Annotated in this window: 53 protein-coding genes, 1 other RNA gene and 1 riboswitch (1 of these 55 cut by a window edge); of the genes, 20 read left to right on the top strand and 34 right to left on the bottom strand. The window is 58.4% G+C overall.

Going from position 1 to position 56,356, the window contains the following annotated elements:
• Positions 1-1,034, bottom strand: partial view of an alpha/beta hydrolase gene (locus ACR0D6_RS21780; RefSeq protein ID WP_480767075.1) — the 5' portion only. The gene continues 64 nt to the left of window position 1, outside the view; only the first 1,034 of its 1,098 coding nucleotides appear in the window; it begins with the start codon at positions 1,032-1,034; its stop codon lies beyond the left edge, outside the window.
• Between the two features lie 206 nt (positions 1,035-1,240).
• On the opposite strand from ACR0D6_RS21780, the gene ACR0D6_RS21775 reads away from it, so the two are divergent.
• Positions 1,241-1,630 carry a nuclear transport factor 2 family protein gene (locus ACR0D6_RS21775; RefSeq protein ID WP_480767074.1) on the top strand — a complete coding sequence of 130 codons (390 nt, stop codon included), beginning with the start codon at positions 1,241-1,243 and terminating at the stop codon, positions 1,628-1,630.
• 150 nt (positions 1,631-1,780) lie between these two features.
• Here ACR0D6_RS21775 and rpoC read toward each other — a convergent pair whose 3' ends face one another.
• The 4 genes from rpoC to rplJ form a co-directional block, all read right to left on the bottom strand.
• On the bottom strand, positions 1,781-6,022 hold the full coding sequence (gene rpoC, locus ACR0D6_RS21770) for a DNA-directed RNA polymerase subunit beta' (protein ID WP_480767073.1): 4,242 nt from the start codon (positions 6,020-6,022) through the stop codon (positions 1,781-1,783).
• A gap of 50 nt (positions 6,023-6,072) precedes the next feature.
• Positions 6,073-10,209: a DNA-directed RNA polymerase subunit beta gene (rpoB, locus tag ACR0D6_RS21765; RefSeq protein WP_170657112.1), complete on the bottom strand. Its 4,137-nt coding sequence runs from the start codon at positions 10,207-10,209 to the stop codon at positions 6,073-6,075.
• Positions 10,210-10,460: 251 nt separating this feature from the next.
• Positions 10,461-10,835 carry a 50S ribosomal protein L7/L12 gene (gene rplL / locus ACR0D6_RS21760; RefSeq protein ID WP_170657115.1) on the bottom strand — a complete coding sequence of 125 codons (375 nt, stop codon included), beginning with the start codon at positions 10,833-10,835 and terminating at the stop codon, positions 10,461-10,463.
• A gap of 79 nt (positions 10,836-10,914) precedes the next feature.
• On the bottom strand, positions 10,915-11,433 hold the full coding sequence (gene rplJ / locus ACR0D6_RS21755) for a 50S ribosomal protein L10 (protein ID WP_170657118.1): 519 nt from the start codon (positions 11,431-11,433) through the stop codon (positions 10,915-10,917).
• 527 nt (positions 11,434-11,960) lie between these two features.
• On the opposite strand from rplJ, the gene ACR0D6_RS21750 reads away from it, so the two are divergent.
• The gene (locus ACR0D6_RS21750) at positions 11,961-12,449 is read left to right on the top strand and encodes a hypothetical protein (RefSeq protein WP_480767072.1); all 489 of its coding nucleotides are present in this window, start codon (positions 11,961-11,963) and stop codon (positions 12,447-12,449) included.
• Positions 12,450-12,587: 138 nt separating this feature from the next.
• Here the strand turns inward: ACR0D6_RS21750 and rplA are convergent, their stop codons facing one another.
• The 14 genes from rplA to ccoN form a co-directional block, all read right to left on the bottom strand.
• Entirely contained in the window at positions 12,588-13,286 is a 699-nt protein-coding gene (rplA, locus tag ACR0D6_RS21745; protein WP_170427361.1) for a 50S ribosomal protein L1, read from the bottom strand.
• A gap of 1 nt (position 13,287) precedes the next feature.
• A complete protein-coding gene (gene rplK / locus ACR0D6_RS21740) occupies positions 13,288-13,737 on the bottom strand; it encodes a 50S ribosomal protein L11 (protein ID WP_010440985.1) in 450 nt (149 codons plus the stop codon).
• A 270-nt stretch (positions 13,738-14,007) separates the two neighbouring features.
• Positions 14,008-14,442, bottom strand: coding sequence for a cytidine deaminase (locus ACR0D6_RS21735; RefSeq protein ID WP_480767071.1), 435 nt, complete (start codon positions 14,440-14,442; stop codon positions 14,008-14,010).
• Between the two features lie 108 nt (positions 14,443-14,550).
• Positions 14,551-15,084, bottom strand: a complete 534-nt coding sequence (gene nusG / locus ACR0D6_RS21730) for a transcription termination/antitermination protein NusG (protein WP_480732475.1) — start codon at positions 15,082-15,084, stop codon at positions 14,551-14,553.
• Positions 15,085-15,329: 245 nt separating this feature from the next.
• Positions 15,330-15,527: a preprotein translocase subunit SecE gene (gene secE / locus ACR0D6_RS21725; protein WP_170657127.1), complete on the bottom strand. Its 198-nt coding sequence runs from the start codon at positions 15,525-15,527 to the stop codon at positions 15,330-15,332.
• 101 nt (positions 15,528-15,628) lie between these two features.
• Complete coding sequence (gene ccoS, locus ACR0D6_RS21720) at positions 15,629-15,787, bottom strand: cbb3-type cytochrome oxidase assembly protein CcoS (RefSeq protein ID WP_480767070.1); 159 nt, start codon at positions 15,785-15,787, stop codon at positions 15,629-15,631.
• Positions 15,788-15,791: 4 nt separating this feature from the next.
• Entirely contained in the window at positions 15,792-17,969 is a 2,178-nt protein-coding gene (locus ACR0D6_RS21715; RefSeq protein ID WP_480767069.1) for a heavy metal translocating P-type ATPase, read from the bottom strand.
• A 4-nt stretch (positions 17,970-17,973) separates the two neighbouring features.
• Positions 17,974-18,432 carry a FixH family protein gene (locus ACR0D6_RS21710; RefSeq protein ID WP_170657136.1) on the bottom strand — a complete coding sequence of 153 codons (459 nt, stop codon included), beginning with the start codon at positions 18,430-18,432 and terminating at the stop codon, positions 17,974-17,976.
• A gap of 2 nt (positions 18,433-18,434) precedes the next feature.
• The gene (gene ccoG, locus ACR0D6_RS21705; protein ID WP_480767068.1) at positions 18,435-19,862 is read right to left on the bottom strand and encodes a cytochrome c oxidase accessory protein CcoG; all 1,428 of its coding nucleotides are present in this window, start codon (positions 19,860-19,862) and stop codon (positions 18,435-18,437) included.
• Positions 19,863-19,965: 103 nt separating this feature from the next.
• Positions 19,966-20,841 (bottom strand): LysR family transcriptional regulator, encoded by an 876-nt coding sequence (locus tag ACR0D6_RS21700; RefSeq protein ID WP_480767067.1) that lies wholly within the window; start codon positions 20,839-20,841, stop codon positions 19,966-19,968.
• Between the two features lie 417 nt (positions 20,842-21,258).
• Complete coding sequence (gene ccoP / locus ACR0D6_RS21695; protein WP_480767066.1) at positions 21,259-22,128, bottom strand: cytochrome-c oxidase, cbb3-type subunit III; 870 nt, start codon at positions 22,126-22,128, stop codon at positions 21,259-21,261.
• Positions 22,125-22,310 carry a cbb3-type cytochrome c oxidase subunit 3 gene (locus ACR0D6_RS21690; protein WP_170657151.1) on the bottom strand — a complete coding sequence of 62 codons (186 nt, stop codon included), beginning with the start codon at positions 22,308-22,310 and terminating at the stop codon, positions 22,125-22,127. Before ACR0D6_RS21690 ends, ccoP begins: the two co-directional genes overlap by 4 nt.
• A gap of 10 nt (positions 22,311-22,320) precedes the next feature.
• On the bottom strand, positions 22,321-23,049 hold the full coding sequence (gene ccoO, locus ACR0D6_RS21685; protein WP_170657153.1) for a cytochrome-c oxidase, cbb3-type subunit II: 729 nt from the start codon (positions 23,047-23,049) through the stop codon (positions 22,321-22,323).
• A 14-nt stretch (positions 23,050-23,063) separates the two neighbouring features.
• Positions 23,064-24,671 (bottom strand): cytochrome-c oxidase, cbb3-type subunit I, encoded by a 1,608-nt coding sequence (ccoN, locus tag ACR0D6_RS21680; RefSeq protein WP_170657156.1) that lies wholly within the window; start codon positions 24,669-24,671, stop codon positions 23,064-23,066.
• A gap of 195 nt (positions 24,672-24,866) precedes the next feature.
• On the opposite strand from ccoN, the gene ACR0D6_RS21675 reads away from it, so the two are divergent.
• The gene (locus ACR0D6_RS21675) at positions 24,867-25,706 is read left to right on the top strand and encodes a universal stress protein (protein WP_480767065.1); all 840 of its coding nucleotides are present in this window, start codon (positions 24,867-24,869) and stop codon (positions 25,704-25,706) included.
• Positions 25,707-25,763: 57 nt separating this feature from the next.
• On the opposite strand, the gene ACR0D6_RS21670 is transcribed toward ACR0D6_RS21675, so the two are convergent.
• Positions 25,764-26,018: a GlsB/YeaQ/YmgE family stress response membrane protein gene (locus tag ACR0D6_RS21670; protein WP_170657161.1), complete on the bottom strand. Its 255-nt coding sequence runs from the start codon at positions 26,016-26,018 to the stop codon at positions 25,764-25,766.
• 58 nt (positions 26,019-26,076) lie between these two features.
• Positions 26,077-27,399 carry an aminotransferase class I/II-fold pyridoxal phosphate-dependent enzyme gene (locus tag ACR0D6_RS21665; RefSeq protein ID WP_480767064.1) on the bottom strand — a complete coding sequence of 441 codons (1,323 nt, stop codon included), beginning with the start codon at positions 27,397-27,399 and terminating at the stop codon, positions 26,077-26,079.
• Between the two features lie 99 nt (positions 27,400-27,498).
• Here ACR0D6_RS21665 and ACR0D6_RS21660 point away from each other — a divergent pair, with 99 nt between their 5' ends.
• On the top strand, positions 27,499-28,371 hold the full coding sequence (locus ACR0D6_RS21660; RefSeq protein ID WP_480767063.1) for a LysR family transcriptional regulator: 873 nt from the start codon (positions 27,499-27,501) through the stop codon (positions 28,369-28,371).
• Here ACR0D6_RS21660 and fnrL read toward each other — a convergent pair.
• Entirely contained in the window at positions 28,368-29,111 is a 744-nt protein-coding gene (gene fnrL / locus ACR0D6_RS21655; RefSeq protein ID WP_170657167.1) for a transcriptional regulator FnrL, read from the bottom strand. The genes ACR0D6_RS21660 and fnrL overlap by 4 nt on opposite strands.
• A gap of 61 nt (positions 29,112-29,172) precedes the next feature.
• On the opposite strand from fnrL, the gene hemN reads away from it, so the two are divergent.
• Both hemN and ACR0D6_RS21645 read left to right on the top strand, forming a co-directional pair.
• Positions 29,173-30,528: an oxygen-independent coproporphyrinogen III oxidase gene (gene hemN, locus ACR0D6_RS21650; RefSeq protein ID WP_480767062.1), complete on the top strand. Its 1,356-nt coding sequence runs from the start codon at positions 29,173-29,175 to the stop codon at positions 30,526-30,528.
• Between the two features lie 213 nt (positions 30,529-30,741).
• Positions 30,742-32,670, top strand: a complete 1,929-nt coding sequence (locus ACR0D6_RS21645; RefSeq protein WP_170657171.1) for an elongation factor G — start codon at positions 30,742-30,744, stop codon at positions 32,668-32,670.
• A gap of 131 nt (positions 32,671-32,801) precedes the next feature.
• On the opposite strand, the gene ACR0D6_RS21640 is transcribed toward ACR0D6_RS21645, so the two are convergent.
• Genes ACR0D6_RS21640 through ACR0D6_RS21625 form a run of 4 tightly spaced genes read right to left on the bottom strand, consistent with a single transcriptional unit; the run spans position 32,802 to position 38,492 of the window.
• Positions 32,802-34,379, bottom strand: a complete 1,578-nt coding sequence (locus tag ACR0D6_RS21640; protein WP_480767061.1) for an ABC transporter ATP-binding protein — start codon at positions 34,377-34,379, stop codon at positions 32,802-32,804.
• Complete coding sequence (locus ACR0D6_RS21635) at positions 34,376-35,482, bottom strand: ABC transporter permease (protein ID WP_480767060.1); 1,107 nt, start codon at positions 35,480-35,482, stop codon at positions 34,376-34,378. The genes ACR0D6_RS21640 and ACR0D6_RS21635 overlap by 4 nt, the downstream gene beginning before the upstream one ends.
• Complete coding sequence (locus ACR0D6_RS21630) at positions 35,483-36,574, bottom strand: microcin C ABC transporter permease YejB (protein WP_170657177.1); 1,092 nt, start codon at positions 36,572-36,574, stop codon at positions 35,483-35,485.
• Between the two features lies 1 nt (position 36,575).
• Positions 36,576-38,492 (bottom strand): extracellular solute-binding protein, encoded by a 1,917-nt coding sequence (locus ACR0D6_RS21625; protein WP_480767059.1) that lies wholly within the window; start codon positions 38,490-38,492, stop codon positions 36,576-36,578.
• A gap of 215 nt (positions 38,493-38,707) precedes the next feature.
• On the opposite strand from ACR0D6_RS21625, the gene ACR0D6_RS21620 reads away from it, so the two are divergent.
• A complete protein-coding gene (locus ACR0D6_RS21620; protein WP_480453160.1) occupies positions 38,708-39,826 on the top strand; it encodes a calcium:cation antiporter in 1,119 nt (372 codons plus the stop codon).
• Between the two features lie 63 nt (positions 39,827-39,889).
• On the opposite strand, the gene ACR0D6_RS21615 is transcribed toward ACR0D6_RS21620, so the two are convergent.
• Positions 39,890-40,399: a c-type cytochrome gene (locus ACR0D6_RS21615; RefSeq protein ID WP_480767078.1), complete on the bottom strand. Its 510-nt coding sequence runs from the start codon at positions 40,397-40,399 to the stop codon at positions 39,890-39,892.
• Between the two features lie 118 nt (positions 40,400-40,517).
• On the opposite strand from ACR0D6_RS21615, the gene ACR0D6_RS21610 reads away from it, so the two are divergent.
• Positions 40,518-41,351: a prephenate dehydratase gene (locus ACR0D6_RS21610; protein WP_170657183.1), complete on the top strand. Its 834-nt coding sequence runs from the start codon at positions 40,518-40,520 to the stop codon at positions 41,349-41,351.
• Positions 41,352-41,381: 30 nt separating this feature from the next.
• Here ACR0D6_RS21610 and ACR0D6_RS21605 read toward each other — a convergent pair whose 3' ends face one another.
• On the bottom strand, positions 41,382-41,849 hold the full coding sequence (locus tag ACR0D6_RS21605) for an SRPBCC family protein (protein ID WP_480767058.1): 468 nt from the start codon (positions 41,847-41,849) through the stop codon (positions 41,382-41,384).
• Positions 41,850-41,888: 39 nt separating this feature from the next.
• A complete protein-coding gene (gene nudC, locus ACR0D6_RS21600) occupies positions 41,889-42,872 on the bottom strand; it encodes an NAD(+) diphosphatase (RefSeq protein ID WP_480767057.1) in 984 nt (327 codons plus the stop codon).
• Positions 42,873-43,038: 166 nt separating this feature from the next.
• Here nudC and ffs point away from each other — a divergent pair.
• Positions 43,039-43,137: signal recognition particle sRNA small type (gene ffs / locus ACR0D6_RS21595), an RNA gene on the top strand.
• A gap of 72 nt (positions 43,138-43,209) precedes the next feature.
• On the opposite strand, the gene ACR0D6_RS21590 is transcribed toward ffs, so the two are convergent.
• Entirely contained in the window at positions 43,210-44,067 is an 858-nt protein-coding gene (locus ACR0D6_RS21590; RefSeq protein WP_480767056.1) for an alpha/beta hydrolase family protein, read from the bottom strand.
• 85 nt (positions 44,068-44,152) lie between these two features.
• On the opposite strand from ACR0D6_RS21590, the gene ACR0D6_RS21585 reads away from it, so the two are divergent.
• Together ACR0D6_RS21585 and ACR0D6_RS21580 are read left to right on the top strand one after the other, a co-directional pair.
• Entirely contained in the window at positions 44,153-44,716 is a 564-nt protein-coding gene (locus tag ACR0D6_RS21585; protein WP_480767055.1) for a TetR/AcrR family transcriptional regulator, read from the top strand.
• Between the two features lie 17 nt (positions 44,717-44,733).
• Positions 44,734-44,939: riboswitch (cobalamin riboswitch) on the top strand.
• 88 nt (positions 44,940-45,027) lie between these two features.
• Complete coding sequence (locus tag ACR0D6_RS21580) at positions 45,028-45,435, top strand: hypothetical protein (protein WP_480767054.1); 408 nt, start codon at positions 45,028-45,030, stop codon at positions 45,433-45,435.
• A gap of 17 nt (positions 45,436-45,452) precedes the next feature.
• Here ACR0D6_RS21580 and ACR0D6_RS21575 read toward each other — a convergent pair whose 3' ends face one another.
• Positions 45,453-45,956, bottom strand: coding sequence for a protein-tyrosine phosphatase family protein (locus ACR0D6_RS21575; RefSeq protein WP_480453151.1), 504 nt, complete (start codon positions 45,954-45,956; stop codon positions 45,453-45,455).
• A 167-nt stretch (positions 45,957-46,123) separates the two neighbouring features.
• Between ACR0D6_RS21575 and ACR0D6_RS21570 the strand changes: the two genes are divergently transcribed.
• The 6 genes from ACR0D6_RS21570 to ACR0D6_RS21545 all read left to right on the top strand — a co-directional run bounded on the left by ACR0D6_RS21570 (position 46,124) and on the right by ACR0D6_RS21545 (position 51,177).
• Positions 46,124-47,887, top strand: a complete 1,764-nt coding sequence (locus ACR0D6_RS21570; protein WP_480767053.1) for a DNA polymerase III subunit gamma/tau — start codon at positions 46,124-46,126, stop codon at positions 47,885-47,887.
• 95 nt (positions 47,888-47,982) lie between these two features.
• Entirely contained in the window at positions 47,983-48,852 is an 870-nt protein-coding gene (locus ACR0D6_RS21565) for a TauD/TfdA dioxygenase family protein (RefSeq protein ID WP_480767052.1), read from the top strand.
• Positions 48,853-48,924: 72 nt separating this feature from the next.
• A complete protein-coding gene (locus tag ACR0D6_RS21560) occupies positions 48,925-49,269 on the top strand; it encodes a YbaB/EbfC family nucleoid-associated protein (protein ID WP_170657202.1) in 345 nt (114 codons plus the stop codon).
• A gap of 64 nt (positions 49,270-49,333) precedes the next feature.
• A complete protein-coding gene (gene recR / locus ACR0D6_RS21555; protein ID WP_480767051.1) occupies positions 49,334-49,927 on the top strand; it encodes a recombination mediator RecR in 594 nt (197 codons plus the stop codon).
• A gap of 70 nt (positions 49,928-49,997) precedes the next feature.
• Positions 49,998-50,561, top strand: a complete 564-nt coding sequence (locus tag ACR0D6_RS21550; RefSeq protein WP_480767050.1) for a histidine phosphatase family protein — start codon at positions 49,998-50,000, stop codon at positions 50,559-50,561.
• Between the two features lie 127 nt (positions 50,562-50,688).
• Positions 50,689-51,177 carry a hypothetical protein gene (locus ACR0D6_RS21545; RefSeq protein WP_170657208.1) on the top strand — a complete coding sequence of 163 codons (489 nt, stop codon included), beginning with the start codon at positions 50,689-50,691 and terminating at the stop codon, positions 51,175-51,177.
• Here the strand turns inward: ACR0D6_RS21545 and ACR0D6_RS21540 are convergent.
• Positions 51,174-51,815: a ribonuclease T2 family protein gene (locus tag ACR0D6_RS21540; protein WP_480767049.1), complete on the bottom strand. Its 642-nt coding sequence runs from the start codon at positions 51,813-51,815 to the stop codon at positions 51,174-51,176. The two genes, ACR0D6_RS21545 and ACR0D6_RS21540, sit on opposite strands and share 4 nt — an antisense overlap.
• Before the next feature lie 130 nt (positions 51,816-51,945).
• Here ACR0D6_RS21540 and ACR0D6_RS21535 point away from each other — a divergent pair, with 130 nt between their 5' ends.
• Positions 51,946-52,710 (top strand): DUF1013 domain-containing protein, encoded by a 765-nt coding sequence (locus ACR0D6_RS21535; protein ID WP_480767048.1) that lies wholly within the window; start codon positions 51,946-51,948, stop codon positions 52,708-52,710.
• A gap of 54 nt (positions 52,711-52,764) precedes the next feature.
• On the top strand, positions 52,765-53,154 hold the full coding sequence (locus tag ACR0D6_RS21530; RefSeq protein WP_480453138.1) for a hypothetical protein: 390 nt from the start codon (positions 52,765-52,767) through the stop codon (positions 53,152-53,154).
• 59 nt (positions 53,155-53,213) lie between these two features.
• On the opposite strand, the gene ACR0D6_RS21525 is transcribed toward ACR0D6_RS21530, so the two are convergent.
• Together ACR0D6_RS21525 and ACR0D6_RS21520 are read right to left on the bottom strand one after the other, a co-directional pair.
• Positions 53,214-54,245 (bottom strand): permease, encoded by a 1,032-nt coding sequence (locus tag ACR0D6_RS21525; protein ID WP_480453136.1) that lies wholly within the window; start codon positions 54,243-54,245, stop codon positions 53,214-53,216.
• Entirely contained in the window at positions 54,238-54,546 is a 309-nt protein-coding gene (locus ACR0D6_RS21520; protein WP_170657218.1) for a metalloregulator ArsR/SmtB family transcription factor, read from the bottom strand. Before ACR0D6_RS21520 ends, ACR0D6_RS21525 begins: the two co-directional genes overlap by 8 nt.
• Positions 54,547-54,684: 138 nt before the next feature.
• Between ACR0D6_RS21520 and pdxR the strand changes: the two genes are divergently transcribed.
• Positions 54,685-56,145, top strand: a complete 1,461-nt coding sequence (gene pdxR / locus ACR0D6_RS21515; protein WP_480767047.1) for a MocR-like pyridoxine biosynthesis transcription factor PdxR — start codon at positions 54,685-54,687, stop codon at positions 56,143-56,145.
• Positions 56,146-56,356: the final 211 nt, after the last annotated feature.

Raw genomic sequence — 56,356 nt, 5'->3', positions numbered from 1 at the left:
GGAACATGATTTGCGGAATCAAGGATAAGAAGCTGGGATTCAGGAATGCCGGCCGCCAGCATTCGCGCTTGTTCAAGAGGGTGGATCCCGTCTCTGCGCGCATGCACGATTAGTGTTGGGGACTGCACTTGTGGAAGCAGGTCAACCACAGAAGCGTTGTTCATAGCCTGCCGCATTCTCAGAATATTTTCGGCAGGGCACGCTTCATTCATGATCTCGACAATGTCTTTTGCCAGGTCAAGTGGACCTTCCGGGAAATAAAGCAACGAGTACGCGAGAAGAAAGTTGCTGTCCGGGTTGTCCCAAGCTTCAGAGATCATACCAAACATTTCTTTTGTGCCGCTAGCTTCCGGTCGAAGATTGCGCCCTTCGGCGTATCCTCCATTCAGAACCATTGCTGAAACACGTTCTGGAAAGTGGGCCGCAAGGTAGATTGCAGACAGTGCAGAACCGGATTGGCTAAACAGCCCGAAACGATCAAGCCCTGCGGCATCGGCCACGCTGAGTATTTCGTGTGCCACAGCCTCAACCCCTGCGGACGCCATATCCAATTCGGATTGACCGCTGCCAACTTCGTCAAAGACGACCAATGTGTTTTGCGCGCAGATCGCATCAAATAGCGGGCGGAAGAACGGCGAGGACCAGTTCGCTTCGATACTGGTCCCGCCGAAGGTTGTGTAGATGATTGGCGGACCATCGCCCGCTATCGCATAAGCAAGGGACTTTTGCTCTCGGCTCTTGGTGAATCGGAGTCTTGGCGCCAGTGTTCTTTGGGGGTGTGGGGCGTCCACAACCTCAGCTTCTACAACTGCACAACAAGTAAAACCGCGCCGCGCGACCGTTCTGATAACAGCCTGCTTCTGCCCGTCGTCGTCCACTGCGCGCCGCGCCGATGCGACGCATGCACTAATCGCAGAGTCCGAGACCACGCGACCCTTCCAAATCTCGGCAATCAATCTGTCGCGTGTAATCAGCTCGCCCGCATTTTCAAGAAGGAGTCTGAGAAGATCGAAGACTTTTGGCTCAATTGGCACTGCTTCGCGAGACTTTGTCAGCGTGTGCCGATTTACGTCCAGCGTGAACTCACCAAACGTGTACCTCTCAGCGCCTCGGCCAGAGCCTCGTGTTGAAGCAGTGTAAACCACAATAAAATCCTAAGCGTTTCCACATGCCCTCCTCAAGCGCAATTACTCCGAATTTTCGATGATTGAGTCGCATGAAAATCTAAGAGGAGTACAAAATGAGCCCGACGACAATAATGCAAATGGCGCAGAGTTATACAAAGGCGTGGAACTCGAAGTCTCCGGATGCTGTCGCGTCGTTCTATGCACAGGACGGTGAAATCGTGATCAACCGAGGTGAACCTTGGTCTGGAAATTCCCGCGTGCGTGACATGGCGGCTGGTTTTTTTCGGGATGTGCCTGACTTGTCGCTGACATGCGATGATGTACGCATCTCGGAAGATCATGTTCTATTTTTGTGGACGTTTACAGGGCACGATGCTGCAACTGACCGGCCACTAAAGATCCATGGTTGGGAAGAATGGGACTTGAATGCCAATTTGAAGGTTCAGTCTTCGCAGGGTTGGTTTGACGCCAAGTCCTATGCGGAACAAGCGGGAAGTAGCTAGGCCCCCAAGCCAACCGAGCCTTGCGACCATCACTGTGAAAGACTGCTTTGCGGTGTCTTCCGAACATGGGCTTCCACGCTTGAAAGCACCTGCCCCAATAGAAAAGGCCCCGCAAATTGCGGGGCCTTTCCGGTAAGTATCTGACGTCAGTTACTCGCGGCTTTCCGGAGTTTCGACCAGTACGTCCAGCTCATCACCGATGATGTCGTCTTCCATGATCGGTGCTGCAAGGGCCGCTGCGGCCTCTGCTTCTTCCTGACGTGCCTCGATCACCACATTGTCGCGCTGCTGGGCGATATGGCGGACACGCTGTGTCGCACCACCGGTACCGGCAGGGATCAGACGTCCAACGATGACGTTCTCTTTCAGGCCAACCAGCTTGTCCTTCTTGCCCTGAACCGAAGCTTCGGTCAGCACGCGGGTGGTTTCCTGGAAGGACGCCGCCGAGATGAACGAACGTGTCTGCAGCGAGGCTTTGGTGATCCCCAAGAGGATCGGTTCGCCCTGAGCCGGACGTCCACCACGCGAGAGTGTCTTCTCGTTGGCTGCGTCAAACTCCTGCTTGTCGACATGCTCGCCTTTCAGCAGGGTGGTGTCGCCTGAATCCAGGATCTCCCACTTCTGCAGCATCTGGCGCACGATGACTTCGATGTGCTTGTCGTTGATCTTCACGCCCTGCAGACGATAAACGTCCTGCACCTCGTCGATCATGTAATCCGCCAGCGCTTCGACACCCATGATGGACAGGATGTCATGCGGAGCCGGGTTACCGTCCATCAGGTATTCACCCTTCTGGATAAAGTCACCTTCCGCGACCGGGATATGCTTGCCCTTGGGCACCATGTACTCGATCGGCTCCAGCGACTCGTCCGCCGGTTCGATGCTGATGCGGCGCTTGTTCTTGTAGTCGCGGCCAAAGCGCACGTAACCATCGGCTTCTGCGATGATCGCGTGATCTTTCGGGCGGCGGGCTTCGAACAGTTCGGCCACACGCGGCAGACCACCGGTGATGTCCTTGGTCTTGGCGCCTTCACGCGGGATACGCGCAACAACGTCACCGGCTTCGATGGTCTGGCCATCTTCGACCGACAGGATCGCATCCACCGACATCGGATAGTGAACCGGGTTGCCCGCATCGTTGCGGACCGGCTCGCCATCTTCACCGACCAGAATGATCTCGGGCTTGAGGTCGCTGCCTTTGGGGGCCGCGCGCCAGTCGATCACGATCTTCTGGGTCATACCGGTTGCTTCGTCGGTCTCGTCACGGACGGCAAGGCCCGAAACCAGGTCAACGTATTTCGCGGTACCAGCCTTTTCGGCGATGATCGGCAGGGTGTAGGGATCCCACTCGAACAGCTTGTCGCCACGCGCAACCTTGGTGCCGTCTTTGACGAACAGCTTGGAGCCGTAGCCCAGCTTGTGGCTGGCACGCTCTTCGCCGTGTTCGTCGTTGATCACCAGCTTCATGTTCCGGCCCATGACCAGGCTTTCGCCTGCGGAATTGACCAGAATCTGCGGGTTCTCAAAGACAACCACACCGTCCTGGCTGGCTTCCTGGAACGACTGCTGACCACCTTGCGCAACACCGCCGATGTGGAAGGTCCGCATCGTCAGCTGCGTACCGGGTTCACCGATGGACTGGGCGGCGATGATGCCGACAGCCTCACCCGTGTTCACCATGGTACCGCGTGCAAGGTCACGACCGTAGCAGGTTGCACAAACGCCTTCCTCGGACTCACAGGTCAGAGGCGAACGGATGCGCATCGACGCAACACCGGCTTCATCGATGGTGTCGGCCATGCGTTCGTCGATCAGCTGACCAGCGGCCACGATCACCTCGTCCGTACCCGGACGCAGAACATCGTCGGCCGAGACACGGCCCAGCACACGTTCGGCCAGCGAAGCGACAACCTCACCGTCGTTAACCGCTGCTTCCGCAGTGATCGCGCGCTCGGTTCCGCAGTCGATCTCACGAACGATGCAGTCCTGCGCCACGTCCACCAGACGACGGGTCAGGTAGCCCGAGTTCGCCGTCTTCAGAGCGGTATCCGACAGACCCTTACGGGCGCCGTGGGTCGAGTTGAAGTATTCAAGAACGGTCAGACCTTCCTTGAAGTTCGAGATGATCGGCGTTTCGATGATGTCGCCGTTCGGCTTGGCCATCAGGCCGCGCATGCCGCCCAGCTGCTTCATCTGCGTGACCGAGCCACGCGCACCCGAGTGGGCCATCATGTAGACCGAGTTCGGTTCCTGTTCGGCACCCGCGGCGTCACGTTCGGACGATGAGATCGTGCTCATCATCGCTTCGGTGACGCGGTCGTTACACTTGGACCAGGCGTCGACGACTTTGTTGTACTTTTCGCCCTGAGTGATCAGGCCATCCATGTACTGCTGTTCAAAGTCCTTAACCTGACCACGGGTATCGTCCACGATGCCCCATTTGCCATCGGGGATCACCATGTCGTCCTTGCCGAACGAGATACCGGCCTTGAAAGCCTCTTTGAAGCCCATCGACATGATCTGGTCACAGAAGATAACCGACTCTTTCTGACCGCAGTAGCGGTAGACGGTATCGATCACCTGCTGCACTTCTTTCTTCCGCAGCAGGCGGTTGACCAGATCGAAAGGCGCCTTGTTGTTCATCGGCAGCAACGCACCCAGACGCAGACGGCCCGGAGTGGTTTCATAACGCTTCTGAACTTCGTTGCCTTCGTCGTCGATCTGCATGATCCGCGCGGTGATTTTCGTGTGCAGATGCACCTCACCCGCGTCCAGCGCATGCTGAACTTCGTCGATCGAACCAAAGACCTTGCCTTCACCCGGCATGCCTTCGCGTTCCAGGGTCACATAGTAGAGACCCAGGATCATGTCCTGCGAAGGAACGATGATCGGTGCGCCGTTTGCAGGCGACAGAACGTTGTTCGTCGACATCATCAGAACACGGGCTTCCAGCTGTGCTTCAAGGCTCAGCGGAACGTGAACAGCCATCTGGTCACCGTCGAAGTCGGCGTTAAAGGCCGAACAGACCAGCGGGTGCAGCTGGATGGCTTTACCTTCGATCAGGACCGGCTCGAACGCCTGAATGCCAAGACGGTGCAGCGTCGGCGCACGGTTCAGCATGACAGGGTGTTCGCGGATCACCTCGTCGAGGATATCCCACACTTCGGGACGCTCTTTCTCGACTAGTTTCTTCGCCTGTTTCACGGTTGAAGACAGACCTTTGGCTTCAAGGCGCGAGTAGATGAACGGCTTGAACAGCTCCAACGCCATCTTCTTGGGCAGACCACACTGGTGCAGCTTGAGTTCCGGCCCGGTCACGATGACCGAACGGCCCGAGAAGTCGACGCGCTTACCCAGAAGGTTCTGACGGAAGCGGCCCTGTTTCCCTTTCAGCATGTCCGACAGCGATTTCAGCGGACGCTTGTTGGCGCCGGTGATCACGCGGCCACGACGGCCGTTGTCGAACAGAGCGTCAACGGATTCCTGCAGCATCCGCTTTTCGTTGCGGACGATAATGTCAGGCGCGCGCAGTTCGATCAGGCGCTTCAGACGGTTGTTCCGGTTGATGACGCGGCGATACAGATCGTTCAGATCCGAAGTCGCAAAACGGCCACCATCCAGCGGAACCAGCGGACGCAGTTCCGGCGGGATGACCGGGATCACGGTCATAACCATCCACTCGGGCCGGTTGCCCGATTCGAGGAAGGATTCAACGACCTTCAGACGTTTGATGATCTTCTTGGGCTTCAGCTCCCCGGTTGCTTCGGCCAGATCAGCGCGCAGCTGCTCGGCTTCGGCTTCCAGATCAATCTGGGCCAGCATCTCACGAATGGCTTCGGCACCGATATTCGCGGTGAACGCGTCCATGCCATAGGCATCCTGCGCATCCATGTACTCTTCTTCGGTCAGCATCTGGCCGTAGGTCAGGTCGGTCAGACCGGGCTCGATGACGACGTAGTTTTCAAAGTACAGAACGCGTTCCAGATCGCGCAGCGTCATGTCCAGCATCAGACCGATGCGGGACGGCAGCGACTTCAGGAACCAGATGTGTGCGACGGGCGCGGCCAGTTCGATGTGGCCCATACGCTCGCGGCGGACTTTCTGCAGGGTGACTTCCACACCGCATTTCTCGCAGACAACGCCGCGATACTTCATCCGCTTATATTTACCGCACAGACATTCGTAATCTTTGATCGGGCCAAAGATACGCGCGCAGAACAGGCCGTCACGCTCGGGCTTGAACGTCCGGTAGTTGATGGTTTCAGGTTTCTTGATCTCGCCATAGGACCAAGACAGGATCCGCTCAGGCGACGCCAGCGAGACCTTGATCTCGTCGAAAACCTTCGGCGGCGTCAGCGGGTTGAACGGGTTGTTGGTGATTTCCTGGTTCATTTGTTACCTCAAATCTTGCGGAAGGGGGGACGGGAGAAAGGGCAGCGCCCTTACTCCTCAACCTCCGCATCCAGGAGTTCCATATTCAGGCCGAGGCCACGGACTTCTTTCACCAGAACGTTGAACGATTCCGGTACGCCCGCTTCAAAGTTATCCTCGCCCTTGACGATCGACTCATAGACCTTGGTCCGGCCGGCGACGTCATCCGATTTCACCGTCAGCATCTCCTGCAGGGTGTAGGCGGCGCCGTAAGCTTCCAGAGCCCAGACCTCCATCTCACCAAAGCGCTGACCACCGAACTGCGCCTTACCACCCAGCGGCTGCTGGGTAACCAGGCTGTACGGCCCGGTCGAACGCGCGTGGATCTTGTCGTCCACCAGGTGGTGCAGTTTCAGCAGGTACTTGATGCCCACGGTCACCGGACGTGCAAACTGCTCGCCGGTGCGACCGTCGAACAGAACCGACTGACCGCTTTCCGAGAAGCCCGCACGTACCAGCGCGTCGTTGACATCCGCCTCTTTCGCGCCGTCAAAGACCGGGGTCGCGATCGGAACACCACGGGCCACGTTGCCCGCCGCCTCGATCAGGTGCCCTTCGTCCATGCCGCTGATGCCTTCTTCGTAGACATCCTCGCCATAGGCCAGCTTCATCGCCTCGCGGACCGGGGTCAGATCGCCGGAACGGCGGTATTCACCCAGTGCCTCGTCGATGTTCAGACCCAGACCGCGCGCGGCCCAACCCATATGGGTTTCAAGGATCTGGCCTACGTTCATACGCGAGGGCACACCCAGCGGGTTCAGACAGAAGTCGACCGGCGTACCATCGGCCAGGAACGGCATGTCTTCCATCGGAACAACCTTGGAGATCACACCCTTGTTCCCGTGACGACCGGCCATCTTGTCGCCCGGCTGCAGCTTGCGCTTAACAGCGATGAAGACTTTGACCATCTTCATCACACCCGGCGGCAGGTCGTCGCCGCGACGGACCTTTTCGACCTTGTCCTCGAAACGGGCGTCCAGAGCACGCTTGAGCACTTCGTACTGTTCGTTCAGAGCCTCGACAACCTGCGCGTCCTGCTCGTCTTCCAGTGCCAGCTGCCACCACTGACCGCGGGTCAGGGTTTCCAGCAGCTCCTCGGTGATCACCGAACCAGCCTTGACGCCTTTCGGGCCTTTGACAGCGGTTTTACCCAGGATCATGCCCTGTAGACGCGCATAGATGTTGCGGTCAAGGATCGCCAGTTCGTCGTCCCGGTCGCGGGCCAGACGTTCGACTTCCTCACGCTCGATCTGCAGCGCACGTTCGTCTTTCTCGACGCCGTGACGGTTGAAGACGCGGACCTCGACCACGGTACCGTAATCGCCCGGCTTCACGCGCAGCGAGGTGTCGCGCACGTCAGATGCTTTCTCACCAAAGATGGCGCGCAGCAGCTTTTCTTCCGGGGTCATCGGGCTTTCGCCCTTCGGTGTGATCTTGCCGACCAGAATATCGCCCGGTTCAACATCCGCACCGATGTAAACGATGCCCGCCTCGTCGAGGTTACGCAGCGCTTCTTCACCGACGTTCGGGATATCGCGGGTGATCTCTTCCGGACCCAGCTTGGTGTCACGGGCGGCGACTTCGAATTCCTCGATATGGACCGAGGTAAAGACGTCGTCACGCGCGATACGCTCCGAGATCAGGATCGAGTCTTCGTAGTTGTAACCGTTCCACGGCATGAACGCGACGACCACGTTCTTACCAAGGGCCAGTTCACCCATATCGGTCGACGGGCCGTCGGCAATGACCTCGCCCTTCTGGACGGTGTCACCCACCTTGATCAGCGGACGCTGGTTGATGCAGGTGTTCTGGTTCGAACGCTGGAATTTGCGCAGACGATAGATGTCAACGCCAGCGTCGCCCAGTTCCAGATCCTCGGTGGCGCGGATAACGATACGCTGGGCATCGACCTGGTCGATGATACCTGCGCGTTTCGCCTGAATTGCAGCGCCCGAGTCGATCGCAACCTTTTCCTCGATCCCGGTACCGACCAGCGGCGCCTCGGCCCGCAGCAGCGGAACCGCCTGACGTTGCATGTTCGAGCCCATCAGAGCGCGGTTGGCGTCGTCATTTTCAAGGAACGGAATCAGCGATGCGGCGACCGAAACCAGCTGTTTCGGCGACACGTCGATCAGGTCCACATTCTCGCGCGGGGCGAGGGTGTAGTCACCGGCCTGACGGGTCGAAACCAGATCGTTGATGAACTTGCCATCCGCATCCAGCGTCGCGTTCGCCTGCGCCACGGTGTGACGCATTTCCTCGGTCGCGGACATGTAGTGAACCTCATCGGTCACCTCGGCGTCTTTAACAACGCGATACGGTGTTTCGATGAAGCCGTACTTGTTCACTCGGGCAAAGGTGGCCAGCGAGTTGATCAGACCGATGTTCGGACCTTCCGGCGTTTCAATCGGGCACATCCGACCATAGTGGGTCGGGTGCACGTCGCGAACCTCAAAGCCCGCACGCTCACGTGTCAGACCACCCGGGCCAAGCGCCGAGAGACGGCGTTTGTGGGTAACCTCGGACAGCGGGTTGGTCTGGTCCATGAACTGCGACAGCTGCGACGAGCCGAAGAATTCGCGGACAGCAGCCGCAGCCGGTTTCGCGTTGATCAGGTCCTGCGGCATGACGGTGTCGATCTCGACCGACGACATACGCTCTTTGATCGCGCGCTCCATGCGCAGCAGGCCGACGCGGTACTGGTTTTCCATCAGTTCGCCGACCGAACGCACACGACGGTTGCCGAGGTGGTCGATATCGTCGATGTCGCCCTTGCCGTCACGCAGTTCCACCAGCGCCTTGATGCAGGCCACGATGTCTTCGCGGCGCAGGGTGCGCAGGGTATCCGGCGCGTCCAGAGCCAGACGCATGTTCATCTTCACCCGGCCAACGGCGGACAGGTCATAACGCTCGCTGTCGAAGAACAGGGTGTCGAACAGGGCCGACGCGGCCTCGACGGTGGGCGGCTCGCCCGGGCGCATGACGCGGTAGATGTCCATCAGCGCGCTTTCACGGTTCAGGTTCTTGTCCTGAGCCATGGTATTGCGCATGTAGGGGCCGACGTTAACGTTGTCGATGTCCAGAACCGGAATGTCGGTGATGCCCGCATCCATCAGCTCTTTGACGGTGCCACCGATCAGATCGCCGTCCTTGTCATATTCCAGCGTCAGTTCATCACCGGCTTCGACATAGATCGCGCCGTTTTCTTCATTGATGATGTCCTTGGCGACGTATTTGCCAACGATGTGATCGAACGGAACCAGCAGGTCAGTGACGCTGCCTTCATCGATCAGCTTCTTGACCGCGCGCGGAGTGACCTTCTTGCCTGCTTCGGCAATCACTTCACCGGATTTCGCGTCGATCAGATCATAGGTAGGACGGGTACCGCGCACACGCTCGGGGAAGAACGGCGTGACCCAGCCCTTCTTCTTGTCCAGCTTGTAGGACACGGTGTTGTAATAGGCGTCCATGATCGCTTCCTGATCCAGACCCAGCGCATACAGCAGGGTCGTCACAGGCAGTTTGCGGCGACGGTCGATACGAGCGAATACGATGTCCTTGGCGTCGAACTCAAAGTCCAGCCAGCTGCCGCGATACGGGATGATGCGGCAGGCAAACAGCAGCTTGCCCGAGGAATGGGTCTTGCCCTTGTCGTGGTCGAAGAACACGCCGGGCGAACGGTGCATCTGGGACACGATCACACGCTCGGTGCCGTTCACGATGAACGTCCCGTTCGGCGTCATCAGGGGCATGTCCCCCATGAACACGTCTTGTTCCTTGATGTCCTTGACCGACTTGGCGCCGGTGTCTTCGTCGACATCAAATACGATCAGGCGCAGAGTGACCTTGAGCGGCGCGCTGTAGGTCATGTCGCGCTGCATGCACTCTTCGACGTCATATTTGGGTTTTTCCAGATCGTATTTCACGAACTCCAGAACGGAGGTTTCGTTGAAATCCTTGATCGGGAAAACCGACTGGAACACACCTTTGATGCCTTCGCCGTCAGTGGGCTGCTCTGCATCGCCGGAGCGCAGGAAAAGATCATAAGAAGATTTCTGGACCTCAATGAGGTTCGGCATCTCCAGCACTTCGCGGATTTTGCCGTAATATTTACGAAGACGTTTCTGGCCAAGGAACGTTTGAGCCATGTCAGATGTCACCTTTCGATGTTCTCAGCGGGCAAAGACACCGTCGGGCCCCGGCGCCTTGCACATTAGAGACGACACGTCCGGATCAATTCATGGCCACCGTCCCGAGTGGCGGCCTCCCGATCCGCGAACCGCGTCTTAGAAAATGCCCCAGATCATGAGGCCCTTTCTAAGACAGGTTCGGCTGGACCCGGATTTCTCCGGACCCAGCCAAATTCTGCGGTGCATCAGCGACGCACCAGACAAAGGGCTTAGGCCAGTTCGACCTCTGCGCCAGCTGCTTCCAGCTTGCCTTTGACTTCTTCGGCTTCGTCTTTCGACACGCCTTCTTTGATCTTGCCGCCGGCTTCGACCAGTTCCTTGGCTTCTTTCAGGCCCAGACCGGTGATGCCGCGAACTTCTTTGATCACGTTGATTTTCGAAGCGCCGGCGTTCTTCAGAACGACGTCGAATTCGGTTTTTTCTTCCTCAGCAGCGCCACCGGCGTCGCCAGCAGCAGCCATGACAACTGCGCCGCCTGCTGCGGGCTCGATGCCGTACTCGTCTTTGAGGATGGTTTTCAGTTCTTGTGCTTCCAGCAGGGTCAGACCCACGATGCTTTCAGCGAGTGCTTTCAGATCAGCCATTGTATCAGCTCTTTCCGTTTACAGTGTGTGTTCCAACGTCAGGGTGTTCACCCCACGCAGATCATTCAGTGCCAACCGCTTACGCAGCTTCCGCCTTCTCTTCGATGGTGGACAGGATGCTTGCGATGTTGCTTGCAGGTGCGCCAATTGCGCCAGCGATGTTCGAAGCAGGTGCGCCGATCATGCCCGCGATGGTAGCAATAAGCTCCTCGCGCGACGGCATTTTCGACACGGCTTCGACGCCGGCACGGTCCAGAGCGTTCTCGCCCATTGCACCGCCAAGGATTTCGAACTTCTTGTTCTCCTTGGCGAAGTCCTCGGCCACCTTGGCTGCTGCCACGGGGTCCTCGGAATAGGTCAGAACGGTCATACCCGTCAGCAGGTCGGCCATGCTTGCACACGGCTTACCCTCGAGGGCGATTTTGGCGAGCCTGTTCTTGGCAACACGCACAGACCCACCCGCTTCGCGTGCACGCGCGCGCAGGTCCTGCATCTCGGCAACTGTCAGACCGACGTAGTGGGCAACCACAACGACGCCAGAGCTTTCGAAGATCTGGCCGAGTTCCTCGACCACTTTCTCTTTCTGGGCTCTATCCACAGTTCTCTCCAAGTTAGGGATGATATCTCACCCCGGCTCATATTTGCCGCGGCTTACGCCCCGGCGTTCAGGTCCGTTGTTACGGGGTTGAGCCAAAATTCGCCCGAGGGATGGACCCTCGAATTCTTTGGTCTTTCCCGTCTCAGGCAGGGAATTAAGGGACCGAACGGACCCACCCACCGTCTTGGACGAAACGAAATAAAGCGCACGACGAATCGCACGCTTTATTCCGCAGCCCTACTTAGGCCAGATAGCGGGGGTTTCCAAGGGGTAAATTGGCGACAACAACCAGAAACCAAACCAATGAGAAAATGACCGCGAGCGAGCATACGCCCAAACGATAGGCCGCGATTGGTTCGGTAAAACAAAGTGGCCAACGGGAATGGAAGAAGTATCGGCGATTGTACCGCTCTAGCCGAGTGTATCAACGAAGGTTACGACTTTGCAACATTTGGCAACACACCGTAACGTGTAGTGGTATGGATGAAGAATTTTTGCTGCTTTAAAAAAATTGGAGAAATTAGGGAATGAAAATCATCATTGACGTCTTGGAATGGATTGGAGACAGCGGACCGCGGCTGTTCACAGCACTCATAGTTATTTCTGTTTTCGTCTTGTATTCGTTTTTTCGCAGTGAGGCGACTTGGGCAAAGGTGTTTGCAATACTGTTACTATTTGTGGGTGTAGGAGCTCTCGTCGTTTACGCGGATGGAGGATTTGATCGCTATGGAACCGATCAACAAGATGTAGAACAACAAATCATGGTCAAACTTGAACAGAATGAAAACCGATATGGCTATCGTTTCCAAAGTGAATGCGAAGAAGCACTCGATATGAAGTTTAGGATTGGAGAAACGCCCGACTGTGACTTGTTGCCTACACTCAAATCCATCGTGGATAGGGAAATCTCCGCGTCAGGCATCGGCGATGAAGATGCATGGTCACTTCGAGAAGACCTTGTACTTCTATATAACCTAGATTGCGAAGCCGTAAGAGGTCCTTCTCGATTTTGTTGAGTATACATCGAGTCGACACTTTTCATGATGAGCTTGAGCCAAACCCTCTTCGATAAAAGTATGGTAGCTCTTAAATGACAAAGATCCCGGGCGGTTCGCACCACCCGGGATCAAATCTTCAAACCTGAACGCCTGGGCTTATTCGCCCGAAGCGGCAGCCACATCCAGAGTCACGCCTGGGCCCATGGTCGAGCTCAGCGCGATTTTCTTCATGTAGGTGCCTTTGGCGCCCGACGGCTTGGCCTTGGCAACAGCCGAGACGAAAGCACGAACGTTTTCGGCCAGCTTGGCTTCGTCAAACGACGCTTTGCCAACTCCGGCGTGCACAACGCCGCCTTTTTCCGCCTTGAACTGAACTTCACCGCCCTTGGCTGCTTCCACGGCCGCTTTCACGTCCATGGTCACGGTGCCGACCTTGGGGTTCGGCATCAGGTTGCGGGGGCCCAGGACCTTACCCAGACGACCGACGATCGGCATCATGTCCGGGGTGGCGATGCAGCGATCGAATTCGATGGTGCCGCCCTGGATGGTTTCCATCAGGTCTTCTGCGCCAACGATATCCGCGCCTGCTTCTTTCGCTTCGTCCGCCTTGGGGCCGCGAGCGAAAACAGCAACGCGCATCGCTTTGCCGGTGCCGTTGGGCAAGCCGACAACGCCACGAACCATCTGGTCTGCGTGACGAGTGTCAACGCCCAGGTTCAGTGCGATTTCGATGGTCTCGTCGAATTTCGAGGTTGCGTTGGCCTTGACCAGAGCGACCGCTTCTTCAACCGACAGGTTTTCCTTGCCGGCGACAGCTTCGCGCGCAGCGCGGGTACGTTTACCGAGTTTTGCCATCTTACTTCACCTCGATGCCCATGGAGCGGGCCGAGCCCAGGATGATCTGCATTGCGCCTTCGACGTCGTTGGCGTTCAGATCTTTCATCTTGGCTTCGGCGATTTCGCGAACCTGCTTGGAGGTCACGGTTGCCACGGTTTCACGACCGGGGTTTTCCGCGCCGCGGGGGCGGTTCCGCTTGCCAACCGGCTTCAGACCAGCCGCTTTTTTCAGGTAGTAAGACGCGGGCGGCGTCTTGATGTCCATGGTAAAGGACTTGTCCTGATAATAGGTGATCACGGTCGGGCACGGAGCGCCGGGCTCCATGTCTGCGGTCTTGGCGTTGAACGCCTTGCAGAATTCCATGATGTTGATGCCGCGCTGACCCAGCGCCGGACCAACTGGCGGCGACGGGTTCGCCTGACCTGCAGGAACCTGCAGCTTCATTGTACCAGCAAGCTTCTTGGCCATTTGGTTTTCCTTTCAACTCGGTTGGGGCGCGCCCCGACCAGATTATGTTGCGTGGTCCGATCCGGGATCGCGATCCCAGCAACCTCCCACGAGAGAATCTCGCCCGAAGACGATAGAGGCGGCGTTTATAGGGGAATGGTGGGGTTGGCAAGTGGCCTGCCACACAATTTAGTTGGATGGCCTTGCACGCGAAATCAAGCTTCGCACCCTCATGGCGTGACGCAAGCAAAATAGATCGCAACGCAGAAACAGGAGGCAGATTTCCCCGCGTCAGAATGCTTGATTGTTGGGTTTTTGCTCTGTCCAGTTTTGCCGGTACTTTTCTGGTAGTAGCTCAGAGATCGTCCTGACTTCGAACCTTTGGTTTTCACCGGGAACAAGCACTCTTGCCTCAGGTGCGTAGTCCGAGATCATCTCGCGACACATACCACACGGGGTGACAACGCGGACAATCCCATCCTGCGAGTGGTAGACTGCAACAATCGTGTCGATCTCTGACGATCCATGCTGAGTAACCGCGCGGCCCAATGCGACGGCTTCGGCGCAAATGACGATCCGGCCGACGTTTGCCTCAATGTGAACGCCGGTCACCACTTCTCCTGATCTGAGGCGCAATGCCGCTCCGACTACGTGCCAATCCGGTATGAAGCGAGACACGATCGCCGCCTTTGCAGCTTCGACCAACTCAAAATCCGAATCCTTCATCTCACCTCCCAAGACAAAGGAGACTGAAGTTTAGCATTTTCAGTAGATACCAAATAAAAAACCGCGCTGCACAGGGCATCGCGGCTTTCATTTCTCTCAGCAGAATTCTTAGCTCTGCTTCGTGACCTGCATGAAATCCAGTTCGACCGGTGTTTCCCGGCCAAAGATCGAAACAGAAACTTTCAGTTTCTGGTTCTCGTCGTCCACGCCTTCGACCATGCCGTCGAAATCCTCGAACGGGCCGTCGTTGACCTTGACCTTCTCGCCCACCTCGAAGCTGATCATCAGCTTGGGCGTTTCCTCACCTTCCTGAACGCGGTTGAGGATCTGGTTCACCTCAGCGTCGCGCATCGGCATCGGGCGACCCTGCGGGCCCAGAAAACCGGTGACGCGGTTGATCGAATTGACCAGGTGATATCCTTGGTCGGACATTTCCATATGCACCAGCACATAGCCGGGCATGAAACGGCGTTCGGTCGTGACTTTCTTGCCCCGGCGCACCTCGATCACCTCTTCGGTGGGCACCAGTACTTCGTCGATATCGTCCTCAAGGCCCTGCTCGGCCACGGACGTGCGGATCTGTTCTGCGATCTTCTTTTCAAAGTTGGAAAGAACGCTGACCGAGTACCACCGTTTCGCCATGAACTTGCCGTCCTTGTTTACCTTTGGCACATTCACATTTCGAATGTACCCGTTATTGAAATCCATTCGCGGCCCCGCCGCGCTGTCCGGAACAAAAAGCGGCGCGCAACCCGAATCGCCGCACGCCTGTCCCGAAAGTTACCGCGTCAACTACTCTCACACGGCGCATTGCGCAAGGGGCAATGGGTATCACAAAGGTGAACGCACCATGGAGCCAGGCTCGGGCCGCAGCCTTTTATCCGGGCTTAGCCGAAGGCGCCGAGAATCAGTTGCAGACCGCCGCGGATACCAAGATCGACCAAAGCAAAGAAAACAGCCGTCAGCGCCGCCATGATGAACACCATGACCGTAGTCAACAGCACCTCGCGACGGGTAGGCCAGACGACCTTTGCAACTTCGGCGCGGACCTGCTGAATGAACTGGATCGGGTTGATGGTGGCCATTTGGCATAACTCTCTGCTAGCGGATGGGCCGGACATAGCCGGGCATTGCGGCAATTTCAAGGGTGGCTATCGCGTGGTGCGATTGTGATTTCTGCAGCAGATCACGGTTTCGGGCGATCATCCCATTCATCGCTGAGTATACGTCGGGCATCCCCTTCGGGGTCCTCATACTGATTTGTCCGCACGGTATAGACGAACGCAACCAGACCGACGCCACCCAACAACAGCGAAATGGGGATCAGATAAGCCAGCACTTCCATCACGTCACCTCAAGCGCAAAGCGTTCAACGATACCGTAATCGATGAGGTCGACATCGCCAATGCGGCAATCAGTGGCGTTGCCAGCCCCGCGACCGCCAGAGGGACCGCAATCACGTTGTAAACAGTGGCAATCCGAAAGTTCTCTCTGATCCGCCGGGTTGCCCTGACGGCCGTGTCACACGCATCCGAAATCGGTGACAGGTCGTTGCCCAGCAGGACGATATCCGAAGCAACCCGTGCTGCATCCAGCGCCGAAGCGGGCGAGATCGACACATGCGCCGCCGCCAGCGCGGCGGTATCGTTCAGGCCATCCCCGACCATGAGAACCTTCTGCCCCTGATCCCCCAGTTCCTGAACATAGCGGGCTTTGTCCTGCGGAAGCGCTTCGGCAACCCAGTCCGCAATTCCCAGACGATCAGCAAGGGCCTGAACTGCGCCCTGAGAATCGCCTGAAACCAGAAGAACGGTCTTGCCAGCAGTCTTGAACGCATTGACAGCGCTCTCTGCGCCCGGCCGCAACGCGTCCGAGTAGAGAAATGCGACCGGCGCCTGCGTCCCAACGGCCAGCCATGCCGCCGTCTGGGCCCCCTGTTTTCCTCCGGTCCAGGCGGCCCGGCCCAATCTCACACGCTGGCCCCGAAACATCCCTTCGGTGCCGAAACCGGGGACTTCAGCGATTTCCTGAACATTTGCTGGCCTTATGCCGGCCTCACGGGCCGCCTTAGACAAGGCCACTGACAGCGGATGCGAGGACGCGTCGGCCAATGCAAGCGCAACCTCAAGATCACCACGCGCGTGATCCCCAAGGTTGGTCAGTTCCGGTGTGCCTGCGGTCAAAGTACCGGTCTTATCGAAAACAACGGTATCCACCTCGGCCAACCGCTCAAGGGCCGTCGCGTGCTTGATCAGCATGCCGCGCCGAAACAGACGACCCGAGGCAGCGGTTGTGACGGCCGGAACAGCCAGACCCAAAGCACAGGGGCATGTAATGATCAGAACAGCCGCCGCAATGTTCAGCGCCGTGCGGACGTCACCGGAATAGATGTACCAGCCAACAAAGCTCAGCGCGGACAGGATGTGCACCCCCGGCGCGTACAGTTTGGCCGCCTTGTCCGCCAGCGACGTGTACCGCGAACGGCCCGATTCCGCGATGGCAACCAGATCGGCCATCCGGTGCAGCGACGTGTCTTCACCAACTGCAGTTGCACGGATCGTCAGCGGGCCGGTCAGGTTGACCTCGCCCGCACTGACCTTCAGCCCGGCCTCCGCAAAAACCGGCAGCGTCTCACCTGTCAGAAGCGAACGGTCGAGTTCAGACTGCCCCGACACGATTTCGCCATCCACCGGCATCCGGCCGCCCGGGCGTACCAAAATCAAATCGCCTACGTTCAGCGAGGCAACGGCAACCTCTTCCTCAACGCCATTCACAAGCCTCGTTGCCCGGGGAACCTCCAGCGCGGTCAGCTCTTCGGCTGCAGACCGGGCCGCAGCTCGGGTGCGGTAATCCAGATAACGCCCCGCCAGCAGGAAAAACGTAAGGGTCAGCGCCGCGTCGAAATAGGCATGCTCGCCGCTCAGCGCCGTTTCCCACAGGGACGTGACCAGAGCCAGCAGGATCGCCAGAACAATCGGCACGTCCATATTCAGCCGCCTGACCCGCAACGCCGACCATGCATTCGCAAAGAACGGTTTTGCCGAAAACGCGATTGCGGGCAGTGCAATGGCTGCCGAAATCCAGTGGAACATATCGCGGGTCGCATCCGTCGCGCCGGACCAGACCGAGACGGACAGCAGCATGACATTCATCGACGCGAATCCGGCAACCGCCAACCGCATCAGCAGATCACGCCCGGCCCGGTCCGTTTGTGTGGCCGACAATGCTCCGGGGTCCAGTTCATGCGCCTCGTACCCGGCGCCTTCCAGCACGGGGATCAGATCAGATGCCTGAATACCTGGCTCGGCCTGAATCATCGCACGCTTCAGGGTCAGGTTGACCCTTGCGTTCCCGACGCCCGGACAGGCGTTCAGCACCCGCTCGACGGTGGCGATACAGGCCGAACAGTGAATCCCGGGCAGCGACAGCGCAATTTGCACGTCTTCCCGGATTGGCCTTGCGGGTTCGGTCGGGGCCGCAAGGCATCCGGGGCAAGCCGCTGTGCCAGAACTGACATCCGCAGCCATCACGTCACCCCTTCACGTATAGCGGAATGCGCTGAGTGAAATCGGCGCCGTCCCACGACTTTGCCGCCAGCCGGATGTTCCAGTTTCCCTTGCCCAATTCCGCTTTGGCGACATAGGCCACGCCGTCAAAGGTAAACTCGGGGGTGAAATCGTCGCGCACATGGGTGGCGCGGCCGATCACGACCTGCAAATCGGCGACCTCGACCGGGGCGCCCAGTTCGTCGGTGAACTTCAGAATGACCAACCCACCTGTCAGGTCGGCGCTCACGGACCAGCCAAGAGCTCTCTGCTCGCTCAAGCGTTCATTGAAATCCTGACTGGCAACATACGAGTTTTTGACCACAAGTCCGGGAAACGTCTTTACTGCGCTGTAGGCAAGCACGAGGTTGACCGCGATGATGACGCCAAAGGCCCCGACAAAAAGGGCCAACGCATGCTTTCCTGTGAAACGGCGTTCTGTCACCTTCAATTGCCTTTCCCGTTGAACGTAGTGTCCTTGGAGGCCCGTTCTCCGCTGTTCAGATCCTCAACCCAAATCCGCACGGGCGTATTGGCCGCGCTCGAGGGCAACGCCTCTTTGGGTGTCACGATATATACACGCGTCAGCTGTGCCGTGTCAGCGGTAACTGTGACGGTATCGCCTTCCACACCCTCGATCTGAAGCTGCATGGAAGGATCGCCGCTGAGAGACAGCTGGAAGGGCCGTTCTTCTCCGTGTTTGTTGCGCAGGCGCACATCATACGTATTTCGGATCGAACCGTCGGACAGGGTCACGAAGGTTGGGTTGCGAACCGGTGCGACCGTCAGATCGATATCCGAGCGGATGAACAGTGCAAACAGCAAGGCAAACCCGATCAGAGACCAAAGCACGGTATACATGATCGTGCGGGGTCGCAGGATGTGTTTCCACACGTTCTTGGGCTTATGACCCGAACGCTCTCGTTCTTCATCGCTGAGCGCCATATAGTCGATCAGACCACGAGGTTTGCCGACCTTGGCCATCATGTCATCGCAGGCATCGATACACAGCGCGCAGGTAATGCACTCAAGCTGCTGACCGTCGCGAATGTCGATGCCGACCGGACAGACATTGACGCAGGCCATGCAGTCGATGCAGTCGCCCAGTTCGGAATCCGCCGTGCGCTTACCTTTTCCGCGCGGCTCGCCCCGCCATTCGCGATATCCGACAACCAGTGTATCCTCATCCATCATCGCCGCTTGAATCCGCGGCCACGGGCAGGCGTAGATACAAATCTGTTCGCGGGCAAAACCGCCAAAGAAAAAGGTCGTGCCGGTCAATACCAACATCGTGGTGTAAGCGATCGGATGTGCGTTGCCGGTCACCAGATCACGCGCCAGTGTCGGCGCATCGGCAAAATAGAATACCCACGCCCCGCCGGTGGCGAGGCCGATCAGGAACCATGCCGCCCATTTCGTCAGCCGCAGCCGGACCTTTCGCGCATCCAGCTTTTTCTGCCGGTGCAGCCGCAGGCGCGCGTTCCGGTCACCTTCGATCCAGCGTTCGACCAGGATGAACAGGTCGGTCCAGACGGTCTGAGGGCAGGCGTACCCGCACCAGACACGCCCAAGGGCAGACGTAAACAGAAACAGGCCAAGCCCGGCCATGATCAGCAAACCGGCCACGAAATAGAATTCATGTGGCCAGATTTCGATCCAGAAGAAGTAGAACCGTCGATTGGCCATATCCAGCAGCACCGCCTGATCCGGCAGGCTGGGACCGCGATCCCAGCGAATCCAGGGCGTCAGATAATAGATACCCAGGGTCACCGCCATGATGATCCATTTGAGGTTGCGGAACTGTCCGGACACACGCCTTGGAAAGATAGGCTCCCTGGCGGCGTATAGGCTGGGGGCGGGGTCGGAATCGCTCACGGGGCAGGCTCCAGAACTGGCTTATATGAAAGCGTCTTCTTCCAGATCATACATGACGCAACTTTGACATGGGTCAAAAAGCGCATCGTGTGGACACCTTTTATCATGCTTCACGGACCTGACGTTTCAGCCACGCGATGAAGGTCCTGACCGGCGGCCGAAGTGGCGAAAGCCCTGTAATGATGTGATAGCCGCGCTGATCCGGCTGAGAATACAGCTCGACAAGCTGGCCGGATTCAATCTCTGGCTCGACGAAATGTCGCACGGTGACCGTTACGCCCTGACCTGCCCGCACACCCTCCAGCAGCAAGTTGCCCGGCAAGGCGATCCGCCCTGCTTTCGGCCCATGCTGAACACCGTGCGAGGCCAGCCAGGTTGTGGCTTCGGTGGTGCCGACCTCTTCCAGCCAGGGCAGCTCCGCCAGTTCGGATGCGGACACCGATGTCCTGCCATCAAGCAAAGAAGGGGCGGCGACGATAACCATGGGCGTTTTCAGAAGCATCTGTGCCTCGACCCCCGGCCATCCACCTGCGCCATGCCTGATCGCCATATCCACACCCCCCGGACGCAATTCCACCAGCGCCGGGCTCGGGTCGAGTATCAGGTCAATCTCGGGGTGCGCGACCTGAAATGCCGACAGACGCGGCATCAACCACGAGGCCGCAAAGGCCGCAGTAAGAGACACATGGACCGGACGATCTTTGCCCGATTGAATCAGGTCGCCGACTACGGACCAGATGGCCCCGAAACCGAGCTCCAGAACGTTGGCAAGCCGTCGTCCTTCTTCGGTCATTTTCAGTGTTTTGCCAGACCGGTCCAGCAAGGTTGTGCCAAGATGTCTTTCAAGCACCCTGAGTTGTTGGCTGATGGCAGCGTGACTGACATTCAATGCCTGTCCAGCCTGAACGACATTTCCCTTTTCCGCAAAGGCCGAAAACGCCCTGAGCGACGCCAGCGGTGGAAGCTTCATCCAGTTCATATGTAACTCCTGCTTACATACAGCAATGCGAATTGAGTCGCATTTCGGGCGCCGAAGATCAATCCTTTTAGCAACGGCAACACTGCAAATCGGAGAGTGGACATGCTATCGATCTATGCAAAATCCTATATGACCGCGACCGGCTTTGATCGCCCCCAGGTAACGGACGCACCCAGCAAAAAGACTGTGAAACCGCGCCGCTGGTTGTCCGGGGCGCGCCGTAATTTCCGCATCAGGTGGAACGTGGGCTTGAATAATCTTTGACAGGAATCCCCGGTGCGACTGGTGTCTGGACCGGATGGGAATAGGTCAGTAGTCTGGAAAAATCGGCACCGGCTGTTCAGGAAACGCGCGAACAGATGGAACAGCCGGTGCCTCAGCCTTCGGGCGCAAGCCGCCCGAAGGTGTTCTTATTACTTATTCACCGCCGCCCAACTGATGGACATAGGTGGATACAGCGCGAACCTGCGCCTCGGTCAGGCGATTGTTCCAGGCAGGCATCACACCAAAGCGGCTGTTATAGACACTGTCAGTCAGCGTGTCGTAATCCCCGCCATAGAGCCAGATCGCATCCGTCAGGTTTGGCGCGCCCTGTTCACGATCACCTGTCGCGTCCTCGCCGTGGCAGGATGCACAATTGTCGGCAAAGACCACCGAACCGGCCTCAACCGCGCCAGCGTCCTTTGGTTCACCGGACAGGGACATGACATAGTTCACGACCTGATCGATTTCCTCGCTGCCCAGCAACTCGTCCCGACCGAATGCGGGCATCTGCGAATACCGTGCATCATCGCTTTCTTCGTTGCGGATGCCGTGGGCGACAGTGAAGTAGATACTGTCGATATCGCCGCCCCAAAGCCAGCTGTCATCCAGCAGGTTCGGATAGCCTTTCGCCCCGGCCGCGCCTGACCCGTGACATTGCGCACACCAGGTCCGGAAAACGGCGGCGCCTGATGAAATGGCATAGTTGTTCAGTTCGGGATCGTTCTGAATTGCGGCCAGTTCCACCGACGCCAGCCGGTCATTGATCGAGGCGTTCGCCTCTTCCACAGCTGTGATTTCGGCATTCACGTCAGCCCGCGAGGACCAGCCCAGAACACCGGCTGTGGCGTGGTTCACCAACGGCCAGGCCGGATAGAGGATGGTATAGATCACGCCCCAGATGATCGTGACGTAAAAGGTCCACAGCCACCAGCGCGGCATCGGGTTGTCAAATTCCTCGATCCCATCCCAGCTGTGGCCGGTCGTATTGGGGTCACCCGGCTGTTTTTCAGGTGTCTTGCTCATTGCCGCGCCTCCTTGGATGTGGCGGGTTTATCTTGATGCCGGAACGGGATGTTGGCTGTGTCTTTGTATTCCTTGCTGGCACCGGGTCGGAAAACCCAGATGACGATGCCAATGAAAAAGACGAACAACACCAGCAACATCCAGCTGTCCGCGAACTGTCTGAGGATTGTATATTCTTCCATTACACCCCCCTCACCGGTTCGCATCCGGGACGAAGGTCGAAAAATCGACCAGCGTTCCCAGCATCTGGAGATAAGCAATCAGCGCATCGGCTTCGGTCAGCTCGGGACGGCCATCAAAGTTGCGCACATTCACCTTGTCGCCATAGCGTTCAAGCAGACCGTCATAGTCGCTGTCCGGATCCGCCTGTGCCCGGAAGTCGGCGACGGCGTTTTCAATCATCTCATCGGTATACGGGGTACCGACCAGAGCGTTCGCCGCCATGATGTCGCCGATGTATTTGCCGTTCAGCTTGGTTCTTTCGAGGAAGCCGTATTTAGGCATCACCGACTCGGGCACCACCGCTTCGGGATCGCGCAGGTGGTCTGCATGCCATTCGTCCGAATAGCGGCCACCAACGCGCGCCAGATCAGGCCCTGTCCGTTTGGAACCCCACTGGAACGGATGATCATACATCGATTCAGCCGCCAGCGAGTAGTGGCCATAGCGTTCCACCTCATCCCGCATCGGGCGGATCATCTGGCTGTGGCAGACATAGCAGCCTTCACGCAGATAAATCTCGCGCCCCGCCATTTCGAGAGGGGTGTAGGGGCGCATCCCCTCCACCTTCTCGATGGTGTTTTCCAGATAGAACAGCGGTGCGATCTGAACGATGCCACCGATGGTCACAACCAGAAAGCTGAACACCAGCAGGAGGGTCGCGTTGGTCTCGAGGATCTTGTGTTTGTCGAGAATTGCCATTGCTCCGGCCCTCCTTATTCAGCCGGGACCGCGACGGTCAGGCTGGCCTCTTTGGCCGGCGCTTTCCGCACAGTCATCCACAGGTTGTAGCACATGATCACGGCACCGGCGACGAACAGAACACCACCCAGAGCGCGCACCACATACATCGGGAACTTGGCGGCCACGGTGTCGGCGAACGAGTTCACAAGGAAACCGTTGGCATCCACTTCGCGCCACATCAGGCCTTCCATGATGCCGGTGACCCACATCGACGCGGCGTAGAGCACGATGCCGATGGTGGCGAGCCAGAAGTGCCAGCTGACCAACTGCAGCGAGTACAGACGCTCACGCTTCCACAGGACAGGCACCAGGAAGTACAGCGCACCAAAGGTGATCATGCCGTTCCAGCCCAGCGCGCCCGAGTGCACGTGACCAATGGTCCAGTCGGTATAGTGAGACAGGCTGTTCACGGCGCGGATCGACATCATCGGACCTTCAAAGGTGGACATGCCGTAGAACCCGACCGAGATCACCATCATGCGGATCACGGGATCTGTGCGCAGCTTGTCCCATGCACCCGACAGGGTCATCAGACCGTTGATCATACCACCCCACGAAGGCATCCACAGCACGACCGAGAACACCATACCCAGCGTCGAAGCCCAGTCAGGCAACGCGGTATAGTGCAAGTGGTGCGGACCGGCCCAGATATACAGGAAGATCAGCGCCCAGAAGTGGATGATCGACAGCTTGTACGAAAATACCGGACGCTCGGCCTGCTTCGGGATGAAGTAGTACATCATGCCCAGGAAGCCCGCGGTCAGGAAGAAGCCCACAGCGTTGTGGCCGTACCACCACTGGATCATGGCGTCCTGAACACCGGACCAGACGATGACCGACTTCGAACCCCAGATGCTGACCGGGATGGTCATGTTGTTGACCAGGTGCAGCATGGCGACGGTGACGATAAACGCCAGATAGAACCAGTTGGCCACATAGATATGCGGTTCTTTCCGTTTGATGATCGTACCGAGGAACACGGCCAGATAAGCAACCCAGACAATGGTCAGCCACAGGTCAACATACCATTCCGGCTCGGCATATTCCTTGGACTGGGTACCACCCAGAACATAGCCGGTCGCGGCCAGCACGATGAACAGCTGATAGCCCCAGAACACGAACCACGCCAGATTGCCGCCCCAAAGGCGTGCCGCGCTGGTGCGTTGCACCACGTAGAACGAAGTCGCAATCAGGGCGTTGCCGCCAAAGGCAAAGATCACCGCTGAAGTGTGCAGCGGGCGCAGCCGTCCAAAGTTCAGATACCCTTGTGCCCATTCGAAATTGAGCGACGGGAATGCTAGCTGAAATGCAATGAAGGTACCGGCGATGAAACCGACAACACCCCAGAACGCGGTGGCAATCACGCCATAGCGGATAACGTCATCCATGTATTCCGCCGAGCGATCAACAAGAATATCTGGCTCTTCAGTGTTGCGCAGCGTCCAGATGAACAACCCACCGGCGATCAGCATCACCAGTATCGCATGCACCTGATACGCCAAATCCCGCGCATAGTTGGTTCCGATCGCTGCGAATAGCGCGACCAGACCAAGCGCGATCAGCTTGATATAATTCGACATATTGCGTCCCTTTGCCATGCCCCGCGCGATTCTCGCGTCGCGCCAGACTTATTAGACTGGCTGCTGTATTGTAGAATAGGGGCAACTGTTGCTTTGATCTGTATCAAAACAATAACCTGAATTCTGTGACACGCATAATCCCATGAATGGGAAAACTGGTCGCATGTGACAAAGCACCCGAACCACGAGGTAGAGATGTCTTACAAATCCCTTCTCACCGTCATGACGGAAACAACCCTGGCCAAACCCGCGCTTGCGCAGTTGACGGCATTGGCGGCGTCGCAGGAAGGCCACGCCGAGGCACTTTGCCTTGGGGTCGATCGCAGTCAGACAGGGTATTACTATGCCGGCGCGAACGCACTGATCCTGCAGGAAACGCTCAGCCGCGCCAATGCAGAGGCCGACGAGATACTGGCGTTTGCGCAGGATTATCTGGGCAAATCCGGCGTGCGCTGGTCAGCGGAAAGCGGTGTCGCGCAAATTGCGGATATCGGTCGCCACGTGGCGCACCGGGCGCGGTTTTCCGATCTTGTCGTCCTGCCCCGCCCCTACGGTGAGGGCCACGGCGCCGAGGCGGAACCCATCGTCGAAGCCGCCATGTTCGAGGGGCACGCGCCGGTACTGGTCGTGCCGGACGATTTCGAACCGATTTCGACGCCCCGCACAATTCTGATTGGTTGGAACGAAAGCGTCGAGGCGATGCGTGCCATCCGCTGCGCAATGCCGTTCCTGAAACGGGCTGAGCTGGCGCGTATCGTTGTCATCGACCCACCACGCCACGGCCCCGATCGCTCGGACCCGGGCGGGATGCTGTCCCAGATGCTGGCGCGGCACGGTGTGAAATGCGAAATCGATGTTCTGAGCAAGACGATGACGCGGGTGTCGGATATCCTGAACCGCCATGCCGTGGACACCGAAGCCGACATGATCGTCATGGGCGCCTATGGCCATTCAAGGTTCCGAGAGGCGATATTGGGCGGAGCGACCCGGAATATGCTGGAACAATGCACCGTGCCGGTGTTCCTCGCGCACTGACGGAGACAGGCGCTTTGCAAGCAAGAAAACCGCCCGGTTTGGGCGGTTTTTCTGTTCTCAGGCCTTGCGGATCAACCCGATGAGGAAAAGCAGGATCACCGCTCCGATCGTCGCATAGATTATCGAGGATATCATTCCGCCCCCGACCGAGAACCCGAGCGCCGGAAACAGGGTTCCCGCCAGAAACGCGCCAACAATCCCGACGATGACATTGCCGATCAGGCCGAAACCGCGCCCCTCCATGATCTTGCCCGACAACCATCCTGCGATGGCCCCGACAAAGAGCATTGCCAACAGGCTTCCAAATTCCATTCTCGCCTCCCAATATCCTGCAAACTCAGACCTATCAGATCACGGGAAGGCGCGCAGGTCACGCCCGAACGTAGTGCATTCCCTGAAACTGTCCCCGCAATTCCCGCGTTTGCACCGCAACCGAGGCAGGATCATCGCTGGTCAGCCCGCGCGAGATCAATTCCGCAAGCGTGTTGGCGTGCTCTAGGGTCACCCCGCGCCGAACCAATTCGGGCGTTCCGATGCGCAGACCGTTCATGTCACCCGCGACAGGCGCGATGGGCAACCCAATCCCGCAGGCAAGAAAGCCAGCCTGCCGCAGCGTCTTTGACGCGACCTGACCGCCCCCGAAGCCTTCTGCCTCAATCGCAAACTGGTGCGACGCGGTGGCACCGCCCTTGCCCTGGAACACCGGCAGACCCTGTGCTGCCAGTTCCCCGGCTAACGCCTGCGCCAGTTCAATCATCGCCTGGCCGTAATCTGCGCCGAATTCTATCCAGTCCAGCATCGAGACAGCCAAAGCTGCCGATTTTGCCGCATCAAAATTAGCGGTCATGCCGGGAAAGGCGATTGCGTCCAGCTGTTCGGCAATGTCTGCCTCGTTGGTCACGATCAGGCCACCGGCTGGGCCACCAAGGCTTTTGTAGGTACTCATCGTCATAAGATGCGCCCCCTCGTCCAGCGGATTTGCCCAAGCCCCACTGGCGATGACGCCACACTGATGAGCGGCGTCGAACAAGACCTTTGCGCCAACTTCATCCGCAATCTCGCGCACGGCGGCAACGGGATGCGGAAACAGGTTCAGCGACCCCCCGACCGTGATCAGCCGCGGCTGGCGGTCCCGGACCAGCGCGTGTAACCCGTCCAGATCAAGGCTGTAGCCATCTGCGTCCACCGGAGCATTCAGAGTGTTGAGGCCGTACAGCCCGGCGCAACCGCCGGAGTGGTGTGTAACGTGCCCACCGATGGATGCGGGCGGCGCGATGATTGTGTCGCCCGGTTTGGAAAGCGCCATAAAGCCATAAAGGTTGGCCAAAGCCCCGGAACCCACCCGAATTTCCGCGTAACGCGCGTTGAAAACCCGCGCCGCAAGCTCGGCTGCAATAACCTCGATCTCTTCGATGGCTTCCAGCCCCATCTCGTATTTGTCGCCGGGATAGCCAAGCGACGGGCGGCTGCCCAGACCCTTGGCCAGTATCGCCTCGGCCCGCGGATTCATTACATTCGTTGCCGGGTTGAGGTTAAAGCACTCTGCATCATGAATTTCGGTGTTGCGCCGGACCAGTTCATCCAGTCGGTTCTGGACGGACGCCGGATCGGCGCCGGCGGTATTCGCAGCGATTGTCTGGATATAGTCTTCACAATGGGACGGCACCCAGGGGCGGTGGGCAAGCTGTGGCATCTGAACCTCCGTTTTGTTGCGATCAGAATGCGAAACTCCCGGCTTGCATACAAATCAGATTTCCGGAAAATTAGGGTCAGAAAAACTGAGCCTTTGCTAATGAGCGTTTCGCCACCCCTACCTAAGCCCCTGCCGCTGAATGCATTGCGTGCTTTCGAGGCCTCTGCGCGCCTTGGCGGGTTCTCGGCAGCAGCAGAGGAGCTTGGCGTCAGCGCGGGCGCAATCTCGGCCCACATCAAGGCCCTTGAATCGGAACTGGGCGCAGCCCTGTTCGACCGAAATGCCAAGGGCGTCGAACTGACCGCACTTGGGCAGCGCGTCTTGCCGGACCTTACACAAGCCTTCGACACGCTGGGTCAGGCAACCCAAACCCTGAGGGCAGAAGCCAAACCGAATGTCGTGCATATCGTGACACTGCCATCGGTCGCTCAGCTTTGGTTGTCCCCGCGACTGCCCGAATTGCGTCAGGCTGCACCGGAGATCGAAGTATCGCTGACAGCGGAAGAAGCACCACCGAACCAAAAACGCGCGCCCTACGATCTGTTTCTGTTCTTTGGCGGTGACCATGGTGAAACCGTCGCGAAAAACGTCATCTACCCGGTTTGCACACCATCGTTGGCCAAACGCCTGAACACACCCGAGGATCTGCGGGAGGTAACGTGCCTGTCGGACACGACCTGGTCGGAGGATTGGCGAATCTGGGCAGACGCGGCAATGCCCGGGCACAGTTTTGTTCCGCGCGGACCGGTTTTCTCGTTATACGCGCTGGCCGTAGAGGAGGCCGTCAACGGCGCGGGCGTTCTGATCGGACACGAGGCGCTGATCGCGCCTTATTTGCACAGCGGCCAACTGGTTGCCCCGTTCAATACGCGTGTTGAGTTGCCCGATAGCCTGAAACTGTGGAGCCCACGTCGAATCAGGCTGAAATCTCCGGCTGATCGCGTGGTCAATTGGCTGAAAGGCTTTGACTAGACCAAAAAGCCGCCATCCGTATCGTCACCGGCCTCTTCCATCAGGCGGCCCATGTCCGGGACGGTGACGTGACGCTTACCCTCAAGGCTGATAACGCCTTCTTTCCTGAGGGCAGAAATCTGGCGGCTTACGGTTTCCAGTGTCAGCCCTAGGTAATCCGCCATCGCCTCGCGAGTGAGGGGCAGATCGAACACGATCGGGCCGGTCATGCCGCCTTTTCCGATTGACGCATCCCGGCGGGCTATGATGGACAAGAGGCTTGCAATCTTTTCCCGCGCTGTCTTGCGGCCCAGTACCAGCATCCACTCGCGCGCGGCGTCAAGCTCGTCCAGCGTCATCTGCAGCAAACGATGGGCAATATGCGGCGTGCGCCCCATCAGTTCTTCGAACGGTTTCTTTCGGAAACAGCACATCACTACGTCGGTCGTGGCCTGCACGTCATAAGGTGCCGCTTCGCGCCCGGGGCGCCCGACGAAGTCGCTGGGCAACAACAGACCCACCATCTGGGTGCGCCCGTCCTCCATGGTCTGCGTCAGTGAGGCGATTCCCTGCACCATCGAGCCCACAAAGTTCATCTGATCCCCGGACCAGATGATCGTCTGGCCCGCTTCGAAACTGCGGTAATATTTGATTTCCTCAAGATCTTCGAGTTCATCGCGGTCGCAATGGGCACAGACCGCCCGATGTCGGATCGGACAGTCGCCGCAATTCGAATGGTCAAACTGGACTTGTAGGGTCATGCGCGTTTCCACTTGATCTCGGTCAAGGTACCTGAACCAGCCATCACATAACGGTATCGACATGATAGCGAAACCACAATTGGCCAAGCTCGGACTTTTTGACGCGAAAGTTCCGCGCTACACGAGCTACCCGACCGCCCCCCACTTCAACAACGACGTGGGGCCAGAGATGTTTGGCGACTGGATTTCCGGCATCAAACCCGGCAGCGCCGTATCGCTTTATATCCACGTTCCGTTCTGCCGTCGGCTGTGCTGGTTCTGCGCGTGCCGGACACAAGGTACGCAAACCGACAATCCCGTGATCGCCTACGTGGATGTGCTTAAAGCCGAACTGGACATGCTTGCCGACCGCCTGCCAGAGGGGGTGACGCTGTCACGCCTGCACTGGGGCGGCGGTACACCGACCTTGCTGAATCCCGACCTGATGCGCGATCTTGCAGGCCGCATTCTGGAAATTGTTCCGCTAGGGCCAGATGCGGAATTCTCGGTTGAGATCGATCCGAACGAAATCGACGAAGGACGTCTGGACGCCCTTGCCGAGGCCGGGATGAACCGTGCCTCGATCGGTGTGCAGGATTTCGACGATGAAATTCAAAAGACCATCGGCCGCATCCAAAGCTATGACACCACGCGCAAGGCCGCTGATATGATTCGCGCGCGCGGCATTTCCAGTCTGAACGCAGACATTCTGTATGGTCTGCCGCATCAGACCAAAGCGCGCATGACGGAAAGCGTGCAAAAGCTATTGTCGCTCAACCCGGATCGGGTGGCGCTGTATGGATATGCTCACGTTCCATGGATGGCTAAGCGCCAGCAGCTGATTCCGTCGGACGCCCTGCCAACCCCCGAACAGCGGCTAGACCTGTTCGACACCGCGCGCCGCCTGTTCATGTGGGATAACTACGCCGAGATCGGCATTGACCACTTTGCCACGCAGGAGGACGGGTTGACCCGCGCATTGCGGGCCGGTCGCCTGAAACGGAACTTTCAGGGATATACTGATGATCAGGCCGACATACTGATTGGTGTCGGCGCCAGTTCCATATCGCGTTTCCCGCAAGGCTATGCGCAGAACGCGCCGGCAACATCTGCCCATACCAAGGCGATCCGGGAGGGGCGTTTTTCAACATCCCGCGGTCACCTTTTCAAAGGGCAGGACGTCCTGCGTGCAAGGTTGATCGAAGCGTTGATGTGCGATTTCCGGATCGACTCGGCCGAGATTCTGCGCGACCACCGGATTTCCGCGGCAGAGCTGAACGCAATGTATGAAACAGCCAACCGCGACTTTGAGGGGTTGCTGCGCGTCACGGAAAACGGGCTTTCCATTCCGCCCGAAGCGCGACCGCTGACCCGAATGATCGCCGGAAGCTTTGACGCATATGACCTCAGCAAGGCGGGTCACAGTTCGGCGATCTGAAACCAACGGGATTGGCGGCCAACACCGCCAACTTCTCCAAAATTGGCAGAGGGGCTTGACGCATGCCTTGGGTATTTCCCACACTCAGGACACGGGGGCATAGTTTTTCCCTTACCCGAGGCAGGCCGAGTTACAGACAGATTGAGCCGACGCAATCGCGTTCGACGCCCCTTTCGTGCAGCGGAACTGCAACCAGAGAGAGGGACAGCACCCATGCGCGTCTTTACCGTCCTCGGCCCCAGCCAGTCTGGAAAATCCACACTGGTCGAGGCCATCAGCCGCCTCGACGGCCGGCCAACCACATTTGACGTATCCGGAACCGTGCACTTGCACGGTTTTTCTTATTTGGGCGAGCCGTGGTGCGCCATCGATGTGGACGGGGGCGGCGATGCACTGGCCTATGTCGGACCTGCCATGGCAATTTCCGATGCTGCGGTGGTGGTGGTACCGCCAGACCCTGACGCAGCAGTCTTGTGCGCACCTTATCTGCGGCTGGTGGAAGAGGCAGGTATTCCCTGTTTCCTGTTCATAAACCGAATGGACAGCCCCAACGGACGGGTCCGCGACATCATTTCGTCGCTCCAGACCTATTGCACGCATCACATCACGCTTCGTCAGGTTCCTATCCGTGACGGCGATCAGGTGATCGGGGCCGTCGACCTGATCTCGGAACGCGCGTGGAAATATCAGGAAGGGCAGCCCTCGGCCCTGATCGAATTGCCTCAGAACGCAGAAGACCGGGAACAGGAGGCCCGGACAGAACTGCTGGAGACGCTTTCGGATTTCGACGACAATCTTCTGGAGCAACTGATCGAGGACAAGCAGCCGCCGAGCGCAGAAATTTACGATCTTGCCGCGCAGGTCCTGCAGAATCACCAGCTAATACCGGCCTGTCTGGGTGCGGCCAGCCATGGCAACGGCCTGACCCGCCTGATGAAGGCACTGCGGCACGAGGCACCTGAATTTGACATTGCCGCAGGCCGGGACGAAGCCGCCGACAACGCCCGTGCCATCGCCGGTTTTGCCGATGTGAAAAAACACATCGGCAAAATCATCGTCCTGCGTGGACTTGGGCAAGGGGTGAAGGCGCACGAAGACCTTGGCGGTGAAACCGTGGGCAATCTCACAACGCTTGACGCCAAAACTCAGATCGGCTCGCTTGAGGCCGGGCAGATTGGTCTGGCGGTGAAATCCGATCACCTCAATCCCGGCAGCCTGTATGACAGCGCTGACGCGACGCCTTTGCCGGAATGGGCCAGTTCACACCCATCCGGGTTCCGGCAGGTTGTCTCGCCCACTCATGAACGTGACGATGTGCGGTTGTCCAACGCTTTGGCCCGGCTGGACGAAATCGACCCGGGCCTGCACCTCAGCCAGGACGAGCACAGCGGACATGCGGTTATCGGCACTCAAGGGCCGCAGCACATGCGTCGCATCACCGCCAAACTGGCCGAGGACTTTGGTATCGAGATCGAGGCCGAACCAGTCGAAACCGCCTACAGAGAGACAATCCAGTCCCCGGTCGAGCATCGGCATCGCCATCGCAAGCAATCGGGGGGCGCGGGGCAATTTGCCGATGTGGTGATCTCGATCACGCCCATGCCGCGCGGATCGGGGTTTGAGTTTGACGATGTGGTCAAGGGCGGTGCCGTTCCAAAGAACTATATCCCGTCGGTTCAGCACGGTGCCGAGGATGCGCTTGCGCAAGGCCCCCAAGGGTTTCCCGTGGTCGACCTGAAAGTCACACTGAAGGACGGCAAGCACCACAGCGTCGACAGTTCGGACTATGCCTTCCGCACGGCGGGCAAAAATGCCGTGCGCGAAGCACTGCCGGAGGCAAAACCAGTGGTTCTGCAGCCGATTTTGCATGCTGAAATTCATCTGCCGTCACTGTATGTTGGCGATCTGGTTCCGACGATCAGCTCGTTGCAGGGGCAGGTTCTGGGCTTTGAAGGCAACCCGAACGCACCCGGCTGGGAGATCTTCAACGCAATGCTTCCGGCGGTTGCCGAAGACGAGTTGCATCGCACCCTGGCAAGCGCGACGCGCGGAACCGGCTGGGTGAAGCTTCGCTTTGATCACTATGAAGAGCTTCGCGGTCAGGCACCAAAGGTATCCCGCGAAAAAGCCAACGCCCACTAACGGGTTCGCCAAGGAGCCTCTGCCCGTCTTTCGGGCGGAGGCAGGTAACGGTCGATACGCAAAGGCGCCAGTTCAGAAATTGAAAAAAGGACCGGCGATTTTGGCGCAGGCGGGCGGGCACAAAGCCCGCCCTATCCCGCCGCCGCGATCAGTTCGCGGGTATATGCGGTTTGGGCGTTTTCAAACAGCGCATCGGCAGTGCCCATCTCAACAATGTCGCCCTGTTTCATCACCAGCACGTTGTGGGACATCGCCCGCACAACCTTCAGGTCGTGCGATATGAACAGATAGGCCAGACCGTATTTACGCTGCAGGTTCCGAAGCAAATCGACGATCTGCACCTGCACCGTCATGTCCAGTGCGCTGGTCGGCTCGTCCAGAACCAGCAGTTTGGGCCGCAGGACCATCGCCCGCGCAATCGCGATACGCTGCCGCTGACCGCCCGAGAACTCGTGCGGATAGCGGTCCATCGCCTCCGGATCCAGACCGACTTCGTCCATCACTTCGGCAACCAGTTCGCGCGGCTCGCGATGTGGGTCCACGTTGTGAATGGCCAACCCTTCGGCGATGATCTGCTGGCACGTCATGCGCGGGCTCAGCGAACCGAACGGGTCCTGAAACACGATCTGCATATCCTTGCGCAGACGCCGCAACTGCCGCGTGGACCATCGCCGCACATCCCGATCGCGAAAGGTGATCCCGCCTTCGGACGAGATCAACCGCATGATCGCAAGCGCCAGTGTTGTTTTGCCCGAACCGCTCTCGCCAACGATGCCTAGTGTTTCACCTGCCCGAACGGAAATCGAGGCGTCGTTCACCGCCTTTACGTAGCCAACCGTGCGCTTGAAAAACCCGCGTTGGATCGGAAACCAGACCTTGAGGTGATCGGTGCGCGCAATTTCTTCCGCATCAACGGGCAGTGGATCAGGTGAGCCCGACGGCTCGGCCGCCAGCAGCTTTCTGGTATAGGGATGTTGCGGATTGTCGAAGATTTCGGTGGTTTCGCCGGTCTCGACAATCTCACCGTCTTTCATGACGCAGACGCGATCGGCAATCCGCCGCACGATGCCCAGATCGTGGGTAATGAATAACATCCCCATGTTTTCGGATCGTTGCAATTCCGCCAGAAGTTCCAGAATCTGGGCCTGAATTGTCACGTCCAACGCTGTTGTCGGCTCATCCGCGATCAGAATGTCGGGCTTGTTCGCCAATGCCATCGCAATCATCACGCGCTGGCGCTGACCGCCGGACAACTGATGCGGATAGCTGTCCAGACGCTCCTCGGGATCGCGGATACCGACCTTGTTCAACAGTTCCAGAATCCGGTCACGCGCCTGATCTCCGACAAGCCCCTGATGCAGCGCCAGAGATTCCGCCATCTGCTTTTGGATCGTGTGCAGCGGGTTGAGCGAGGTCATCGGCTCCTGAAAGATAAAGCTGATATCGTTGCCGCGCACGTCCATCAGACGCTGCTCGGATGCGCCGATCATCTCATGCCCGTCATAAAGGACAGAACCTTCGACCGTTGCACTTTCCCCAAGCAGGGAAACCGTAGACAGCGCAGTGACCGATTTACCTGATCCGGACTCGCCCACCAAAGCAACGGTTTCGCCACGATCGACGGTGAACGAGACCCCTTTGACTGCGGCCGAAACGCGCCCGTCCTGCTGAAATGAAACCCTGAGGTTGTTCACGGCAAGAAGGCTCATGAGAATGTCTTTCTCGGGTCGAACGCATCGCGGACGCCTTCGAAAATGAAGACAAGAAGCGACAGCATGATGGCAAAGGTGAAAAAGGCGGTGAAGGCCAGCCAGGGCGCCTGCAGGTTCTGTTTCGCCTGCAATGTCAGCTCACCCAAAGACGGGGCCGAGGAAGGCAGACCGAAACCCAGAAAGTCCAACGAGGCCAGACCACCAATCGTGCCGGTGACGATGAAGGGCATGAAAGTCAGCGTCGCCACCATCGCATTGGGCAGCATGTGGCGGAACATGATGGTCATGTTGCCGACGCCCAGCGCCTTGGCCGCGCGCACGTATTCCAGATTTCGCGCCCGCAGGAATTCCGCCCGGACCACGCCCACCAGACCGGTCCACGAAAACAGGATCATCAGCGCGACCAGCAGCCAGAAACTTCGTCCCAGAATGGCGAACATGATGATGATGACATAAAGCGACGGGGTGGCGGACCAGATTTCGATGATCCGCTGGAAAATCAAATCCAGCCAGCCCCCGAAAAAGCCCTGTATGGCACCGGCAAACACACCGATCAGACTGGCAACGCCTGTGACCAGCAGGGTAAACAGAATCGAAAGCCGGAAGCCATAGATCACACGGGCAAGAACGTCGCGTTTTGTATCATCCGTGCCCAACAGGTTCTGACCGTTCGGTGGCAGCGGTGCGGCCCCCGGACGATCAACCGACGTGTTGAATGAATACGGGATAGGCGGCCAAATGGCCCAGCCCCGTTCAAAGCCTTCTCCTTCGAACGTCCCCGCCTGAATTTCATCGATGATGCCTTCGGGGTCGTCAAAGCAGTCTTCCAGCCCACCACTGTCGATCAGGCACTGGACCTCGGGGTCGCGATAGATCGCCTCGGTCTTGAAGTCGCCGCCGAAATCGGTTTCCGGGTAGAACCTGAAAATCGGAGTAAAGAACTCACCCCGGTACTTCACCAGGATCGGTTTGTCATTGGCGATGAACTCGGCAAAAAGCGACACACCGAACAGCACAGAGAATATGATCAGCGACCAGAAGGCCCGGCCATTGCGCCGGAAGTTGCGCCAGCGGCGCTGGTTGAGAGGTGACATAGCCATTTACCCCTCCCGCTTTTCGAAATCGATGCGCGGATCGACCAGCACGTACATCAGGTCGCTGATGATACCGATGACAAGGCTGAGCAGGCCAAAGATGAACAGCGTCCCGAAGATCACCGGATAGTCCCGCGCGACGGCGGCCTCGAACCCCAAACGACCGAGGCCGTCGAGTGAAAAGATCGTTTCGATGATGATCGAGCCCGAGAAGAAGACCCCGATAAACACCGCCGGAAAGCCTGCAATCACAATCAGCATGGCGTTGCGGAAAACGTGACCATACAGAACCTTGCTCTCACTCAGCCCCTTGGCGCGTGCAGTCATGACATAGTGCTTTTTGATCTCGTCAAGAAACGAGTTCTTGGTCAGCAGCGTCAGTGTCGCAAAGGCGGCGATGGTCGAGGCCACAACCGGCAACGTGATGTGCCAGAAGTAATCCAGAACCTTGCCAACCAGACTGAGGCTGTCCCAATTGTCCGACGTCAGCCCGCGCAGCGGGAAGATCTGCCAGTACGACCCACCGGCAAACAGGACAAGCAGAAGGATGGCGAACAGAAACCCGGGGATGGCGTAGGCCACGATTATCGCGCCGCTGGTCCAGGTATCAAAGGTTGATCCATCCCGGACCGCCTTGCGGATACCCAGCGGAATGGAAACCAGATAGGCGATCAGGGTCGACCACAGACCAAGCGAGATCGATACCGGCATCTTTTCCAGCACAAGGTCGATCACGCTGATCGAACGGAAGTAGCTTTCACCGAAATCCAGCGTCAGATAGTTACCCATCATGGACAGGAACCGCTCAAGCGGCGGCTTGTCGAACCCGAATTCTTTTTCAAGCTGGGCAATGAATTCAGGCGGCAGACCTCGTGCGCCGACATATTTGTCATCGAACCCGCCAGCAGGTTCGGCGCTGGCCCCGGCTTCACCCGAGCCGGCAAAACCGGCAAACACATCACCCTGCCCTTCGATCTGGGCGATGATCTGCTCGACCGGGCCTCCCGGCACGAACTGCACCAGCGTGAAGTTGACGATCATGATGCCCAGAAGGGTCGGAATGACCAGCAACAGGCGGCGGAGAATATAGGCGCCCATTTTACCGCAGCGCGCCCTTTGCCTTCAGCGCGGCCTGTTTCTCGGGGTTTACCCACCACAGATCAAGATAGCCAAGACCGAACGGGGGCAGGTTTTCAGGGTATTCGTACATATCGTAATAGGCCGTCCAGTAGTCCGCTATATAGCCATCGGGGATGACGAAGAACTCATACCGCAATGCCCGGTCAAGCGCCATCAGGGCAGCATCCTGGGTTTCCTGATTTTCCGTTTCGAACGATGCTTCGATAATCGCATCGACCAGTGGGCTGGCCAGACCGGCGGGATTGAACAGGCTGAACGCGGCCTCATCCGAGCCGTACATCTGGCTCAACCCACCACCCGTCGACAGGAAAGAACCATAGCGCGTGGAATACACCATGTCGTAGTCCCGCTCGCGACTGCGCAGAGTGTACTGGGCGGGATCCACCTTTTCCGCGCTGGCGTCCACACCGATTGCCTGCAGGTTCTGCACAAATGTCTCGATCATCGTCGCGGTCGAGGTTGGGATATTGGAAGGATAGGGGATGTTGACCTTCAGGGTCTGCCCCTGCGCGTTGCGGCGCAGATTTCCGTCACTCACCTGCCAACCTGCCTCGTCCAACAGGTTCGAAGCCTGACGCAGGTTGCGTCTGTCATTCAGACGGCCGGACCGGGATTCATGCGTCACGATAGCCGGCTCGGTCAGAAATTCCGATGGCACCACATCCCCCAGAGACTGCAGGAATGTCAGCTCTGCACCTTCGGGGGTGCCTGTCGCCTCAAGATGTGTACCTTCCACGAAAGAACTGCGCGGAGAGTTAAGGCCGAACATCAGGGATTCGTTGGCCCATTCAAAGTTGAAGGCCAACGCCAGTGCCTTGCGAACGTTCTTGTCTGCAAATTGCGGCTTGCCCAGATTAAAAACGAAACCCGACGGTGTCGGGGGGCTGCCATCCGGGATTTCGTCCTGAACCACCGAGCCTTCGGTCAGCTTTGGGAAATCATAGCTGGACGCCCAGAGCTTGGGATCGCTTTCGATCCGCATCGTGTATTCACCGGCCTTGAACGCCTCGAACGCGGCGGTCTGATCGGCGAAATACTCCACCCGGATGGTGTCATAGTTGTACCGCCCACGATTGATCGGCAGGTCCTTGCCCCAGTAATCATCGCGGCGTTTGTAAAGAATGCGCCGGTTGATGTCATAGCTATCCAGCTTGTACGGGCCGGACCCAACGGCCACTTCGAGGCGTGGCTCGTCCAGGCGGCGGGACTCGTCAGCCTCAAACCATGCCTTCGAGAACACGGGCGTTGAACCAACGGTCTCGATCAGGCTACGGCGGGTGACCTCGGGATCGAAGGTGAATTTGACGGTGTGATCATCCAGCGCCTCGGCGTTTGTCACCATCCGGCCCACGGCCTGCGCATAAGATGGCAAACCCTGTTCGATAAACAGCCTGTGGCTGTACACGACATCATCGGCGGTGACCGGAGAGCCATCCCAGAATGTGGCCTCGGGGCGGAGATGGAAAATGACGTAATTGCGGCCTTCGTCGTATTCCAGACTTTCCGCCAGCACCCCGTAATATTGCCCGACACTGTCTTCCGTGCCTTCGATCAGGCGGTCATACTGAAGTGTGGTCAGCGCCCCGGCGCGCCCCTTGCGGGAATAGGGGTTAAGAGAGTCGAATGTCCCGGATGCCGACAACGCCAGTTCCCCGCCCTTGGGGGCATCGGGATTGACGTATTCAAGATGCGGATAGTCGGCCGGATAATCCAGATTGCCGAAATAAGAATACCCATGACTGCGTGTGATACCGTCATCCCCGGCGCGGACGTCCCCCGAGGCCGCAAGTGTCAGCGCAAATGAAACTCCAAGCACAGCCGCCCATGCCCGATGTTTCGGTTTCAGCGCGACGGTCGGCACTTGGGGGGATTTCATCTGGCTCTTCCTCTGGTCGATATCGTTCTTTATCTCGTTTGCGCTAGCTAAAGGTCCAGCACTGGCAGTTGCAAGTTTAGAATGCGTGAACGCTTTGTGAAGTTTGATTTATAAGCTAATTTGGGCGGATTAACGCAATTTCCTGACGTTCAAATCTGTGTCAAAGCGAAAGCATGGACAACAAACTTTCACATCACCCGATAACAGGGATAACAATGCTGCGCCAAGAAGCGCCTCTGATCGTTGGTGTTCTGACCGTCGCTCTCTTTCAGTTCGGCGGCGATCTGTGGCTGAAGGATTTGCAAAATCCCCTGTTCGCGGCGGTTCTGTTCCTTGGTCTGTTCATTGCGGTTCTCTGGGCATCGTTCGGCGTTGTTCGCCACGCGGACGCTCTGGCAGAGTTGCTGGGCGAACCCTATGGGACGTTGATCCTGACGGTTTCGGTCATCGGTATCGAAGTGTCGCTGATCGTTGCGGTAATGCTGTCAGGCGACTCGGCCCCGACGCTGGCACGGGACACGATGTTCGCGGTTCTGATGATCGTTCTGAACGGTCTGGTCGGAGCGGCCCTCTTGTTCGGTGGCCTGCGCCATTCGACGCAAAACTACAATCTGCAGGGCGCGCGGGCATTTTTTGCCGTTCTGTTCCCTCTGTCCATTCTGGCGCTGGTTCTGCCGCGGTTCACCACCTCGACACCTGATCCCAGCTATGCACCGCTGCAAGCCATGATCCTGGCCTGCGCAACGACCCTTCTTTATCTGGTATTTCTGGGTATTCAGACGGTCCGGCACCGAACCTTTTTCGAACAGCCCTACTTTCCGGATGACAACCCCAGCCGCAGTTCAGCAACCGATGACGTGCACGAGCATCATGGCCCGATCAGGTCCGGGACCTACCACGCCGTGTTCCTGATCCTGACTTTGCTGCCGATCATCCTGTTGTCCAAACGGGTTGCAAAACTAGTGGATTTCGGAATTGTCGGTGTTGGCGCACCTGCGGCATTGGGTGGTGTTCTGATCGCCCTGCTGATCCTGACCCCTGAAAGCATGGCCGCAATCAACGCAGCGCGGGCAAACCGTCTGCAGCGTTCGATCAACCTGCTGCTGGGTTCGGCCCTTGCGTCGATCGGCATGACTGTCCCGGCCGTGCTTTCGGTCGGGCTGATCATGGGCCTCTCGGTGCCTTTGGGTCTGGATGACGCGTCGATCATCATGCTGTTGCTGACGCTGCTGACCTGCAACCTGACGTTTGGCGGTACCCGCACCAGTATCCTGCAGGGCGCCGTGCATCTGGTCCTGTTTCTTGTCTACCTGATGCTGATCTTTTTTCCCTGATCGCACACAAAAAAAGCCGCTGCACGAGGCAGCGGCCTTTCAATTCAAATCCCGGTGATCGGATCAGTCGCCAATGGTTTGCAGATATGCAATCAGGTTGACCCGATCCTCGGCCTTTCTCAGACCGGCGAAGCTCATGGATGTACCCGAAATATACGAGCTCGGCTTGAGCAGGAATGCATCCAGTGCTTCCGGCGTCCAGTTGCCGCCATGCGACTGCATGCCTGCGGAATAGCCGGTGAAGCCTTCGGCCGAGGCCAGCGGGCGATCTACGATACCGTAAAGGTACGGACCGGTACCATTGGCGCCTTTTTCCAGCTTGTGACAGGCTGTGCACTTGCGGAATACCCGCGCACCTTTTTCGGGATCGGCTGCGGCCAGCAGTTCCTCGAATACCACCTCTTCGCCGTCAGCGCTTTCACCCGAGCTTTCGGTCTCGATGATATAGGCGGCTTCGGCGTCGTGCCCCCCAACACTATAGAGAACGTCGGCGCCCCATTTGGCCAGGAGCAGCGCCAAAAAGGCGCCAAACAGGCCGGCAGCGGCCTTGGTAACTGTCATCGTGTCGAACATTGATCGCGAGTCCATTTCAGCTGTCTGCGCGGGTGTCTAAGGCTTCCACTTGCAAGAGGCAAGGTATAGACACCGCGACTAAACGCCCAATCAATAACCTGTTGCAGGGAATCGTCCAATGACAAATCGCATCGCCTTTCAGGGAGAGCCCGGCGCCTATAGTCACGAGGCCTGCAGGAACGCAGCGCCCGACATGGACGCACTGCCCTGCCGTACCTTCGAAGATGTGATCGAATCGGTCCGGTCAGGCGAAGCGGAGCTGGCGATGCTGCCGGTTGAAAACTCGACCTATGGCAGGGTTGCCGACATTCACCGGCTGCTGCCCCACAGCGGACTGCACATCATCGACGAGGCTTTCGTTCGTGTTCACATCAACCTGCTGGGCGTTCCGGGAGCAACGCTGAGCGACATTACCGAAGCGCATTCCCATCTGGTCCTGTTGCCCCAGTGCGAAGGATTTCTGCGTCAGCACAACATTCGCGGACGTGTCAGCCCGGACAATGCACGCGCCGCCCGCGAAGTGGCGGAACAAGCCGAAAAGCACTCGGCAGCATTGGCAAGCGAGCTGGCAGGTGAAATTTACGGGCTGAACGTTCTGGCCCGCCATATCGAAGATCGTGGCGACAACACCACCCGATTTCTGGTCATGTCGCGGCAAGCCGACGAATCGCGCCGCGGCGCACATGGTATGCTGACCAGTTTCGTCTTTCAGGTCCGCAACATCCCGGCAGCGCTTTACAAGGCGATGGGCGGTTTCGCCACCAATGGCGTCAACATGACAAAGCTTGAAAGCTATATGGTCGACGGATCGTTCACGGCCACCCAGTTTTATGCAGACATCGTCGGGCATCCCGATGACGAGAACGTGAAACTGGCTATGGACGAATTGGAGCACTTCACCACAAATGTCGAAATTCTGGGTGTTTACCCGGCAGCACGCCCCCGAAACTGAGTTTAACAGGCAGCGGTGCCGGGACCAGTTTCAGGTCCTGTGCGCATTCCGCTCTTCGAGATTCCGCGCGAACTCGGAAAAGCGAACCTGAAACTGACGTTTTATGCGGGACCGCCCGAGTTTCAGTGATTGCAGCAACAAACGTGCCGGCAGCGTTTTTGCGGCAACGGAAGTATTGATGCTCAATCGTGTTCTTCGTTGTGACAACGCCATCAGTTCGATCACGGTTTCTCCGCTCATGCCTTTGCTCAGGGCCTCGAAACGCATCAGGGACGGTGCCTCACAATTGGTCAGGACCACATTAACATGGCGCGGTTTCCCGCGAATGGTGACCACCGTTTCCCAACTCGTACCGGCCATATCCTGATCCGGAGTACCGATACGCCGGATTTCGAGCCCGCGCCGGATGGCCATACGCTCAAAACGGTCGAAATCAGCAACCATGTCGAAAACGGCGTGGATCGGGGCTTCGATATCTTCTCTGGCTGAAAATTGCATCGTGTTTCTGACGGCTCTCTTTTGCGGTGTAGTCTTTCCTCAGTCCAGCGTATCCGCAAGCCAGTTTTGCAGCAGGTAATGCGCAATCGCACCTTTTCGGGCAGGCAATAGCTTGGGATGGTCCCCGGCAAAAGCCTGCATCATTTCGCTTTTGCTGACCCACAGCGCATCCTCGATTTCAACAGGATCGATCCTGATCTCGCGGGAAAGGGCCTCACCATGGCATCCGAACATCAGGGATGCCGGGAAAGGCCAGGGCTGACTGGCCAGATAACCGACCTGCCCGACGGGTACGCCCGCCTCTTCCATGACCTCGCGCCGCACTGCGGCCTCCAGCGTCTCACCCGGTTCAACAAATCCCGCAAGCAGTGAGTACATCCCCTCAGGCCAGCCGGGCGACCGCCCCATCAGCACCGAATCGCCATGCGTGATCAGCATGATCACAACCGGGTCTGTGCGGGGAAAGTGCTGCCCGTTGCACGCAGGACAGCTTCGCTGCCATCCGGCCTGCGTTATTTGGCTCGGCGCGCCGCATCTGGCACAGAACCGGTGCGTTTCATGCCAGCCGATCACGGCCTTTGCGGTGGCCGCCAGTTCAGCATCCCGCGTATTCAGACGGGTCATGATCCGGCGCAGTTCGGCAAATACATGACCTTCCGGCAAATCCGGGTGCTGCTGTTCGGTTCTATCGACAAAGTTTCCGACGCCCGAAAGATCAAGCCCTTCGGCTGCCCAGTTTGAAATGTCAGCGGCAAAAATGGGTGCTCCGCCACTCCCGACACCCAATAAGACCGGCTCTTCCATGGTCCCGCCCGGACCCGCCGTCACAAGCGGATGAGACATCCGCACATACGCAAGATGATCGAGGCGCTCGCCCTTCACCAAAACCTTACCGCGCCACAGCAGCAGGCATTGCGCATCCGGATGCGCAACGGCATTGGCCATCGCCTGTGGATCATTACGAATATGCGCCGCCCGATCCAGACCCGATCCGCCGAATGTTACCTGCTCTGCGCGTTTCATGCCCGCCCTCATTTGTTACGGGCAAATGGCTGCCACGGCTGGCCCGGCGGCGCAATGCCCGTTCTAATGTCAAAAGACCTCTTATACGCCTTGGCGCGGTTTCATAAGCTAATTAGGTTTGACGTCGGCGGGTTGCCATTTTCCGATCTGTTGCCTATATCGGCTGCGAGAGGTTGGCGCGGGCGAGCGCCTCGCCAACCTGGTCAGGTCCGGAAGGAAGCAGCCACAACGAGTCCCGCTTGGGTCGATGTCCAGCCTCTCACCTTTTCCCGCTACAATCGTGATCCCAGGAACGGCTCTAGTCTGACCGTTTGCGCCTGTAACAGTGGCCGATTGTTCACGCCATCAGCTTTGGCCAGACAGCTGCATTCCGGCGGGCGAATGCCCCCAGATGCCCGACGTCTTCAAGCCCGAAGTCAACAGGATTCAATTCGTGCCTTTGCGCTGCGGGGCCATAGACATCGGCCAGACGCCAGACACATTTCGGCGGAATCACCTGATCGTCGGTAAATGCAAACATCTCCACCTGAGCGTCCGAACGGCCCCAATCCGCTGCTGGCAGGCCCTGCCCCGCTTCGGGCAAATAGCTTTGCCGCGAGGTGCACCATTTCCGCCACTGCCAATAGACCAGCGGCGGCAAATCCGCGCCAAACCCGATCATCCGCCCGGGAAGATACCCCATCAAGCGAACCAGCAAGGGCGCGTGACCAAACCAGAACAGCCGCGCCAGCCCCTGATAGGGCCAGGGGTGATCACTGTGATGCACCAGACCCGAGCAGACGCAGATCATCCGGTCGATCTCTTCAATACCGGGTTGCACCGGCCCAAGCATCCCGCCAACGGAATGCCCTATGACCCACAGTTTCGCGTCCGGGAACCTGCGCCGCATCTCGTTTCGTGCAGCGGGCATATCGATCAGGGCCCAGTCTGCCATGGTCACCGTGGACGCCTTTAGTGGGCCTGTCTGCGAATGGCCGAAATCACGATAGTCATAGGTCAGGCAGGCCATTTCCTTTTCCGCTGCCAGCCATCGGGCAAAATGCTTGTAATAGTCTCTGGGTACACCCGTCGCGCCGTTTAGAACGACCACCACTGAAGGTTCAGATGCCGGTGCATACAGGCGGGCTGACAGCTCCGCGCCGCCCGATGGAAACCTGAAATCTTCGACTGCTACCGAGTTCTGGCTGTCCAACATCTCACACTCCGACGATCACTGGACCAATCGGTCCATTCAGTTCGTTCTGGACCAATCGGTCTAATCTCGTCAATATACAATTCAAATGACCGAACGTCCGCTTCCGACCAAAGATCGCCTGATCCGCACCGCTGCCGAGCTGTTCCAGCGTTCGGGTTATCACGGCGTTGGTTTGTCCGAATTGCTTATGGCTGCGAATGCGCCCAAGGGTTCGCTTTATCATCACTTTCCGAACGGAAAGTCCGATCTGGCGCTTGCTGCCGCGACATGGGCGTCGGATGGCATGCTGCGCCTGATCGCAGCCTCGTTTGAGCCCGCCGGGAACTTTCGAGAAGGTGTTGAGATCCTGTGCCACAAGATCGCGAAACTTTTCGATAAGTCAGGGCATTGGGACACCTGCCCCATCTCGGCAACGCTGTTCGAAGGGCCTGAGAACACCGAATTTCGCGAGCACGCCTATCATCTGTACGAAGGCTGGATGACCGAAGTGAAAGACCACGCAAGGCGTCTGAACGCACCAGACCCCGACCTTCAGGCAGATGCCCTGTTCATCCTGCTGCAGGGCGGATGGCAACTGGCGCGCGCCCGGCAGAATTCGGACGTACTGCGCGGACTTCCAAAGATGATGCGGTTCGACGAATTCCGTTGACCCGGGCGCTTCCGTGCGGGTAGCACTTGCGTGATGGTTTCCGTGCCGAATCTTCGGACGGGATGAAAAGGGAACACGGTGCGGTTCAATTGAACCAATGCCGCGACTGCCCCCGCAACTGTAGGCGGAGAGCAATGCCGAAATGCCACTGGCCAAATGGCCGGGAAGGTCGGCAAAGCAATGACCCGCAAGTCAGGAGACCTGCCATCGAAACTGTAACTCGAATTCGGGCGGGGTGTCCGTAATGGGTTTGACGCACAGCGCCGTCTTTCCCCTGATCAACGCCCCATCCGTCGCGCGGAGGGCGCATTATGATTTTGAAAACCGAGACACACGTGCTTTCAGCCACGGTCTGCCAACGTACCGGCGAACCCTGCCCGGCGCTGTTGCACATGGCAAACACTCTTACCAGGGCCGTCACACAGGCTCGCCGGGCGACTTCGGACGGCTTCGAGATCGAGGGTAACACTGAACTTGCACATTGCCCTGGCGGCTGTACGGCGCGGTTTCACGCATATGGGAGCCGGATTCGCGTGTACTGCGATGTGGATGAAGCAACTGAAACCGCTCAGCTGGACCGCTATGCGGATGTCCTGTTGAACCCGGCCTCAACGTCCCTGCCGTCCGGTTGGATCACCAATCCACCTTGCGCGATTCTTGAGGCGACGCCTCGAACAACAAACGCCGCCACCTGCGGTCCGACACACGCTTCGGCTTAGGTCACCGCAAGTAACTGTCAGTGCTGCGCGTGCGCCTGCGCGGGCTTTGTAGCCCAGTCCAACTGCCCTTCGGTCTCGACCGCGCAAGGGCGCACGGCGCGCAGGCGGCTCAGCGCCTTTGCCGGTGTTTCGCCGCACTCTACCATCAATCGCAGGGCAACCATGCCCGAGCGGCCGCACCCGCCTTTGCAATGCACCAGCACGCGCCCGCCACCCGACAACGCCTGCCGGGCAGAGGCGCTGACGTCACGCCACCGCGCGCGAATTTCAGCAGGCGGCGCCCCAAAATCCTCGACCGGGAGATGCACCCAGCGGCTGGCGCGGCTTTGAATGTCAGTGCCAAAATGCCGCGCGCCCTCCTGAATCATCTCAACTTCGGTGGTCATCGAGATCACAAGACCCGGCTGCCAGTCGGCAATCGTGTTCAGATCTTCGGAATATCTTCCGCCACGCCCCGGCAGCGGGGAAATGGCCAGCGTTCCGCCGCCGACCTGCAAGGCGTATATCACCAGTTCAGACATTTAACTCCCCCCAAACAGGCCCTGCCAGTCATGGCCGTCCGGTTACCCACAGCTGTAATTTACCCCGCATCGGGCATTATCCAAATTAATTTCGCAACGACCCGCTGTGGACGCGGGCGGCAGGGGGCTCTACGCTGCGGCTTCAGTACGAATCCGCCAGAGCAGACATGACCGACACCGCATCCACGGCCTATCAGGTCCTTGCCCGAAAATACCGCCCCGAAACCTTTGCCGATCTTGTCGGTCAGGACGCGATGGTGCGGACACTGAAAAACGCCTTCGAAGCCGACCGGATTGCGCAGGCTTTTATCATGACCGGTATTCGGGGCACCGGCAAAACCACCACCGCACGGATCATCGCCAAGGGGATGAACTGCATCGGCCCGGATGGTGAAGGCGGTCCTACGACAGAACCCTGTGGCAAATGTGAACACTGCACCGCCATCATGGAAGGCCGCCATGTCGATGTCATGGAGATGGACGCGGCCAGCCGCACCGGCGTCAACGATATTCGCGAGATCATCGACTCCGTCCGCTACCGCGCCGCCAGCGCGCGCTATAAAATCTACATCATCGACGAAGTGCACATGCTGTCGACCAGCGCCTTCAACGCGCTGCTCAAGACCCTTGAGGAACCACCCGAGCACGTAAAGTTCATCTTCGCCACCACCGAGATTCGCAAGGTTCCGGTGACGGTGCTGTCCCGCTGCCAGCGCTTTGATCTGCGCAGGATCGAGCCTGAGGACATGCTTGGCCTGCTGCGCAGGATCGCCAGCGCCGAAAGCGCGGAAATCGCCGAAGACGCGCTGGCCCTGATCACCCGCGCCGCGGAAGGTTCCGCCCGTGACGCGACATCGCTGCTGGATCAGGCGATTTCTCATGGGGCGGGGGAAACCTCGGCCGATCAGGTGCGCGCGATGCTGGGGCTGGCGGACAGAGGGCGCGTACTGGACCTGACAGACATGATCCTGCGCGGCGACGCGGCAGGGGCACTGACCGAACTGGGCGCGCAATATGCCGAAGGGGCCGACCCGCTGGCGGTGCTGCGCGATCTGGCCGAAATCACCCATTGGATATCAGTGGTCAAAATCACGCCGGACGCCGCCGAAGACCCGACCGTTTCACCGGACGAGCGTGCCCGCGGCCAGCAGATGGCGCAGGCCTTGCCGATGCGCGTACTGACCCGGATGTGGCAAATGCTGTTGAAGGCGCTGGAAGAGGTGGCAGCCGCACCTAACGCCATGATGGCGGCGGAAATGGCAGTTATCCGTCTGACGCATGTGGCCGATCTGCCCAGCCCTGAGGAACTGATCCGGCGTCTTCAGGACACGCCCCCTCCGCCTTCGGGCGGCCCGGGCGGCGGCGTCCCGGTAAACGGCAACAGTGCTGCCGTCACAAATGCGGGTGTCGTTGCCGCACCTGCCCATGTGTCGCCACCGCGCGGAAACGGTGGTGCGCCAACTGCTGCGCTGGCGCAGGAACTGCAGGCAGCCCTTGCCCGTTATCCGACCTTTGAGCATGTGGTCGAACTGATCCGCTCGAACCGCGATGTAAAACTGTTGGTGGAGGTTGAAAGCGGTGTGCGACTGGTATCATACCAACCGGGCCGGATCGAATTCACGCCAACCGAACAGGCCCCGACGGATCTGGCGCAACGGTTGGGTTCATCCCTGCAGCGCTGGACGGGGAACAGATGGGCGGTGTCCGTCGCCTCGAACGGCGACGCACCGACGATTGCCGAATTGCGCGACGCCGCAGAACTCGCCCTGAAGGCCGAAGCCGGAGAACATCCGATGGTTCAGGCTGTGTTGGCACAGTTCCCCAAGGCACGCATCACCAAAATCCAGACGGTTGAGCAACTGGCCGCCAAGGTCGAGACCGAAGCCCTGCCCGAGGTCGAAGATGAGTGGGATCCCTTCGAAGAAGACTGACGCGTCTTGCACACATCTGCAGCGATGTCGCAAACCGGCTTGAAACCCGGGCCTGCGCCTCTCACTCTGACCAAAACCCTGCGAGTTTGAGTGACATGAGAACAACCCCGCTGCATCAAAGGTTTGGACTGACTATCCACGACGTGGATTTGCGCGAAGTGACGGAAAGTCACCTCTATCCCGAGATCCGCGCAGCGTTCGAGGCGCATTCCCTACTACTGTTCCCCGGCCAGTCGATCTCCGATTCGGATCACACGCGCCTTGGCGCATTGTTTGGCCCACTGGAAAATCGCGAAGCCATGGCCGCGGGACGGGATCTGGAGTTTCAGGTCTCGGAACTGTCCAACCAGACCGACAAAGGAATGCGGGCCCGGGACGATCTGCGGCTTCTGGATCTGCAGGCCAACATGTTGTGGCACACCGACAGCACATTTCTGCCGATCCCTGCATTGATCAACATCCTGACGGCGCATGTCGTACCGCCAAGCGGCGGCGAAACCGAAATCGCCTCTACGCGTGCGGCATGGGCGGATATGCCGGACCATCTGAAAGATGCCTTGCGCGATGCCATAATCTGGCACAGGCTTTCACATTCCCGGTCGAAGATCTCGGCCGACCTTGCCGCTTTGCCGCGCATGACCCGCTGGCCCGACAGACCATGGCGCGCGATCTGGAAAAATCCGGTAACCAAGGATGAGGCGCTGTTTATCGCCTCGCACGCCTTTGCCATAGAAGGCATGGGTCATTCCGAAAGCCAGCAAACCCTTGAAGAGGCCATCGAATTCTGCACGCGCCCTGAATATGTTTATTCTCATGAGTGGAAGGTCGGCGACGTTCTGATCTGGGATGAACGCGCAACCCTGCATCGGGGTCGCCCATGGGATTATGATCATCCCCGCGTATTGCGCTCGATCTGCTGCTCGGTGACCGAAGCGGATGGTCTGAATTCCGTGCGCGTCATCTGAGCCACCCTGCCCCTTGTGCCGCGCACGCACCCCCCGTATCTAGGCGTCAAACCGGCATACAGGAGAAAACCAATGCTCAAAGGACTCGGCGGATTGGGCGATATGGCCAAGATGATGAAATCCGCACAGGAACTGCAGACCAAGATGACCGAGATGCAGGAAGAGCTGAACAACATCGTGGTCACAGGCGAATCCGGCGCGGGCCTCGTCAAGGCAACCGCATCTGCCAAAGGCGATCTGAAGGGCCTCGATATTGATCCGTCGATCTTCAATGGCGACGACAAGGAAGTGGTCGAGGACCTGATCCTTGCCGCCATCAAGGACGCGCAGGTCAAGGCGGCCGAGCGTTCGCAGGAAGAAATGGCGAAACTCACTGAAAGCATGGGTCTGCCGAAAGACATCAAGCTGCCGTTCTGATACACCCTCCTGACGGATCAATGGCCGGGCATCGGTGCCCGGCCCATTTGCAGGAGAACGCGTGGTGAGTTCGAACAGCGATATCGACAACCTGATCGACCTGATGGCCAAGCTGCCGGGCCTCGGCCCGCGCTCGGCCCGCCGCGCGGTATTGCACCTGATCCGCAAACGCGCCCTGTTGCTGACACCTCTGTCCGACGCGATGCAGCAGGTGGCCGCCACCGCCCGCGAATGCCTGAACTGCGGCAATGTAGGCACCACCGATATCTGCGATATCTGCGACAACGAAGTCCGCGCAACCGGAGAGTTGTGCGTGGTCGAGGATGTGGCCGACCTCTGGGCGATGGAGCGCGCAGGGGTATTCAAAGGCCGCTATCACGTTCTGGGCGGCACTCTGTCGGCGCTGGACGGGGTCGGCCCGGACGAATTGCGCATTCCGCGCCTCAAGGATCGGGTGACGGCTGAGGGGATAATCGAGGTCATTCTGGCGCTGAACGCCACTGTCGACGGCCAGACCACGGCCCACTACATCGCGGATCAGCTGGAGGGGCAGGTGCGCCTGACCTCACTGGCGCAAGGTGTGCCGATTGGCGGAGAGCTGGATTATCTGGATGACGGGACAATTACGGCGGCGCTGCGGGCGCGGAAGGAAATATAGATTAGCAGCACTTTTCAGCATCAGCTGACCGAATTTTATCGTCACACATCAAATTCTCTCAGGTATTCTCTTGAACAAATACCCCGATCTTTTTGTCCTGAGGCACGGTGAAACCGAGTGGAATAAGCTGGGTAAATTCCAAGGCCGCAAGGATTCTCCACTGACCGAAACCGGCAAGTCTCAGGCGGTGAGGCAATACGAGATCCTCAGCCGCGTTCCGAACGCGCCTTCACGTGTTTTCGTCAGTCCGCAGGAGCGGGCTCAACACACGGCGAGGCTGGCAATTGCGCCTCATTTGTTAGCAAAACCCGACACTCGGCTGATGGAGATAGCTTTTGGCCAATGGGAAGGTGCCACAAGAGATTTCATCCGAACCCAGATCGAATCCCCGTACGAAAGTCATCATTGGTTCTTTCAAAGTCCTGGCGGTGAAAGCTTTGAGGACATTGCCATAAGAGTCCGATCCTTTCTGGACGAGCAGGACGCACCGGCAATTGTAGTAACACATGGTGTTACCTCACTGGTGCTCAGGGGTATCTGGTTAGGGCTGGATTTGGACCAGCTTCTACAACTGCCAAGGACCCAAGGGTGCATTTTTCACCTCTCCCAAAACTCCGAAACAATCCTAACGTGACCCGGCTGTCAGCAATTGGGGCTGAATTTGACTGCATTAGCCGCACCTGCTTACTGACAAGCCTCTATGGCTGGCCGCCATACTGCGCTAAAGAATGGTAAAATCAGCGTTTTTTGGGAGCTTTTCGATGACCCGCCTTCTCGCCCTTGCCTTTGCCGCCTTCACCGCAACTGCCGCTATGTCTCAGGAACTGATCGACAAGGGCTTTGTCGAAGGCTGGAACATCATGATGGACCCCAGCCTTGGCAACGGGTGCTTGATCCAGACGGTTTATCAGGACCTCTCGGTGGTTCGGCTGGGTTATGACGCGCTGGGAAATCGCGGGTATTTCACCGTCTACAACAAGGCCTGGGGTGATATCGAACCGGGGCAGAGCTATCCGATCCGGTTCGAACTGGACGGCAAAAGCTTTGATGCCACCGCCATAGGGTTCAGACAAGACCGCGTACCGGGTGGAACGGTGTTTTTCACCGACCGAAATTTCGTCAATGCCATTGCGAATAACAAGACCATGACCGTCTATAACCCAGCAGGTGAGCGTGTGATGGCGATTGACCTGAAAGGGACCGCCAAGGCACTGGAATACGCACGGGATTGCCAGAACAAGAAGCTCTAGCGAATCGGATCGAACACGGCGTCCTTGGCGGTGCAGTCGCGGATCACATCCCGACCGCAGGGCACGGGATCAAGATCGCGGGACAGACACAGGCGGACCTCTTCGATATAGCCGTCCCGGCAGGTCACCGTGACCATGTCTTTTTCCAGACCCGGATTGGCTTTCAGAAACGCCTCCTCAACCACCGAGGCGGGCAGTTTGACGGATGCGTCCAGCTTGCGGAACACCTTGGGGCGCTCGACCCGGTCGTAAGCCTGCCGTGAAAGGGCGAAATAGTCGGGCGCGGAAAGACCCGAACAGGTGCCGTGTTTCTTCCACTGATGCCAGGCTAGACCGGAACTGCCCTGAATATCTTCCATTTCACGGGTCATGCTGCGCGATGGGGCTGCTTCAGCAGTCCGGCAGAATGCTGGCCAGCCCTGATGGTACTGCGGCCAGAGCCCGTGCAGAATCCACCCGTGGTCATGCCGCGCGTCGCATTGGTCCGATCCGCGCGCATCACCTTCGCGCGCGCACCAGTTGGGCGACCAGCTGAGAGACAGGACATAATAGTCGAATTCGCCCGCCTTTTCGCCATCGGCCAGCACCGTCATCGCACTGAACATCCACAAAACCGGCCCCAGAACCACCCAGCGCATTCGCCTCTTCCCTTCTTGCCCTTGCGCGACTATATACAGCCCAAGTTCCCCGACAACGGAAACCTGCCCCAACACCACGGGGCCGCCGAATTCCGGCGACGGGACAGATGTATTTATAGGAGACGGGCTGATGGCAAAACCGCTTATGGCCAAGGCAACAGCCGTATGGCTGGTGGACAACACCACGATCAGTTTCAAGCAGATCGCGGATTTCGTGGGGATGCACGAGCTTGAGGTACAGGGCATCGCAGACGGAGATGTTGCGGCTGGCGTCAAAGGTTTCGACCCGATTGCCAACAACCAACTGACTCAGGACGAGATCGACACGGCGCAGAACAACCCGCTGCACAAGCTGAAGCTCAAGTTCAACCCCGCCGCAACCGGCGAGGAAAAACGCCGTGGCCCGCGTTACACACCGCTGTCCAAGCGTCAGGACCGTCCGAACTCGATCCTGTGGCTGGTCAAGTTTCACCCGGAACTCAGCGATGGCCAAATCGCCAAACTGGTGGGCACCACCAAACCCACGATCCAATCGATCCGCGAACGCACCCACTGGAACATCGCCAACATGCAGCCGATCGATCCGGTCGCTCTGGGCCTCTGCAAACAGTCGGAACTGGATGCCGTGGTCCAAAAGGCCGCTGCCAAGAAAGCAGCCGAAGGCGGCGTGATGAGCGATGATGAGCGCCGCAAGCTGGTTTCGACCGAACAATCGCTGGAAATGGACGCCGCACCGAAAATTCCGACGGCAATCGAAGGTCTGGAAACCTTCTCGTTGTCCGATGATGGCGAAGATGAGAAAGACAGCGATCCGATCATCGACGCGGACAGCTTCTTCAACCTGCCCAAAGGCGGCGGCGAGGACGAAGACGAGGATGGCGAAACCCGTCCCTGACCCGAATTGACCCCGGCCTGATCAGGCCGGGGTTTTCTGTATCTGCAGGATGCAATGCTGAACGTTCTTTCAACTGTCTTTGGGCCCCACCGGGCCGTCTCGATCTATGTTTTTTTTCAGACCAAGGGGTTGGCCGTACTGGGCGTTGTAGCCCTGTTCGCCATTCTGGCCGGTCTGCTTCTGTTCAGCGGCGATGGCAGGCACGAACATGACTCGTTCATGACTGTGCCCGTTCTATCCGCCACACCGATAAACGGAGACCTGAACAACGGCGTCATCGCATCGGTACGTTTGCCGGACGGGTCTGCCGCATCGATCACGTCAACCGAGGCCGAGGTTTCGACAACCGTGGGCACAACTGCCTGCATTGAGAAACGGGTTTTTGTCGAAAGTGGTGACGCGCGATATCGTTTCAAACTTCCGCGATATTGCGAGGCCGGATAACGGAATACCCGTTGCCAGGTTGAATACCGCCCGCCCCTTTTTGACGGGCGGCACTCTTGTCAGATCAGCTGGAACAATGCCCCCGCCGCAATTGCCCCGCTGATGCCAAGCCCAAGATATGTCGCGAATACGCGCGGCTTGACCAGAGACCAGACTGCCGCCATCGCAGGGATCGAGCTGACAGCGCCCGCCACCATAAAGGCCATCGCGGCGCCTGCGGTCATGCCCTGTTCCATCAGCCCTGCCAGAAGTGGCGGCGCTACATAAGAATTCAGGTAAGCAGGCATCCCGACCAGAGCGGCGACAATGATGGGGAAAAGACCTTCACCCCCGACTGCTCCCGCGATCAGATCAGCCGGGACATAGCTGACCAGCAAAGCCTCCAGAACATAGGCAAAGGCCAACCATTTCAGCAGGAACAGGCCGTTATGTACGAATTCGGTGCGGAACTTGCTGCGGCGCTCGGCCTCTTCCCAGAACCGCCAATGGGGCTTTTCTTCCTTGCTGGGGCCGCAGCCGCAGCAGCCAGCGGGCTTGTATTCCCGCAGAGGTTCAGCAAATGCGCCCTGTTTCATCAGCAATTTCACGGCAAAGCCCCCAAACAGCCCCAACGCAACAGCGGCAACAGCCTTGCCAATCGCGAAAGGCCAGCCCAGTGCTCCTGCCGTAATCAAAAGGGTCGGCGGGTCGATCAGAGGGGAACTCAGCCAGAACGCCATCACCGCAGACAGCGGGGCGCCCAAGGCCAGCAAACCGGCAATGAACGGAATGACCTCGCACGAGCAGAACGGGGCAAGCCCGCCAAAGAGCGCGGCCAGAAAGATCATCCGCGTCTCACGCCCGACAAAAGCGCGCGCGACCATCACCTCGGCACCTGTCGCCTTGAGATAGGCCAGCAACAGAACCGCAAACAGAATATACTGCCCAGTATGGGCCAACGCCTTGCCTGCAAAGGTCACGACCGTGGTCCAGTTTCCGGGATCAAGCACGGCGACGGCCGCCAGAATGGCAACAATCAGCGCCCAGGGTGTCTTAACCCATTCCAGCGCGCTTTTGGCAACTGGTCTGGGATTTTGCGTCAGTTCAGCCATTGTTGGCGGCCTTTCTCTCTTCGTCGGCGCAACATTCGCTCAGAATGAATTGCGCAAGTTTTTTAAGTTCATCAAACCGTGCCCGGTTGATCGTGGTGCGTCCGGCCTTTTCCTGTTCAACCACTCCACCGGCCGCCAGAAACCTGAGGTGATGCGCCAGTGTCGACGGCGCTATGCCCGTCCGGTTCTGGATTTCACCCACGGTCAGACCCGCCTCACCGGCGCGGACCAGTGTCTTGAGCACCTGAAGCCGGGCTTCGGATCCCATTGCAGAAAAACCCGCGGCTGCTGTTTCCCACATTGCTTATCTCCATTAAACTAGATTTCTAGTTATTTGGTTTAGAATCACATGGAAGTCAACCAAATTTTTACAGCTGAGGGATCGTTTCGGATGTAAGTCCAGATTGTGCACACCTTAGGTCCACGTTAAGGTGCCTGAATGGGGATCGCAGTCGACACATTCTTTCTGAAACCTGACGGGCAAGGCACGCTGCAGGCGCAAATCCAGCAGATGATCGCCGAAGGCATCCTGTCAGGACGATTCCATGTGGGGGAAAAGCTGCCGTCATCCCGGAAACTGGCCGGTCATCTGGGGGTCAGCCGAATCACCGTCACGCTGGCCTATACCGAGCTTCTGGCCAATGATTACCTCGTCTCTCGGGGACGGTCCGGCTACTATGTCTCTGAAAACGCACCTGTTCCGCCAACCTATGCACCCATGCAGCGCGGTGAGGAAACCGTGGATTGGGGCAAGGCGCTGGCGCGGCGATTCTCGGGCGGCGACGTTCTGCCAAAGCCGATGGACTGGCGCGACTATCGCTATCCTTTCATCTACGGACAGGCCGATCGGACCCTGTTTGACCATGCCAATTGGCGCCTGTGCGCGGTACGCGCCCTGGGGCACAAGGATTTCGCCTCGCTGACCGGCGATTATGTCGATGCGGATGATCCTTTGCTGGTCGAGTTCATCGCGCGCCACACCCTGCCACGACGAGGAATCGCTGCCCGACCCGAAGAAATACTCATCACGCTCGGGGCACAGAACGCCCTCTGGCTTGCTTCGCGGGTGTTGCTGAACCGCAGCCGCAAGGCAGCAATCGAAGATCCCTGCTATTACGCCCTGCGCGAGTTGCTGCTGCGATCGGAATGCAAACTCGCACCGCTGCGTGTCGATATGGACGGTTTGCCACCGCAAGCCATTCCCGACGACACGGATGTGATCTTTACCACGCCCAGCCATCAATGCCCGACAACAGCCACCATGCCGCTTGAGCGTCGGCACGAGCTTTTGCAACGCGCCCGTGAAATCGACGCCATGATTGTCGAAGATGATTACGAATTTGAGATGGCTTTTCTTGGCGCACCCTCCCCGGCACTCAAATCTCTGGACCGCGATGGTCGGGTCATCTACGTCGGCAGTTTTTCGAAATCCCTGTTTCCCGGTCTGCGCCTTGGATACATGGTCGGATCGGAACGTTTCATCCGCGAAGCGCGGGCCTTGCGCTCTCTGGTCCTGCGCCATCCGCCTGGCCACGTGCAGCGTACGGCTGCCTATTTTCTGTCTCTTGGGCATTACGACGCACAGATCAGGCGAATGTCCAAAGCCCTGCAGGAACGCCGAAAAGCGATTGAGGGCGCGATTGAGGATGCGGGCCTGACAGCCGCTGGGCGCGGTGTTCACGGCGGGTCGTCGATCTGGATGAAAGCGCCGGATCATGTGAACACGACAACACTGTCGCGCACATTGCAGAAACAGAGCGTACATATCGAACCCGGAGAGCCGTTCTTTTACGGGGCGGACCGTCCGCGAAACTATTTCCGGTTGGGGTATTCCTCGATCACCCCGGATCGGATTCGGCCGGGGATTGACCTCATCGCTTCGGCAATCCAATCCGCATAGGTCTTTACTGGACATACCCGGCCATTCAGTCTGGCCCTAACCTACTGCCACCCCTTCCGCCTATTCCAGATTCAACGCCCGGGCATCCGCCTTGGCAATCATCATTGCTGCTTGGAGTACACCCCGATGAAGATGACGACGGAAGAGGCCTTTGTTAAGGTACTGCAGATGCATGGTATTGAGCATGCGTTTGGGATTATTGGCTCGGCGA

Source organism: Ruegeria sp. BJ6, from assembly GCF_056537885.1.
Note: the sequence above shows the minus strand (reverse complement) of the source record. Positions and strands in the feature narration are given on the sequence as shown.

What these genes read in the sequence shown, in the direction of transcription:
- ACR0D6_RS21775 (WP_480767074.1), top strand. Translation starts at nt 1,241, where the DNA reads ATGAGCCCGACGACAATAATGCAAATGGCGCAGAGTTATACAAAGGCG.
- rpoC (WP_480767073.1), bottom strand. Translation starts at nt 6,022, where the DNA reads ATGAACCAGGAAATCACCAACAACCCGTTCAACCCGCTGACGCCGCCG.
- rpoB (WP_170657112.1), bottom strand. Translation starts at nt 10,209, where the DNA reads ATGGCTCAAACGTTCCTTGGCCAGAAACGTCTTCGTAAATATTACGGC.
- rplL (WP_170657115.1), bottom strand. Translation starts at nt 10,835, where the DNA reads ATGGCTGATCTGAAAGCACTCGCTGAAAGCATCGTGGGTCTGACCCTG.
- ACR0D6_RS21750 (WP_480767072.1), top strand. Translation starts at nt 11,961, where the DNA reads ATGAAAATCATCATTGACGTCTTGGAATGGATTGGAGACAGCGGACCG.
- rplA (WP_170427361.1), bottom strand. Translation starts at nt 13,286, where the DNA reads ATGGCAAAACTCGGTAAACGTACCCGCGCTGCGCGCGAAGCTGTCGCC.
- rplK (WP_010440985.1), bottom strand. Translation starts at nt 13,737, where the DNA reads ATGGCCAAGAAGCTTGCTGGTACAATGAAGCTGCAGGTTCCTGCAGGT.
- ACR0D6_RS21735 (WP_480767071.1), bottom strand. Translation starts at nt 14,442, where the DNA reads ATGAAGGATTCGGATTTTGAGTTGGTCGAAGCTGCAAAGGCGGCGATC.
- nusG (WP_480732475.1), bottom strand. Translation starts at nt 15,084, where the DNA reads ATGGCGAAACGGTGGTACTCGGTCAGCGTTCTTTCCAACTTTGAAAAG.
- secE (WP_170657127.1), bottom strand. Translation starts at nt 15,527, where the DNA reads ATGGCCACCATCAACCCGATCCAGTTCATTCAGCAGGTCCGCGCCGAA.
- ccoS (WP_480767070.1), bottom strand. Translation starts at nt 15,787, where the DNA reads ATGGAAGTGCTGGCTTATCTGATCCCCATTTCGCTGTTGTTGGGTGGC.
- ACR0D6_RS21715 (WP_480767069.1), bottom strand. Translation starts at nt 17,969, where the DNA reads ATGGCTGCGGATGTCAGTTCTGGCACAGCGGCTTGCCCCGGATGCCTT.
- ACR0D6_RS21700 (WP_480767067.1), bottom strand. Translation starts at nt 20,841, where the DNA reads ATGAACTGGATGAAGCTTCCACCGCTGGCGTCGCTCAGGGCGTTTTCG.
- ccoP (WP_480767066.1), bottom strand. Translation starts at nt 22,128, where the DNA reads ATGAGCAAGACACCTGAAAAACAGCCGGGTGACCCCAATACGACCGGC.
- ACR0D6_RS21690 (WP_170657151.1), bottom strand. Translation starts at nt 22,310, where the DNA reads ATGGAAGAATATACAATCCTCAGACAGTTCGCGGACAGCTGGATGTTG.
- ccoO (WP_170657153.1), bottom strand. Translation starts at nt 23,049, where the DNA reads ATGGCAATTCTCGACAAACACAAGATCCTCGAGACCAACGCGACCCTC.
- ccoN (WP_170657156.1), bottom strand. Translation starts at nt 24,671, where the DNA reads ATGTCGAATTATATCAAGCTGATCGCGCTTGGTCTGGTCGCGCTATTC.
- ACR0D6_RS21675 (WP_480767065.1), top strand. Translation starts at nt 24,867, where the DNA reads ATGTCTTACAAATCCCTTCTCACCGTCATGACGGAAACAACCCTGGCC.
- ACR0D6_RS21670 (WP_170657161.1), bottom strand. Translation starts at nt 26,018, where the DNA reads ATGGAATTTGGAAGCCTGTTGGCAATGCTCTTTGTCGGGGCCATCGCA.
- ACR0D6_RS21665 (WP_480767064.1), bottom strand. Translation starts at nt 27,399, where the DNA reads ATGCCACAGCTTGCCCACCGCCCCTGGGTGCCGTCCCATTGTGAAGAC.
- ACR0D6_RS21660 (WP_480767063.1), top strand. Translation starts at nt 27,499, where the DNA reads ATGAGCGTTTCGCCACCCCTACCTAAGCCCCTGCCGCTGAATGCATTG.
- fnrL (WP_170657167.1), bottom strand. Translation starts at nt 29,111, where the DNA reads ATGACCCTACAAGTCCAGTTTGACCATTCGAATTGCGGCGACTGTCCG.
- hemN (WP_480767062.1), top strand. Translation starts at nt 29,173, where the DNA reads ATGATAGCGAAACCACAATTGGCCAAGCTCGGACTTTTTGACGCGAAA.
- ACR0D6_RS21645 (WP_170657171.1), top strand. Translation starts at nt 30,742, where the DNA reads ATGCGCGTCTTTACCGTCCTCGGCCCCAGCCAGTCTGGAAAATCCACA.
- ACR0D6_RS21640 (WP_480767061.1), bottom strand. Translation starts at nt 34,379, where the DNA reads ATGAGCCTTCTTGCCGTGAACAACCTCAGGGTTTCATTTCAGCAGGAC.
- ACR0D6_RS21635 (WP_480767060.1), bottom strand. Translation starts at nt 35,482, where the DNA reads ATGGCTATGTCACCTCTCAACCAGCGCCGCTGGCGCAACTTCCGGCGC.
- ACR0D6_RS21630 (WP_170657177.1), bottom strand. Translation starts at nt 36,574, where the DNA reads ATGGGCGCCTATATTCTCCGCCGCCTGTTGCTGGTCATTCCGACCCTT.
- ACR0D6_RS21625 (WP_480767059.1), bottom strand. Translation starts at nt 38,492, where the DNA reads ATGAAATCCCCCCAAGTGCCGACCGTCGCGCTGAAACCGAAACATCGG.
- ACR0D6_RS21620 (WP_480453160.1), top strand. Translation starts at nt 38,708, where the DNA reads ATGCTGCGCCAAGAAGCGCCTCTGATCGTTGGTGTTCTGACCGTCGCT.
- ACR0D6_RS21615 (WP_480767078.1), bottom strand. Translation starts at nt 40,399, where the DNA reads ATGTTCGACACGATGACAGTTACCAAGGCCGCTGCCGGCCTGTTTGGC.
- ACR0D6_RS21610 (WP_170657183.1), top strand. Translation starts at nt 40,518, where the DNA reads ATGACAAATCGCATCGCCTTTCAGGGAGAGCCCGGCGCCTATAGTCAC.
- ACR0D6_RS21605 (WP_480767058.1), bottom strand. Translation starts at nt 41,849, where the DNA reads ATGCAATTTTCAGCCAGAGAAGATATCGAAGCCCCGATCCACGCCGTT.
- nudC (WP_480767057.1), bottom strand. Translation starts at nt 42,872, where the DNA reads ATGAAACGCGCAGAGCAGGTAACATTCGGCGGATCGGGTCTGGATCGG.
- ACR0D6_RS21590 (WP_480767056.1), bottom strand. Translation starts at nt 44,067, where the DNA reads ATGTTGGACAGCCAGAACTCGGTAGCAGTCGAAGATTTCAGGTTTCCA.
- ACR0D6_RS21585 (WP_480767055.1), top strand. Translation starts at nt 44,153, where the DNA reads ATGACCGAACGTCCGCTTCCGACCAAAGATCGCCTGATCCGCACCGCT.
- ACR0D6_RS21580 (WP_480767054.1), top strand. Translation starts at nt 45,028, where the DNA reads ATGATTTTGAAAACCGAGACACACGTGCTTTCAGCCACGGTCTGCCAA.
- ACR0D6_RS21575 (WP_480453151.1), bottom strand. Translation starts at nt 45,956, where the DNA reads ATGTCTGAACTGGTGATATACGCCTTGCAGGTCGGCGGCGGAACGCTG.
- ACR0D6_RS21570 (WP_480767053.1), top strand. Translation starts at nt 46,124, where the DNA reads ATGACCGACACCGCATCCACGGCCTATCAGGTCCTTGCCCGAAAATAC.
- ACR0D6_RS21565 (WP_480767052.1), top strand. Translation starts at nt 47,983, where the DNA reads ATGAGAACAACCCCGCTGCATCAAAGGTTTGGACTGACTATCCACGAC.
- ACR0D6_RS21560 (WP_170657202.1), top strand. Translation starts at nt 48,925, where the DNA reads ATGCTCAAAGGACTCGGCGGATTGGGCGATATGGCCAAGATGATGAAA.
- ACR0D6_RS21545 (WP_170657208.1), top strand. Translation starts at nt 50,689, where the DNA reads ATGACCCGCCTTCTCGCCCTTGCCTTTGCCGCCTTCACCGCAACTGCC.
- ACR0D6_RS21540 (WP_480767049.1), bottom strand. Translation starts at nt 51,815, where the DNA reads ATGCGCTGGGTGGTTCTGGGGCCGGTTTTGTGGATGTTCAGTGCGATG.
- ACR0D6_RS21535 (WP_480767048.1), top strand. Translation starts at nt 51,946, where the DNA reads ATGGCAAAACCGCTTATGGCCAAGGCAACAGCCGTATGGCTGGTGGAC.
- ACR0D6_RS21530 (WP_480453138.1), top strand. Translation starts at nt 52,765, where the DNA reads ATGCTGAACGTTCTTTCAACTGTCTTTGGGCCCCACCGGGCCGTCTCG.
- ACR0D6_RS21525 (WP_480453136.1), bottom strand. Translation starts at nt 54,245, where the DNA reads ATGGCTGAACTGACGCAAAATCCCAGACCAGTTGCCAAAAGCGCGCTG.
- ACR0D6_RS21520 (WP_170657218.1), bottom strand. Translation starts at nt 54,546, where the DNA reads ATGTGGGAAACAGCAGCCGCGGGTTTTTCTGCAATGGGATCCGAAGCC.
- pdxR (WP_480767047.1), top strand. Translation starts at nt 54,685, where the DNA reads ATGGGGATCGCAGTCGACACATTCTTTCTGAAACCTGACGGGCAAGGC.